The sequence below is a fragment of the Xanthomonas bromi genome, from assembly GCF_900092025.1.
Lineage (GTDB): Bacteria > Pseudomonadota > Gammaproteobacteria > Xanthomonadales > Xanthomonadaceae > Xanthomonas > Xanthomonas bromi.
In genome coordinates, this window is the sequence record NZ_FLTX01000040.1 from 56405 (window position 1) to 114075 (window position 57671).

Sequence of the window (57671 nt, forward strand, 5' to 3'; positions counted from 1 at the left end):
GGACCTGCTACGCACCATCGAACAGACCGGCGCACAACGCGTGATCGCCACGCATGGCAATACCGATGCATTGATCCAACACCTGCGGGAACGCGGCGTCGCAGCGGAAGCCTTCCGCACCGATTTCGGAGCCGAGGAATGAATCCGCTGCCCGCACGCCGTTATGTCCGCGCGCGTCCGCGCATTCGCCTGAGCGGTGCGCTCGCGTTCCGCCGGGATGCGTTGGCGTTTTGCGTACATCGCAACGCACCGGCAGCCACCATCGGTCCACCGCGGCCGCAGCGGCGTCCACGCGTGCTCGCCGCGTTTACCCGACGCGCACTGGAGCTGCGTGCAGCCAACAAGCGCACACCGCTACAGGCGCTGCCGTGAAGCGCTTCGCGGCGCTGTACCGCACCCTGGATCGCAGTACCGGCACGCTCGACAAGCGCGCTGCACTGGTGGCGTATTTCCGCGATGCGCCGGCACTGGATGCGGCGTGGGCGTTGTACCTGCTGGCCGGTGGCAAGGTAGCCAGCGCGCGCATGCGTATTGCCAGCAGCGGCGAACTGCGGGAGTGGATCACCGACACCGCCGGGATTGCCGATTGGCTGGTGGCCGACAGCTACGACCACGTCGGCGATCTGGCCGAAACCCTGGCCCTGCTGCTGGACGATCCGATCACCGAAGCGACCGATCTGCCGTTGGCCGAGTGGATCGAACAGCGCCTGCTGCCGATCGCCAACCAAGACGTGGCCGTGCGCAAGGCCTGCATCGTGCAGGCGTGGCGCAGCCTGGCCTTCGACGAGCGCCTGGTGTTCAACAAGCTGCTGACCGGCGCGCTACGCGTGGGCGTGTCGCAGCGGCTCGTGCAGCAGGCGCTGGCCGAGTTGTCCGGCGTGGATATCGCGCGCATTGCGCAGCGCATGCTCGGCAGTTGGCGACCGCATCCGACCTATCTTGCCGAGCTGTTGACCAGCGAAGAACTGCCCGGCGACCGCCAGCAACCCTACCCGTTCTTTCTGGCATCGCCGCTGGAAGCCGAGGTCGAAACGTTAGGCGCCATCGACGACTGGCTGCTGGAATGGAAATGGGACGGCATTCGCCTGCAGCTGATTCGTCGCGCGGGCGAAGCAGCGTTGTGGTCGCGCGGCGAAGAACGCCTGGATGGACGTTTTCCGGAAATCGAACACGCTGCTCTGCAGTTGCCCGATGGCATCGTCATCGATGGCGAGCTGCTGGCCTGGCAACCGGAGCAGCCTCTGCCGATGCCGTTTACCGCGTTGCAGACGCGCATCCAGCGGCTCAAGCCCGGGCCCAAGACCTTGGCCGCAGCACCCGTACGCGTGGTGGCCTACGACCTGCTGGAACTGGACGGCGACGATCTGCGCGAGCGCCCGCTGCAAGAGCGGCGCGCCTTGCTTGAAGGCGTGCTTGCCACGCTCGCAGATCCGCGCATCATCGCCTCGCCGCTGGTGCAGGTCGGCGATTGGCAAGACGCAGCGCAGCTGCGCGTGGAAGCACGCGAACGCGGTGTGGAAGGACTGATGCTCAAGCGCGCCAGTTCGGTCTATCAATCCGGTCGCCGTCGCGGCGATTGGTGGAAGTGGAAGATCGACCCGCTCACCATCGATGCCGTGTTGTTGTACGCGCAAGCCGGCCACGGCCGACGCAGCACGCTCTATACCGACTACACTTTCGGGCTGTGGCATGAAGGGCAACTGGTGCCGATCGCCAAGGCGTATTCGGGCCTGGACGACAAGGAAATCCTGCAGCTGGATCGCTGGATCCGCGCCAACACCACCGAACGCTTTGGCCCGGTGCGCGCGGTCACGGCGCATCATGTGTTCGAGCTGGGCTTTGAAGCGGTGAACCGCAGCGCGCGGCACAAATCCGGCATTGCGGTGCGCTTCCCGCGCATACTGCGTTGGCGTCAGGACAAGCCGATGGCCGACGCCGATCACCTGAGCAGCCTGCAGGCACTGGCGCGGTGACAGCAGCGCAGCACACACGCGGCACGCCATTGCAGCAGTGGCGCGAGTGGTTCGCGCAGCGCGGCTGGACGCCGTTGCCGTTCCAACGCGATGTGTGGAAGCGCTATCTCGATGGCGAATCCGGCTTGCTGCACACGCCCACCGGCAGCGGCAAGACGCTGGCGGCGTTTGGCGGGCCGTTGCTGGAAGCACTGGCCGCGCGCGGGCGCACGGCACCGGCCAAGGCCAAGCCAGGCAAGCCCGCTGCACCTGCGCGCCGCCAGCAGCAACGCAATCTGCAGGTGTTGTGGATCACGCCGTTGCGCGCACTGGCCGCCGACACCGCACGCGCGCTGCGCGAGCCGGTGGACGCGTTGGGGCTGGATTGGCAGGTGGGCTTGCGCACCGGCGATGCCAGCGCACGCGACAAGCGATTGGCGCGCAGCGGCAAGCTCGATGTGCTGGTCACCACGCCCGAATCGCTGGCGTTGCTGCTTTCGTATCCGGACACGGCGCCACAGCTGTCGGCGCTGCGCTGCGTGATCGTCGACGAATGGCATGAGTTGCTGGGCAACAAGCGCGGCGTGCTGCTGCAGCTATGTCTTGCTCGCTTGCGCGGCTGGACGCCACACCTGCGCATCTGGGGATTGTCGGCAACGCTGGGCAATTTGTCGCAGGCCCGCGATGTGCTGCTACCGCATCGCCCCGAGGCGGCGCTGGTCTCCGGCGTCAAACCGCGCACGATGACGCTGGAAACCTTGTTGCCGGACAGCGGCGAGCGGTTCCCGTGGGCGGGGCATCTTGGTCTGGCACAACTGGCGCGCGTGCTGCAGAAGATCATGCAGCAGCGCACCAGCCTGGTATTCACCAACACGCGTGCACAAGCCGAGTTGTGGCACCAGGCCTTGAGTGCGGTATGGCCGGAGGATCTGGCAACGCTGGCGCTGCATCACGGCTCGCTGGATCCAACGCTACGCGCAGCCGCCGAACGTGGGCTGGCCGACGGTAGCCTGCGCTGTGTGGTGGCCACCTCCAGCCTGGATCTGGGCGTGGATTTTCCGGCCGTGGATCAGGTGCTGCAGATCGGCAGCCCGAAAGGTATCGCGCGCCTGCTGCAACGCGCCGGCCGCGCGCGCCATCGTCCCGGCGAATCCGGCCACGTGGTGTGCGTGCCCTCGCATGCGCTGGAACTGGTCGAATATGCGGCGGCACGGCGCGCGCTGGTGCACGGTCATATCGAAGCGCGGCCACCACCGCGGTTGTCGCTGGACGTGTTGGCGCAGCACTGCGTCACGCTCGCCCTCGGCGGCGGCTTCCATGCCGATGCCTTGTTCGAACAAGTGCGCGGCACCGATGCCTTCGCTACACTGGAAAAAACCACCTGGAACGCGGTGCTGGATTTCATCGTGCAAGGTGGCAGCGCCTTGGCGCATTACCCGGACTTCCACAAAGTGGTTCGTGACGACGACGGCATGTACCGCGTGATCGACCGGCGCGTCGCGCTCCGGCATCGGCTGTCCATCGGCACGATCACCAGCGACGGCAGCGTGCGCGTGCAATTCCTGCGCGGCGGGCGGCTGGGCGCGGTGGAAGAACAGTTCATCGGCCGCCTGCGACGCGGCGACCGCTTTCAGTTCGCCGGCCGCTTGCTGGAACTGGTGCGCCTGGAAGACATGACCGCCTACGTGCGCGTGGCCAAGGGCGGCAGTGGCGTGGTGCCGAAATGGATGGGCGGACGCATGCCGTTGTCGTCGGCACTGGGGCGCGAGGTGGAAGCGGTGTTCGCGGATCCCGGCGATGCGCCGGAGATGCAGGCCTTGGCGCCGTTGCTGCACCTGCAGGCCTCACTGTCTTCGCTGCCGGGGCCGGATCATCTGCTGGTGGAAAGCATCAAGGCGCGCGACGGCCGGCATGTCTTCGTGTATCCGTTCGCCGGCCGGCAGGTCAACGAAGGACTGGCCGCGTTGCTCGCGGCACGTTGGGGACGACGCCAACGCAATACGTTTAGCTTCGCTGCCAACGATTACGGCTTTGTGCTGTCGCCGGCGCAGGATGTCGAGATCGATGCCGGTGTGCTGCAGAGCTTGCTGTCGCCGGTGAGCCTGTTCGACGATCTGCGCGACAGCCTCAATCTAGGCGAGTTGGCGCGCCGGCAGTTCCGCGAGATCGCGCGTGTGGCCGGCTTGTTGTCGCCGTCGTTGCCGGGCCGTGCGCCGCGCAGCCTGCGTCAGCTGCAGGCCTCCAGCGGGTTGTTGTACGACGTGTTGCAGCGTTTCGACCCCGATCATCTGCTGCTCGCCCAGGCCGAACGCGAAGTGTTCGAAGGCCAGCTCGAACTGGCGCGGCTTGCCCATGCCCTGGACGATTGCGCGCGCCGCGAGCTGCGCCTGTGCACGCCACGCAGCCTCACCCCGTTGTCGTTTCCGCTCTGGGCCGAACGCGTGCGCGGGCAACTGAGCACCGAAGACTGGAAGGCGCGCGTGTTGCGCGCTGCCGAACAACTGGAGCGCAAGCATGGGCGATAGCGTGCAGCTGCAGCTGGCTGGCGAAACCGTGGAATTGCTCGGCGAACGTGCGTTGTACCGCCCGAAGCAACGTGCGCTGTTGATCGCCGATCTGCACCTGGGCAAGGCCGACGTATTCCGCCGTGCCGGCATCGGCTTGCCGGCCGGCGGTACCGCGCACGATCTGGAGCGGCTGGATGCGTTGCTGCAACAACGCGATGTCCAGGCGCTGTGGATCCTGGGCGACCTGCTGCACGGCCCGGCACCGCGCGCCGCCTGGCACCGCCGCTGGAGCGCATGGCGCGAGCAACATTGCGCATTGCGCGTGATCGCCATCCGCGGCAATCACGACCGCGCACTGGCCGGTGCGGATCTGCACATCGAAGCGGCCGGCGAACAGGTCGAAGATGGGCCCTTCGTGCTGCGCCACGACCCGTTGCCGCATCCCACCGGCCACGTGCTGTGCGGGCACCTTCACCCGCTGGCGAAGCTGCCGGGGCTGTCGCGGCGCTGGCCGGCGTTCTGGTTGCGCGAACGCGTCACCATCCTGCCGGCCTTCTCGCAATTCACGGCAGGCATCGTGCCAACGCTGAGCGGAGGCGAGCGCCTGGTCGCCTGCGTGGAAGGCGATGCGATGGCGTTGCCGGTGCGTTAGCCAGCACCGCAAACGCGCTGGCTGACGCTTCGGCCAAACGCGGCTCTACGCGGTCGCTTCGGCGTTATCGTCTGCCACGTGCACAACCGGTTGCGCTAACGCATCCACGAATTCCGGCGCCAACGCCAACTTGCCGAACCAGCCATGCTGGGTGCCGCTGAGCACGCGCAGCATGTGCCCGCGTCCACCCGGCACGCGTCCCATCGGGCGTAGCAACAGATCGCGGCCGTGTGCCCAGAGATCGCGTTCGGACTGGAACAACGGCGTCAGCCAGCGGCTCCAGCGGTGATAGATCGCCACATGCGCCTGGCGTTCGCGCTGGTAGCGCTGCAAGGCATCGTCCAGATCGGTGCCTGCACGCAAGGCGTCGCGCATCGCCAATGCATCCAGCAGCGCCATGTTCACGCCCTGCCCCAATTGCGGGCTCATCGCATGCGCGGCATCGCCGGCCAGCACGAAGCGGCCGCGATGCCAACGCGACACCACCGCATCGCGATAACTCGCGCGTGCCAATGCACCATGCACCTGCACCGTGGCAAGAAGCGCGTGCGCCTCCGGCCACATCTGCGCCACCTCATCGCGCCAGGCGGCCATACCGCGCTGTTCCCAGGCAACGAAATCGCTGCACGGCAGGCTCCAGAAAAAACTCAGCCGCGGCGTGTCGTCACCCGGGCGCGTGCCCACCGGCAGCAGTCCGATCATTTTGCGTGCGCCGATATAGCGCTGGCGCAATTCGTCCACGAATGGCCAGTCTTCGCGCGGCAACAGACACCACAGCGCACCCCACGGGTACACGCGATCCAGCCGCGTTCCCTGCGCCTGCGCGCGCAACGTGGACGCCGAGCCATCGGCGGCAATGATCAGATCGTAGGGGCCATGCCATTGCCCGCGTTGATCCTGCACACGCACGCCGTCGTGATCGATGGCGCTGATCTGCGTCTCCACATGCAGCTGCGCGTGCTGCGGCCAGGCCTCGCGCAGCAGCGTAAACAAGGCGCCGCGCTGCATGCCCACACCCATCAGGCGCGCACCCAGATCGCGATACTGCATGTCCATCACTGCGCGCCCGCAGGGCGTGTCGCCATACAAACGGCGCACTGGTGCGCCATGCGCGAGCGCCTGCGGCAGCACCCCCATGTTCCAGAGCACCTGCAGGCCGCTGGGCTGCAGCAGAAAGCCTGCGCCTACCGGCCCGGGCGCGGCTGCGCGCTCGAACACCTCCAGGTGATGCCCATCGGCCCCCAGCAGCACGGCCAATGCCTGCCCCGCCGTTCCGTAGCCCACTACCGCAATACGTAATGCTCGTTGCATCGTCCCTGCTCTGTCTCGCCACCACTGGCCGCGCTCACCTGCGCAAAAAAACCCCGCCGTGGCGGGGTTCTTCAACCGCACAATCGAGTCAACTTACTCGACCGGCGTGATGTTCGAAGCCTGGGCACCCTTGGGGCCCTGGGTCACGTCATAACTGACGCGCTGGCCTTCCTGCAGGCTGCGGAAGCCCTTGGAATTGATCGCGGAGAAGTGCGCGAAGACATCGGCGCTGCCGTCCTCCGGTGAGATGAAGCCAAATCCCTTGGCGTCGTTGAACCACTTGACGGTACCGTTCGGCATGGTGATGCGAGACCTTTGCAATAATTAATGGGTGGTGTACGGCGTGCGTACGCGCCGAGTATGCAAAGCTTATGCCCCGATGACAATCACCCGCGTGCAAGTTCGCCGATCAGCTCGGGCAAGCCGGACGACGCCGCATCGACGTTGGCCAACACCTCGGCCATGGTGATTTCCTGCGCGTCGCCACAGCCGGCCGCCCAGTTGGCCACAATCGCCAAACACGCATATTCCAGGCCTTTTTCACGCGCCAGGCCGGCTTCAGGCATGCCGGTCATGCCCACCAAATCGCAGCCATCGCGACGCATGCGGGCGATCTCTGCAATCGTTTCCAGCCGTGGTCCTTGCGTTGCACCATAGCAACCGCCGGCCACCATCGTGACGCCGGTCACTTTGGCTGCCGCAATGACCTTGCTGCGAAACATCGGCGAGTACGGATGGCCGAAATCCACGTGCTGCACCTCACTGCCCGGCTCTTCGCAGAAGGTGGAGACGCGGCCCCAGGTGTAATCGATCAGTTGATCCGGGCAGGCCAGCACGCGCGGTCCGAATTGTTCGGTGATGCCGCCCACGGTGTTGAGCGCGAGCACACGCGCGGCACCGATTTGCTGCAATGCAGCGATGTTTGCGCGGTAATTGACCTTGTGCGGCGGCAGCGAATGGCCTTCGCCATGGCGTGCCAGGAAGGCGACCCGGTGGCCGAGCAACATGCCGACGCGGATCGGCCCGGACGGCGCGCCGTAGGGCGTCTCGATCTCGTGCGACTGCACATCATCCAATTGCGCGAGCTTGTAGACACCAGTGCCGCCGATGACGGCCAATGCGATGGAATTTGCGGACACAACCGACCTCTGCAACAAATCAACGAAAGTGCGCGCAGCATGGCGCGCTCGACAGCTCGCCTGACTGCGAGCGTAAAAAACTGCGTGCTACTGCTTCATCGCATAGATGGCGGGGATACCGCGCAGTTGCTCATTGACGTCCATGCCGAACCCGAACACGTAACGGTCGGCCACTTCCACGCCCACGTAATCGGCAGTCACGCCCGGCACGCAACGGTCATGACGCTTGACGGTCAGCACCGCCACGCGCACGTCGGTAGCGCCCTGCTCCAGGCACCATTGGCGCACGCCCTGCAGGGTGTAACCCTCGTCGAGAATGTCGTCGACCAGGATCACGCGGCGGCCGAACAGCGCGGTGGCCGGGCGGTGCTTCCACACCAGCTCGCCACCGGTGGTTTCGCCGCGGTAGCGGGTGGCATGCAGGTAATCGAACTGCAGGTCCTGGCCGCGCGCGCCCAACTCCAGCGCCAGTTGGCCGGAGAACGGCAGCGCGCCATGCATGATGGTGAGATACACCGGCACTTCGCCGACATAGTCGCGTGCGATCGCACCGGCAATGGTGGCGACGGCGGCATCGATGGCTGGACGGTCGACCAGCAGATCGGCTTGGGCCAGGGCCTGGGAAATGGTGAGCGTGGACATCAGGCAGTTGTTCCGAAATGGGCGGAAAGAGGAGTGGTGAATGAGGCATCGGTACCGGCCAGCAGGCCATCCCAGCCCAGTGCGCCGCGGCCGATGAGGCCGATCAATGCGGCGGTATTGAGGTTGCGGCCCTGCACGGCCTGCAGCGATTCGGCGACCAGTTCCGGATGGCAGACCAGCACCACGTCGCAACCGGCATCCAGGTGCGCATGCACCCGGCCCGCCACGCCGCCGGCACTGAACGAGGCCGCCATGCCGATGTCGTCGGAAAAGACCACGCCGCGAAAGCCCATCTGGCCGCGCAGGATCTGTTCGATCCAGCGCTGCGAATAGCCGGCAGGTTCCGGGGCGACCTGCGGGTAGACCACATGCGCCATCATCACCGCGTCGGCACCGGCCTCGATCCCAGCCACGAACGGCACCAGGTCTTCGGCCTGCAGCGCCTCCAGCGGCCGGGGGTCGCTGGCGTGATCGACATGGGTGTCTTCCAGCACGGTGCCGTGGCCGGGGAAATGCTTGAGCGTGGCGGCCATGCCGGCACCGTGCAGGGCCTGCACATAGGCGCGGGTGAAGGTGCCCACGATGTGCGGGTCGTCGCTGAAGGCGCGGTCGCCGATGGCGCGGTTGCCACGGCCCAGGTCTACCACCGGCGCGAAGCTCAGGTCCACGCCGCTGGCGCGCACCTCGCTGGCCATCAATTGCGCATGCGCGCGCGCAGCGGCCAATGCGCCTTCGGGGTCCTGCGCGTAGTGCGCACCGAAGCTCTGCAACGGCGCCAGCGCGCTGAACCCTTCGCGAAACCGCTGCACGCGCCCACCTTCCTGGTCCACGCAGATCAGCACCGGGCGTGGCGTGGCGGCACGAATCGAGGCCGACAGCTCGGCCACCTGGGTGCGCGAGGCGAAGTTGCGCTTGAACAGCACCACGCCGGCCACCGCATCGTGCTGCAGCCAATCGCGTTCCTGTGCGCTGAGTTCGGTACCGGCAACGCCGATCAGAAGCATGTTGGGGACTCCCGGGCCAGGCGCCGTGGTGGCGCAGCGCGGCATTGTCGCAGATGCGCGTGGCAGCGTCAGATTGCGCATTCAGCTGCGTTCGCCCTCCGCCGTTTCGGGCAGGCTTACAGCACCTCGAGATGGGCCCGCCAGTGCGCGGCCTGGGCCTGCACCTCAGCCAATATCTCCGGAGCCATGCTATCGAGCTGCCGATACGGCATCGCCAGGCGCTCGTTCGTCCCTAGCAGCGGGCGCTGCCGCTGCAGAAAATCCCAATACAGCGCGTTGTACGGGCAGGCGTTCGCGCCGACCCGCAGCTTGCGCTGGTACCGGCAGCCACTGCAGTAATCGCTCATGCGATCGATATAGGCCGCCCCGCTGATATACGGTTTACTGCCGAGCAGGCCGCCATCGGCGAACTGGCTCATGCCCAGGGTATTGGGCAGCTCCACCCACTCGAAGGCGTCGATGTAAACCCCCAGGTACCAGCGATGCAGCGCCTGCGGGTCCAATCCCGCCAGCAGCGCGAAATTGCCGATCACCATCAGCCGCTGGATGTGATGCGCGTGCGCGTTAGCCAACGAATTGCCGACCGCATCGGCCAGGCAACGCATGCCGACCTGCCCATCCCAGAACCAGTGCGGCAGCGGTGCATGCTGATCGAGGCGATTCACCTGCGCGTAGCCGGGCATCTGCGACCAGTACACACCGCGCACGTATTCGCGCCAACCCAGAATCTGTCGGATGAAGCCTTCCACCGCCGCCAGCGGCGCATGCCCTTGCCGCCACGCATCTTCGGCGCGCGCGATCACTTCGCGTGGGTGCAGCATCTTGACGTTGAGTGCGAACGACAGCAGCGAATGGAACAGACGCGGGCTGCGCGTGCTCATCGCATCTTCGTAACGGCCGAAATCCGGCAACGCGTGCGCGATGAATGCATCCAGATGCTGCAAGGCTTCTGCACGATCCAGCGGCCACGGCAGGGCCTGCGCATTCGATGCACCGAAGCTGCGCACGCCGGCGGCTTCGATCGTGTGCCAGAGCGCAGTGTGATCATGCCTCGCCCGCCAATCCGGCGGCGCAGGCGGGTCGCCCGGCCAGGGCGCGCGATTGTCGTGATCGAAATTCCAGCGCCCGCCCTCCGGTTGCCCGGCGGCATCGAGCAGGATGCGATGGCGCCGGCGCAGATGCCGATAGAACACTTCCATGCGCCACGGGGTCCCGGCACGGAAACATGCGGCAACTTCATTGCGCTCGGTCAGAAAATGTTCGCTGTCGACCATGTGCGTCGCGAAGGGCTGCGCAGCACTCCAGTGTTGCAGCGCTTCATCCAGCCGCCACTCGCCCGGGGCCTGATACTCCAGCCGTTGCGCACGGTAGTGCGCCATCAGCGCATCGAGGTTATGCGGAATCGATTGCCGGTTGCTGGCGTTGTCGATCGTCACATAGCGCACCCGATGCCCGGCCTGCCGCAAGCCTGCAGCGAACGCGCGCATCGCCGCGAAGATCGCCAGGATCTTCTGCGCGTGATGCAGCACGTAGTCGGTTTCCTCGCGCACCTCCATCAGCACATAGACCACACCGGCGTCGCGCGTCGCAAACCAGCTGTGCTGCGGATTGAGTTGGTCGCCCAGAATCAAGCGCAACGTATGGGCCGGCGTTTGCTGGGTGGTTTCTGTTGTAGATGCGCTGGAATCATGCATCGGCGCGGCGCTCGATCATGCTGGATGCACAGGCGCGCACGTGCTGCGACACTGCGTCGGCAAGCGTTCGATCCGACTGAAATGCTGTGATCACCGGGGCTGGACGCACAGACGAAGGCCATGACAGACACATGGTTTTGCGGCGCGCCACGCTCTGTTCTGCACTGCCGGCCACGGCGTCAGTCGCGATCGCTCTGCGGGATGTCGCTCGCAGATACGCGCTGCGCCAACGCTGTCCCGCTCTGCCATGCGCCCTCCACCTTGCCGCCTGCCAACCAGTCGCCGCACAGACCTAAGCCAAGCTGCGCATCCCAGACGCAGCCGATCTGCAACACGGGGTCGCTGCTGGCGACCGTCCAAAAAGAACAATCGCAGGACTGCGGCATCGGCAAACCGAGCGCTGCAAGCTCCGGCAGGATGCTGGCGATGACCTGCGCGGGCGTGGCATCGCAGTGCGTCTGGCTCCACTCGGCGGTGGCATGCAACAGCCAGGTCTCGGTGCCCGCACGCGCAGGCTTGCCGGAGTTGCGTGCCACCCAACGTAACGGGCCGGTATTGACGAACAGTGCGTCGTAGCCCGGATCGACTGGCGCATCGAAATGCGCCATCACCGCCCAGGCAGGCCGCATGCGCGCCTGTTCGGCCGTCGTCACCAGCGCAGGTGCGATCTGAGCAAGTAACGCAACCGCACTCGGTACCGGAACAGCCAGCAACACCGTATCGAACATGTGCATCGTCGCGTCTTGCCGGGCCGAGACGCTCCATCCCTGCGCGTTACGCTGCAGCGCGTGCACCTCGGTAGACAGGCACACATCCAGACGCGCTGCGAGCGCACGGGCCGGCGCGGCCATATCGGGAACACCCACATAACGCGTCACTGCACTCTGCGATCGGCGCAACTGCGCGCCGTCCCAGCTTGCGATACGCGCCTGCCAGGGCGCGGCAACGCCGATGTCGATCCAGGCATTCACGACCGCTGCGAATGCGGGATCGCGCGCCGTGAAATATTGCGCGCCGTGATCGCATTGCCAGTGCGCGCCTGCGCAATGCCGCATGCGACCGCCAGGCGTCTCGGCCTGATCGAAGACCGTGACGGCATGGCCCGCCGCCTGCAGCTGCTGTGCGCAGGCCAGCCCGGCCAGCCCGGCGCCGATCACTGCCACCGTCTGCGCGCGGGCAGGCAGTGTCATGCGGTGGCGCGCACGTCGGCGCATGCAGCAGGCATCTGGGTCACACCGCGCAGCCGTCCGGCCCGCAAGCATCGGGCCCGCCGACCGGCGTCGATTCGGCGGCCAACTGCAGCAGCGCCTGCGCAAAACTTTCCGGCGGCTGCGCCCCCTGGATCAGGACGCGGCCGTCGATCACGAAACTGGGTACCGCACGGATACCCAGCGCCGCGGCCTGCGCCAGTTGCGCCTGCACCTCGACGAGGCCTTCGTCCGACGCCAGCATCGCCTGCACGCGCGCCGCCGCAAGGCCGCCGGCCTCACCGACGCGCACCAGCGTGTCGATCGCGCCCACATTCTGGCCTTCGGCAAAATGCGCATGGAACAGCGCTTCCATCACCGCATCCACATCGCCTTCGTGGCTGGCCAGCCAGATCAACCGATGCGCACGCAGCGTACTGACCTGCACCTGGCCGCGGCCAAAATCCAGCGGCAATCCTTCCGCCTGCGCAGTGGCCTGGGTCTGCGCCAGCATCTGCTCGACCCGCACAGCATCACCGAACTTCAACGCCAGCGCGTCACGCAACGGCGTCGGCTCCAGACCTGCCTCGGGGTCAAGCTCGAATGCGTGGTAGTGAATATCCAGGGTCGGTGCCTGCGCGCCAAGCGCAGCGATGGCGGCCTGGAAACGATGCTTGCCGATCCAGCACCAGGGACACACTACGTCGGACCAGATGTCGATGCGCATGAGCGGGGATTCGTTGGTGGGATTGGGGATTTGTGGAGCATAAACGGGATTGGGGAATCCGGCCTTACGCGTCGCAAGGTGCTAGCCAATGCGGGATTGCAGCGCAGTGATGAGGGATTCGCAAAGCAGTAGCCCAGCGCCGATTGTCACCTGCTTTTACGAATCACCAATCGCACATCCACCCTCCAGGGCACTGAGCGCCCTGTTCGCTTTTACGAATCCCAAATGCCGAATCACGAATCCCCGCTCCAACGCTGAAACGGATGCGAAGCCAGTGCCAGGTTGTAATAGCGCACGTCGTCGGTGACTTCGGTTCCGATCCACTCGGGCATGGCGAATGCTTCGTCGGCGCGTTCGAGTTCGATCTCTGCGACCACCAGCCCGGCGTTGTCGCCGAGAAATTCATCCACTTCCCATACATGGCCCTGGTAGGCGACCAGATGACGGCGTTTGTCGATCAGGCCGCCCACGCACAGCGCCAGCAACGCGTGCGCATCGGCAAGCGGAATCGGATATTCGAACTCCTGCCGCGTATGTCCCACCTCGCGCGATTTCAGATTGAGAAACGCGGCTTCGCCCTGAATCCGCACCCGCACCGATGCATTCTGCGCACCACTGCGCAGCGCTGCCTGGTCGTTGATGTAGCCCTGCGCCATCGGAATGACTGCATGCGCGGCCTGGCGCCAACCGTCGCCGGTGACCAGGAATTTGCGTTCGATTTCTACAGGCATGGGAATCAGGAATGGAGAATGGGGAATCGCAACAGCATACGGCGAACCGCTTCTACGATTCCCGATTCCCGATTCCCGATTCCCGATTCCCGATTCCCAAATCCCCAATCACCGCCTCTCAAACACCGCAATGCTTTCCACGTGCGCGGTGTGCGGGAACATGTCCATCGCGCCCGCCGAGACCAGCGTGAAGCCCTGCTCGTTGACCAGATAGCCGGCGTCGCGCGCCAGCGAGCCCGGGTGGCAGCTCACGTAGACAATGCGCTCGAACGTCTTCAATGGCAGCTGCTGCAGCACTTCCAACGCGCCGGAGCGCGGCGGGTCCAGCAGCAGTTTGTCGAAGCCTTGACGCATCCAGGCGGCGTTGCGCTGATCCTGGGTCAGGTCGGCGGCGTAGAACTGCGCATTTTCCAGGCCATTGCGCTGCGCGTTCTCTTTCGCCCGCGCCACCAGACCGGCGTCGCCTTCCACGCCCACCACCTCGCGCACCACGCGCGCCAGCGGCAGGGTGAAGTTGCCCAGGCCGCAGAACAGGTCCAGCACACGGTCGTCGGGCTGGGCGTTAAGCAATGCCAGCGCGTGCGCGATCATCTTCTGATTGAGCGACGCGTTGACCTGGATGAAGTCCAGCGGCCGGAACGCCAGTTCCACGTCCCATTGCGGCAGGCGGAACGACAACGGCACCTCCTGCGGCCACAGCGGATGCACGCTGTCCACTCCGCCGGGCTGCAGGAAGATTGCAAATCCGTGCTCCTGCGCAAACGCGATCCAGGCCTGCCGGTCGCGCTCGCTGAGTGACTGCATATGGCGGATGGTCAACGCCACCGCATCGTCGCCGGCAATGAATTCGATCTGCGGAATGTCGCGCTTGCCGTCCATGCCTTCGACCAGCGCGGCCAGCAACGGGATCTTCTCGCCGATCTGCGGAATCACCGTGTAGCAGACCGACAGGTCGGCCACGAAGCGCGGGTCGAGCTCGCGAAAGCCGATCAGCGTCTTGTCCTTCTTCTCCACGCGGCGTACCGAGAAGCGGCCCTTGCGCCGATAGCCCCAGTTGTCTCCGGTCAGCGCAGGCAGCACGGTCTGCGGGGTGACGTGACCGATGCGCTCGAGGTTGTCCATCAGCACGCGCTGCTTGGCGACGATTTGCTGCGACTCCTCCAGATGCTGCAACACGCAGCCCGCGCAGACACCGAAGTGCGGGCAGCGCGGGGTGACCCGCTGTGGCGAGGTCTCCAGCACCTCCACCGTCCTGGCTTCATCGAAATGGCGGCTGCGGGCGGTCGGTTCGGCACGCACCAGCTCGCCCGGCAAGGCGCCGCTGATGAAGGTGACTTTGCCGCCCTCGCCGTCGCGGCGCGCCACCCCGCGGCCGTCGTGGCTCAGGTCGGTGATCGCGGTCTGGAAGGGAGTACGGTCGAAACGATTTCTGGTTCTGGCCACGTGGCGGCAAGCTGCGGGCAAAAAGGGTGCGTATTGTCGCAGATGCGATCAATAGAGGTCGCGCCGGGCCGCGCAACAATTGTGGCGCCCTGCAAACACAGGCACACTCCGGCTGCACGCGGCGAATCAGGACGCGGCATCGCTGACAAGGAGGCAGCATGAACATGGCCACACGCCAGGAACCCCACCCACACCTATTACTGGTGGAAGACGACCCGATCAGCCGTGGGTTCTTGCAGGCTGTATTGGACGGTCTTCCTGCCACGGTGGACTGTGCCGATTCTCTTTCTTCGGCGCTCGACCGCGCACGCGAACGTCGCCACGATCTCTGGCTGATCGACGTCAACCTTCCCGATGGCACCGGCAGCGGGCTACTGCGTGCATTGCGCCTGCTGCACCCGGACGTGCCGGCACTTGCGCACACCGCCGACGCCACCATGGCGATGCAGCACAGCCTGCAGTCCGACGGGTTTCTGGAACTGCTGGTCAAACCGCTGACCTCCGAGCGCTTGCTGCAGGCAGTGCGACGCGGACTGGCCCGCGGCCGCTACAGCGTGGCCCCGGTGGGCGTGCTGGACATCACCGCCAGCGACTGGGACGAGACGGCCGCGCTCAGTGCGCTCAACGGCCAGCAACATCACCTCAACGCCCTGCGCGAGCTGTTCCTGGCCGAACTGCCGGGCACTCGGGATGCAGTGGATTCGGCCCTGCAAATCAGCGACGAACAGGCATTACGCAACCATCTGCATCGGTTGCAGGCCAGCTGCGGCTTTGTCGGCGCGGCGCGGCTTGCCGGCGCAGTGCGCCTGCTGCGCGGCGACCCGCAATCGCGGACCGCACGCACCCAATTCCATGCAGCGGTGGCTGCGTTGCTGCATTGAGCGGCGTGGCGGCGGTGCGGCTCCGGCGCCGCGGTGGATGCATTGCAGGTTTGTTGATCGAGCAGCGTCTTGCAGCCATCACCGACCGCGTTGGCGTTCGCATCGTTTGCTGGCGGTTGACTGCCTGAGTGACCCCCAAGCGCGGCGCAGGGTCTCTGTACTGCTGCCTTGCCAGGTCCAAATCAGATAACGAAGCTCACGCATGGTCGTCAGGCGCGTGCGTAACTCTCTTGGAACCGGCGGGCACCTGTGCTGCCCTCATCCCGAGCACCAGTTTGGACTGCCTGGCCGCTGCGCCGTCGTAGCGCCAGTCGCTGTTGAACGTCTCCGCAGCAGCATCGTCTGCATGCCCAGCGCTGCGCGCGATCAACGCCGCCGCGCGAGGTCCTCAAGCATTTCCCAGGATTTCAGGCCGCGCCCCCCCAGATGATGCAGCAGCACACTGCGCATGCTGCGCCGCAGGCCAGGCATATCGTCCACGGCAGGCATGATGTCCTCGCCCAGCGCCAGCAGCGCCGCACCGGTGACGGTTTCGCGGCGATCCTGCGCCAGCCGCTCGCTCAACACGCGCAATGCGCCTTCCTGCGGATCCAACCGATACCGCGCTGCCGGGTCGATCGGCTGCCCGTCGCTGTCGTGCTGCAGATCGAAGGCGAAGCCCAGCCCTTCCAGCACGTCGCGCTCGAACCGGCGCAGCCCCCATGCCAACGGCAGATCGGATGCCAGGTGCGTCCGCGCCTGCGCATAACAGGCATAGAGTTCGGGCACCGGATCGTTGCGCGGCGCCAGGCGCAGCAACAATTCACTGATATAGAAACCGGCCAGCATGGTGTCGCCGACCAGCCGCGGCGCAGTGTCCAACGCCTCGGCCTGGCGCAGCTGGGCCAGCTCGCCGCGCTGCACGGCGCTGAACTGGATCAATTGCAATGGCTGCAAGGCAGCGCGCAGGGCCTGCTTGCGCGGCCCATGCACACCTCGCGCCAACAGCCCCACCCGCCCGTGCTGCTCGGTCAACACCTCCACCAACAGACTGGTCTCGCGCCAGGCCCGCACATGCAGGACGAAGCCGTGTTCATGCTCGATCAGCATGCGCGCAGGAGCCGAGGCTGGAGATCGCGGACCGGATATCCGGGAAAAGCACAGAATCGTGCGTCACATGGAGACGCCACGCGCCGATGTGGAGCAGAGCAGATGCCGTGAGCGCGAGGCGCGCAATGGGCGAATGCGCGAAAACGTCTCTTCCGCGGCGTGCCGATGAAATACTGGCCCTGACGTTTCCCGGGCCCCGGTCCTGGCGTCATTCGTAGCCGAACGCCTTCAGCGCAGCCTCGTCGTCCGACCAGCCTTCGCGCACGCGCACCCAGGTCTCCAGGAAGACCTTGGCCCCGAACAGGCGCTCCATCTGCAGACGCGCCTTGCCGCCGATTTCTTTCAGGCGGGTGCCGCCCTTGCCGATCACGATCGCCTTCTGGCCTTCGCGCTCCACCCAGATCACCGCACCGATCCGCAACAGCGCGCCATCTTCTGCGAAGCGTTCGATCTCAACGGTGGTGGCATATGGCAGTTCTTCGCCAAGCTGGCGCATCAACTGCTCGCGGACCAATTCGCCGGCCAGGAAGCGCTGGCTGCGATCGGTGATCTCGTCTTCGCCGAACATCGCCTCGGCTTCGGGCACCAGCTTGAGCAGGTCGCCGACCAACGCTTCCAGGCCCTTGCGCTTGAGCGCGGACACCGGATGCACGGCGGCGAAGGTACGCCCCTCGCTGACCTGGGCCAGGAAGGGGAAGAGCGCTGTCTTGTCCTTCAAGCGGTCGACCTTGTTGACCACCAGTACCACCGGCACCTCGGCGTCGCTAAGTACGCGGAACGCCAGGGTATCTTCCTCGTCCCAACGGCCGGCCTCGATCACCAGCACCGCCGCGTCCACGCCTTCGAGCGAGCCGCGCGCAGCGCGATTCATCACCCGGTTCATTGCGCGCTTCTGCTCGCGGTGCAGGCCCGGGGTATCGACCAGCACCAGTTGCCCTTCCGGGAACGTGGCGATGCCCAGCAGCCGATGGCGCGTGGTCTGCGGCCGGTTGGACACGATGCTGACCTTTGCGCCGACCAGGGCGTTGGTCAGGGTGGACTTGCCGACATTTGGCCGGCCGATCACGGCAACGCTACCGCTGCGGTGGGGGGAAGAGGTTTCGCTCACGTGTTTGAATCCAGTTGTGCGATGACAAGAGTCGCTGCCTGTTGTTCGGCCAGGCGGCGCGAGGTGCCCTGGCCCTCGGCGCGGGCAACGGGCTGCTCCAGAATGCAGGCGACGTGGAACTGCTTGGCATGTTCGTCGCCGCTCTCGCTGATCAGAGCGTAATTGGGCAGCGGCAGTTGGCGCGCCTGCAGCCACTCCTGCAGCCGGGTCTTGGGATCTTTTTCTGCCCTGCCCACCGGCAGTGCCGCCAACGAGACTTCGAACCACGGCAGCACCACCGCACGACAGCGCTCGAAACCGCAGTCCAGGTAGATGGCCGCAACGATCGCTTCGACCGCATCGGCCAGGATCGAATCGCGCCGGTGGCCACCGGACTTCAACTCGCCCGGGCCCAACGTGAGGCGTTCGCCCAAATTGAGGGTTCGCCCGATCACGGCCAGCGCGCCCTCGCGCACGAGCTCGGCGCGCGCGCGGGTCAATGCGCCTTCATCGGCCTTGGGCCAACGCTGATACAGCGCCTCGGCGATCAGCAGATTGACGATGCCGTCGCCGAGAAATTCCAGTCGCTCGTTGTGCGGCGTCCCGGCGCTGCGATGCCGCAGCGCCTGGGCGAGCAGCGCCGGATCGGCGAATACATGCCCGATCGGATCACCGCGTTGGAAGGTTCTATTGGCCGCCACGTCCGGTCATGTCCTGCGACGTATCGAATTTACCGACGATATCCAGATTGCCGATCAATTCGCGACGCACTTCGTAGTTGACCTTCATTCGCCAACCGCCATCCATACGCTCGAACTTCACGTCCTCTTTTTTGACGTTTTCCGAGTAGTTGATGTAAAGGCGACGAAAGAACAGGTCCTGCAACTTGGAAGGGTCCATGTTGGCACTGCCCGGTTCCTTAGCCAGGCCCTTCATCGCCGTGCGCACGGAGTAGTACTCCTGGTACATCGGAAACAGCTTCATCCCGATGTACAGACCAAACCCCACCACCGCCAGCACCACCAAGAACGACGTCAACGTCATACCGCGTTGCTTGCGCTTCATTGTGCTTCCCCTGGCACGCCGTGCGTGCATTTACTGGATTCCCGTCCCGATCCGCGATGGATCGAAACTCCCCTTGCAGAACCACCCTTCGCAGTTGAGCCAGATCAGGAACGCCTTGCCGCGCAGATTGGCTTCCGGCAGAAAGTGCGTCTGGGTCCAGAACCGGCTGTCTTCGCTGTTGTCGCGATTATCCCCCATCACGAAATAGCTGTCCGCCGGCACCGTCCAGTCGCCCTGCCCGGCCGGCATGTTGCGATCCAGCCATTCCAGCACCGTATGCGTGCGGCCCGGCAGGTCCTCGATCAGCAGCGTGGTGCCGGTCATCTCGGCGCCCTTGCCCTTGCCGATGTACTCGCCCTTGACCGTGTAATGCATGGGCTTGTCGTTGATGTACAGGGTATCGCCGTGGAAGCCGATCTTGTCGCCCGGCAGGCCCACCACGCGCTTGATCCAGTTCTGATCCGGCGCATGCGGCGGCTTGAAGACCACCACGTCGCCGCGCTTGGGCTCGCCGGTGGGAATGAACTTGGTATTGGTGATCGGCAGACGGAAGCCGTACGCGAACTTGTTGACCAGGATGAAATCGCCGATCAGCAGGTTGGGCATCATCGAACTGGACGGAATCTTGTACGGCTCGGCCACGAAGCTGCGCAGGATCAGCACCACCGCCAACACCGGGAAAAAGGCGCGCGAGTAATCGATGATCGCAGGCTCGCTGTCCAGCAACCCGGCACGCGCCGCACGGCGCTTGGCCAGAAACAGCTTGTCCAGCAGCCAGATGAAGCCGCTGCCCAGCGTCAGGACAACCAGGATGATTTCAAACCATTTCATTGATGTTCCTTCGGAACGGGATTCGGGATTGGAGATTGGGGATTCGCACCAGCAGGAAGGCGGACGAGCCGTTGCCAATCCCGAATGACGAATCCCGAATCCCTGCTACTTATCCATCTGCAACACGGCCAGGAAGGCTTCCTGCGGAATCTCCACGCGGCCGACCTGCTTCATGCGCTTCTTGCCTTCTTTCTGTTTTTCCAGCAGCTTTTTCTTGCGCGAAACGTCGCCACCATAGCACTTGGCCAACACGTTCTTGCGCATCGCCTTGACCGTGGAACGCGAGATGATCTGCGAGCCAACAGCGGCCTGGATCGCCACGTCGAACATCTGCCGCGGGATCAATTCCTTCATCTTTTCGCACAACTCGCGGCCGCGACGGTCGGCGTAGCTGCGGTGCACGATGATGCTCAGCGCATCGACCTTGTCACCGTTGATCAGCGTGTCCACACGCACGAACGGGCCCGGGTCGAAACGCAGGAAGTGGTAGTCCAGCGAGGCGTAACCGCGCGAGACCGACTTGAGCTTGTCGAAGAAATCCAGCACCACTTCGGCCATCGGCAACTCATAGCTGATCTGTACCTGGCTACCCAGATAATTGATGCCGATCTGGCTACCGCGCTTTTCTTCGCACAAGGTGATGATGTTGCCGACGTAATCGGGCGGCGTAAGGATGTTGGCGCGAATGATCGGTTCGCGGATCTCTTCGACGTTGTTGAGCGGCGGCAGCTTGGACGGGTTGTCCATCGGGATCACGCTGCCGTCGGTCTTGAGCACCTCATAGACCACGGTCGGCGCGGTCGAGATCAGGTTGAGGTTGTACTCGCGCTCCAGACGCTCCTGCACGATTTCCATGTGCAGCATGCCCAGGAAGCCGCAGCGGAAGCCGAAGCCCATCGCCTCGGAGCTTTCCGGCTCGAAGCGCAGCGCGGCATCGTTCAAGCGCAACTTGTCCAGCGCTTCGCGCAAATCCGGATAGTCCTCGGCATCGACCGGGAACAGGCCGGCGAACACGCGCGGCTGCATTTCCTGGAAACCGGGCAGCGCATGCGGCGCAGGGTCGGCGACCAGGGTCAAGGTGTCGCCGACCGGCGCGCCATGCACGTCCTTGATGGAAGCGTTGATCCAGCCCACTTCGCCGGCGCCCAGCGCAGGCAGTTCCTTGCGCTTGGGCGTGAACACGCCGACCTTGTCGACCAGATGCGTGCGGCCGGTGGACATCACCAGGATCTTGCTGCCTGGCTTGATCTCGCCTTGCATTACGCGTACCAGCGAGACCACGCCCAGGTAGTTGTCGAACCAGGAATCGATGATCAACGCCTGCAGCTTGTCGGTATCGCGCGGCTTCGGCGGCGGAATGCGATGCACGATCGCCTCGAGCACCAGATCGATGTTCAGACCGGTCTTGGCGCTGACCGCCACCGCGCCTTCGGCGTCGATGCCGATCACCGCTTCGATCTCGGCCTTGGCACGGTCGACATCGGCGGTGGGCAGGTCGATCTTGTTGAGCACCGGCACCACTTCCAGCCCCTGCTCCACTGCGGTGTAGCAGTTGGCCACCGACTGCGCTTCCACGCCCTGGGCGGCATCCACCACCAGCAGCGCGCCTTCGCAGGCGGCCAGCGAGCGGCTGACCTCGTAGGAGAAGTCGACGTGCCCGGGGGTATCGATGAAGTTCAGGTGGTAGACCTGCCCGTCCTTTGCCGTGTACGGCAAGGACACCGACTGCGCCTTGATGGTGATGCCGCGTTCGCGCTCGATCGGGTTGGAGTCAAGCACCTGGGCCTCCATCTCGCGCGCCTGCAGACCGCCGCACAGCTGGATGATCCGGTCGGCCAGGGTGGATTTACCGTGGTCGACGTGGGCAATGATGGAGAAATTGCGGATGTTCCGCATTGAATCAGAGGACATTGAGGTGGGCGCCGGCGGTGCCGTCGTCAGGGTAACGCGGCATTATCGCACGCTCTGCCCCCTTGGGGCCGGGAATTGGGAATCGGGAGTGGGGAATCGGAAAAGCCAGGCGAGCTCTCGGCTCGCGGAGACGCTCCTGCTCTTGCCATTCCCGATTCCCGATTCCCGATTCTCCATTCCCGCCGTTAGCCGCCGGCCTTCAGGGCCACATAGCTGGTCGCCTTGCCATCGGTGACCAGCAGCATGACCACGTCGCCCTTCTTGTAGCTGGACAGGGCGCGGTTGAGTTCGGCGACGCTGCCGACCTTGGTGCGGCCGACGCGGGAGATGATCAGACCCGGCGACAACGGCGGCTGGGTGCTGCGTGCCGCCGCACCGGTGACGGCGGCGATGCGCACGCCCTCGCCCGCTTCCAGGCCCAGGCGACTGCGCTCGGCGGCGGTCAGATCGGCCACTTGCAAGCCGAGCAATTCCACGCTGGCCGGTGCGCTGGGCTTGGCCTCATCGGCGGCGGTGCGCGGCGCGGCGTTCTCGCCGCCGTCCTGCAAGGGTGCCAGGGTGACCGTGACCTGACGCGGCTTGCCGTCGCGCAAGACATCAAGGGTGACCTTGGTGCCTGGCGCCATCAGCCCGATCATCGGCGGCAGGTCGCTGGCCACCTCGATCGGCTTGCCATTGACCGAGCGGATCACATCGCCCACCTCGACCCCGGCCTTGGCCGCCGGGCTACCGGCCGGGATATCGTTGACCAGGGCACCACGGCTATCCGGCAAGCCCAGGCCTTGCGCCTTGAGCGAGTCGATCGCACCGACCTGCACGCCCAACATGCCGCGACTCACATGGCCGGTCGCCTTGATCTGCTCGGCGGCACTGAAGGCCAGATCGATCGGGATTGCAAAACTGATGCCCATGTAGCCGCCGGACGCAGAGAAGATCTGCGAATTGATGCCAACCACCTCGCCGCGCGTATTGAGCAGCGGGCCGCCGGAGTTGCCCTGATTGATCGCCACGTCGGTCTGGATGAAGGGCACGTAGCGCTGGTCGGCATACGGATTGCTGCGGCCGGTGGCACTGACGATGCCGGCAGTGACCGAGTGATCCAGGCCGAACGGCGAGCCGATCGCCACCACCCACTGGCCAGGCTTGAGCGTGTTGGAGTCGCCCAGCCGTACGGTCGGCAGGCCCTTCGCATCGATCTTGAGCAGCGCCACGTCGTACTGCTCGTCGCTCCCGACCACCTTGGCCTTGAATTCGCGACGGTCGGTGAGCTTGACGGTGACTTCGCTGGCGCCATCGACCACGTGATGGTTGGTCAGCACATAGCCGTCGGCGGAAATGATGAAGCCCGAGCCCATCGACTTGCCGGCAATACCGCCGTCGTCATCGCCGCCACCCGGCCCCGGCCCCGGCCGCGGACCACCGGGCATCTGGAAATCGGGCCCGAAAAAGCGCTTGAAGAACTCCGGCATCTGCTCGTCGTCGGGCATGCCGCCCTGACCGGGCATCCCACCCTGACCACCGCGCCCGCCACGCGCCGAACGCGCCATCGCATCCTTGCGGGTGATGGTGGTTTCGATATTGACCACGCCCGGGCCGACCTGCTCGACCAGATTGGTGAAGTCCGGCAGCCCCTCCACCAACTGTGGCGCCGGGGTGGTGCTGCGGTTGGCCGCGATCGGGGCACTGGCCTTGGACGCTGGCGCGGGCGCGGTTTGCTGCGCGCAGGCCGCCAGTGGCAGGGTCATGGCGATCAGGCCGAACATCTGGGTGCGGATGCGATGGTTCATCAGGTTGCCTCCGATGGCAGGGCGACAGGGGGCAGAACCCGCGTCACGACACGGGCCCGGCACGCGAACGGGAAGGAGAACGCCGAACGGATGAAGGTCGGCCGCAACGTCAGTTCTGCGGGACCTGCACCGGCAGTGGCCGGTTCGGCGCCGGGCTGGCGATCGTCTGGGGCGCCGGTTCGAACGGATAGAACGCCGTGCTGGGGCGGTTCTGGCGGAAACTGGCATTGAGCGGACTTTCGCCAGCCCCGGCCAAGGCCGCGCGCGGCCAAGGACGTGCCTGCAGCGTGGTATCCGGATGCGTGAACGGGTTGGACGGCGTCGCCGCAACGGCCGATGAAGTGGCCGTGGTGGCCGTGTGTGCCGGTGCTGCGGCAGCCACCATGCGGGTCGGAGCCTGCTGCTGACGCGCAGCCGCACTGCGCGCAACTTGCTGATGGCGCGTTGCCGCTCCACGCCGCGTGGATGCCAACGCCGCGGCAGGTACGGCGGCGGCGAGCGCGACCACTTCATCCGGCGTTCCTGGAGCCGGCGCCGCTGGCGCCTTCGGTCCCTGGGGTGTATGCGGCGGCTGCGAGGCAGGCGGAAGCTGCGCAGCGGTGGCGTACACAGGTGTTTCAGTCACAGGCGCGGTGGCTTCAGGCAGGCGCTCGCGCGACATGAACAAGGCAATTGCCGCGACCGACGCCGCAATCGCCGCGCCACCACCCCAGCGCCAGCGCGCCGCCGAGCGCGGGGCCGGCCGCGCTTGCGGGGCCGGTTCGGCGGCAATGGCACTGCGCACGCGCGCCGCAAAATCCAGTGGTGCCGGCGCACTGGCCGCACCGCGCAGCACATCGCCGCACAACTGCCAGCGCTCGTGGCAGCCAGCTAATTCTTCGTCGTGGGCCAAACGGCGCAGCAGGAAGCGCGACTCGTCGGCACTCAATTCACCGTCGACCAACGCAGACAGCTGCTGGCGATAGCGAAGCTCGAACTTGTCGGTGGTGGACATAGCAGGGTTCTGTTTCATACGCGGTGTCGCTCACGGGTAGCGCTTTCGGTCTCCAGCAGAGGCCGCAGCTCGATGTCGATGGCCTCGCGCGCCCGGAAAATGCGCGAGCGCACCGTTCCGATCGGGCAATCCATCTTTCGCGCGATGTCCTCATAGCTCAGCCCCTCCACCTCGCGCAGGGTGATGGCCGACCGAAGTTCTTCCGGTAGGGCTTGGACCGCGCGCATCACCGTTTGTTCCAGCTCCTGTCGCATCAATTCGCGCTCCGGGGTGTCGGTGTCACGCAACCGGGTCGCTCCATCGAATTGCTCGGCATCGCTGATCTCGATGTCGTCGGTGGGCGGCCGGCGGTTGTGCGCAACCAGATGGTTCTTGGCAGTGTTGACGGCAATGCGGTGCAGCCACGTATAGAACTGGGAGTCGCCTCGGAAACTGTTGATCGCGCGATACGCACGCACAAAGGTGTCCTGGGCCACGTCCTGGCATTCGCTCCAGTCGGCAATGTAGCGCCCGATCAACGCAACGATCCGATGCTGGTATTTGCGCACCAGCACATCGAACGCTGCGCTTTCGCCGCGCTGCACACGCCGGACCAGTTCCAGGTCCAGCTCCTGAGGTGTATCGACTTCGGCCATGTCGGGCCGCACTCCTGTCAGCCCACCGAAGTCGGGCAATGAGACCGCCATTGAAAAGAAAAGTTCACGCCGATCCGTACCACCGTCACGCATCAGGGTAGCGGCACCGATGCGCCGTTGGCGACGTCGCGCCGAAGCGCGCGTCTCCCGTTTCGACAGGTATGGGTATTTGACGTGAAGGAAACAAGCTCTGGATGATAACGACCTTTCCTTATATCGCCGGACGGCCAGACGCATGCTTCCAGGTTTCGACGGGCTCCGATTCAGCCATTGGCAGGCCGACCTGCGCGAAGACGGCGTGGTCGTGCTCAGCCTTGATCGCCAGGGCGCACCGGTCAACGCGTTTTCGCAGGAGGTGCTGCTCGAACTGGGCGCACTGGTCGAGCGGCTGGCACTGGACCCGCCCAAGGGCGTGGTGCTGTGCTCGGGCAAGGCCAACGGCTTCATTGCGGGCGCCGACCTGAAGGAATTCCAGGATTTCGACCGCAAGGGCACGGTCAACGATGCGATCCATCGCGGCCAGCAGGTGTTCCAGAAGCTCGCCGAGCTGCCCTGCCCCACGGTGGCGGCGATCCACGGCTTCTGCATGGGCGGCGGCACCGAAATCGCGCTGGCCTGCCGCTATCGGGTGGCATCCGACGACGCCAGCACGCGCATCGGCCTGCCGGAAACCAAGCTCGGCATCTTCCCCGGCTGGGGCGGCAGCGCCCGCTTGCCGCGCCTGATCGGTGCGCCGGCCGCGATGGATCTGATGCTCACCGGCCGCACCGTGTCGGCGAAGGCCGCGCGCGCGATGGGTCTGCTCGACAAGGTCGCCGCCCCTGCCGTATTGGTCGATGTGGCTGCCGCCCTGGCGCTCACCGGCACCACACGCCCGTTCAAACAGCGCGTCACGGCGTGGGCCACCAACACCTTGCTGGCGCGCAAACTGCTGGCGCCGCAGATGCGCAAACAGGTTGCGCGCAAGGCGCGCAAGGCGCATTACCCGGCGCCATACGCCTTGATCAACGTGTGGGAGCGGGCTGGCGGCAGCGGCATCCAGGCGCGTCTGGCGGCCGAGCGCAAGGCGGTGGTCAAGCTCGCCAGCACGCCGGCCGCACGCAACCTGATCCGCATCTTCTTCCTGACCGAGCGTTTGAAAGCGCTGGGCGGCAAGGACGCGGCCGGCGCGGCGGCGGCACCGATCCGCCATGTGCATGTGATCGGCGCAGGCGTGATGGGGGGCGATATCGCCGCGTGGGCTGCCTACAAGGGCTTCGAAGTCACGTTGCAGGACCGCGAGCAGCGCTTTATCGATACGGCGCTGACACGCGGCGGCGAGCTGTTCGCCAAGCGCGTCAAGGACGACGCCAAGCGGCCGGCGGTGGCGGCGCGTCTGCGCGGCGACCTGGCCGGTGCGGGCGTGACGCAGGCCGACCTGGTGATCGAGGCGATCATCGAAAACCCGCAGGCAAAACGCGATCTGTATCAATCGATCGAGCCGCAGCTCAAGCCGGATGCATTGCTGACCACCAATACTTCTTCGATTCCGCTGACCGAATTGCGTGGCCACATCCAGCGTCCGGCGCAGTTCGCCGGCCTGCACTACTTCAACCCGGTGGCGATGATGCCGCTGGTGGAAATCGTGCAGCACGATGGTCTGGATCCGGCCAACGTGGCGCGTCTGGCTGCGTTCTGCAAGGCGCTGGACAAGTTTCCCGTTCCGGTGGCCGGCACGCCGGGCTTCCTGGTCAACCGGGTACTGTTCCCGTACCTGCTTGAAGCGGCCACCGCCTATGCCGAAGGCATTCCCGGCCCGGTGCTGGACAAGACCGCGGTGAAATTCGGCATGCCGATGGGGCCGATCGAACTGATCGACACCGTGGGCCTGGATGTCGCCGCCGGCGTCGGTGCGGAGTTGGCGCCGTTCCTGCACCTGCCGATTCCTGCCGCGCTGGCCACCGTGGAAGCCGGCAAGCGCGGCAAGAAGGACAGCCAGGGGTTGTACAAGTGGGAGAACGGGCGCGCGGTCAAGCCCGAGATTGCCAGCGGCTATACCGCGCCGGAGGACCTGGAAGATCGCCTGATCCTGCCGCTGCTCAACGAAGCGGTGGCGTGCCTGCACGACGGCGTGGTGGCCGATGCGGACCTGCTCGATGCCGGCGTCATCTTCGGCACGGGCTTTGCGCCATTCCGTGGGGGCCCCATCCAGCACATCCGCAGCGTCGGCGCCGACGTGCTGCTGGAGCGTTTACAGGCGCTGCATGTGCGCTACGGCGAACGCTTCGCACCACGCCCGGGCTGGGACTCGCCGTTGTTGCGGGAAGCCGTTGCCTAACGCTGGCAGCTATCCCGCACAGCGTTTGATTTGCAAGAAGGCTGCCGTTGGCGGCCTTCTTTTTTGCGTCCCAGGCGGCAGCTTGCAGATGTTGGCAACGACTACCTCGCCGTCGAGCGCAATCGAGATATGTCGCACCTGCGCCGGACGCTTCCTGCTTCTGGGGTCTGCGGGTCCAGACGCGCTGATTGGATGAGCTACCACTACCAGAGCTTAGTGATGGGAATGCCCGTGCCCATGATGCGCGTCATCTCCAGCGTCTGCAGCGGGCCTTAGCGTACCGCAGGGGTCGGTGCCGCAGTCGCCGCTTTCCACCTGCAAGGTAACGTGGTCGATGTCGAAGCGGTCGTGCAGCAAGGTGCCGAGCGTGTCGCGCAGGCGGTCGCGGTCGGTCGCCTCGTTGACCACGATGTGCGCGGTCAGCGCAGGCGTGCTGGAGGCCAGTGCCCAGACATGCAGATCGTGTACGTCTTCGACGTCGGGATGGTTGGTGAGTGCCTGCTGCACCTGGGCCAGATCGATGCCCTTGGGAACGCCTTCGAGCAACACGTTGATCGCTTCGCGCAGCAGCACCCAGGTGCGTGGGAGGACCCACAGGCCGATCAGCACGGCCAGTACCGGGTCGATCCATTGCCAACCGGTCCAGCGGATCAACAAGGCACCGATGATCACCGCCACCGAGCCGAGCATGTCGCTCCAGACCTCCAGATAAGCGCCCTTGAAGTTGAGGCTTTCGCCGCTGCCGGCATGCAGCAGCTTCATCGCGATCAGATTGATTACCAGGCCGAAGCCGGCGATCAACAGCATGCCGCTGTACGAAATGTCCTGCGGGGCGCGAAAGCGTTGCGTGGCGTCCCACAGGATGTAGCCGCCCACTGCGAACAGCAGCGCACCATTGGCCAATGCGCCGAGCGCTTCGAGCCGCACATAGCCATACGTGCGCCGCGCGTCGGCCGGGCGACGGCTCAAGCGCACCGCGACCAGCGCGATCATCAGGCCGACGGTATCGGTGGCCATATGGGCGGCGTCGGACAGCAGCGCCAGGCTGTTGGTCACGAACGCGCCGATGATCTCTGCCACCAGGAAGGTGGCGGTCAGGCCCAGCGCCCACCACAAGGGCGTTTCGTGGCGAATTTCGCTGGGTGCGTGGTTGTGGTCGTGTCCCATGGATGTCGTGGTCTCGTGCGATACGCGCACATTAGGCGCAGGCGATGGCGGAGACTATTACACCTGTACGTGATGACATCACATCACGCGCGTCATGCGGCTGGCCGCAGAAGCATAGTGATTGCGCTATTTGCGGGGGCGGAGGGCCGCACGATGGGAGGCGCAGGCATCTGCGAACACGGCGGGGCACCGTCGTGCCATCTGTACGTGCCAACCGTGCGGTCGTGCATCCGTGCACTTGCGAAGTGATCTGGAACGCCAGCGACTTGTCCCCGGATCACGCGGGGCACGAGCACGAGGTCTCGGCTACCGACGAGCGTTTTAGACCGCGCGTGAACGCAGCTTGCTCAAACCCGTCGCTTGCCCACAACACGCTGCCGACGTCGGGCAGCAACCGTGTCGACGACTGATGAAAGCGCATGCACGGGTGATCCAGGTGTCTCTCCCATTTCCGCAACGCACCCATCAAGGAACGGTACGGGCCAGATCGCTGCTCAGACCTTGGCGACCAGCTTGATCACGCTGGAAAAATCCAGCGCTCCGTTGCCGGCCTGGCTATTCATTGCATACAGGTTGCGCGCCAGCTCGCCGAGCGGAATCGACACGCCGGCCTGCACCGCCGACTCGGCGACAAGACCCAGATCCTTGAGCATCAAGTCGTTGCCGAACCCGCCGCTGTAGCCGCGCGATGCAGGGGCATTGGGCAGCACGCCGGGCCATGGGTTGCACACTTCGGTGGCCCAACTGCGCCCTGTGCTGACCGCCATCATCTGCGAGAGCACGGCAGGATCCAGGCCCTGCGCAACGCCGAGTGCCAGCGCTTCACCGGTGGCCGCCATGATCACGCCCAAGGCCATGTTGTTGCACAGCTTGGCGACCTGCCCTGCACCATTGTCACCGACATGGAAAATGTTCTTGCTCATGGCCTGCAGCACCGGACGCGCGCGCTCCAGCACATCGGCAGCGCCGCCGACGATGAAGGTCAAGCTGCCGGCTGCAGCACCGGCGGTGCCACCGGAGACCGGGGCATCCAGCATCGTCAGGCCACGCGCCTTGGCCGCATCGGCCACCTTGCGCGCAGACAGCGGTGCGATGGTGCTGCAATCGATCACCAGGGCACCGTGCGGAATCTGCGCCAGAATTCCGGCCTCGCCCAGGTACAGGCCTTCGACGTGGCGGCTCGCAGGCAGCATGGAGATCACGATCTCTGCATCGGCCAGAGTGTCCTGCGCGGAGCTGGCAGCATGCGCGCCGGCGGCGGCGGCAGCGTCCAGGGCAGCCGGTGCGAGATCGAACACCCGCAGCTGATGCCCGGCCTTGATCAGATTGGCGGCCATTGGCCCGCCCATATTGCCCAGGCCGATAAAAGCGATCTTGCTCATGGTGTCGGTTTCCACATTGGGACGATCTTCAATAGATTGCCGGGGTCATCACGGATTGCCGATGCGCATGGAACCACGGCCGGTTTTGCGGTGCGACAGCGCCAGTGAGACATGGCAATCGCACTGCATTCCCGGCTTGAGCCGGACCTGCTTGGCCAGTCGCCAGCCACTCCATACACACCTATCAATGCACGCCTAGATCGCCTGCCCCCAGATCGGCAAGCGGGTGTTGCCCGGTCGACCAGGGCGCAACGAAGAAGTCGGCGGCCCACTGCGCATCGGCTGCTTCCAGCGACGCAGGTTGCCAGTGCGGCCGGCGATCCTTGTCGATCAACAGCGCACGGATGCCTTCGGCAAAATCGCCATGTGCCGCCGCATGCAATGCAACCACGTATTCGGTGCGGAAGGTGTCGGCCAGCGTCGTGGTGCGCGGATGACGATGCAGTTCCCAGGCCAGGCGCGCCGAGCCGGGAGCACCCGCCGCCAAGGTGGCACGTGCGGCCTGCAGCCAGCTGTCTTCGCTGTGCAGCGCCAGGATTGCGGCGACGACCTGTTCCAGCGATTCGCCAGCGACCACCTGTTCGATCAGCGGTGCGTGCAGCTGCAGTGGGCCCGGCGCGGTCGGTTGCGCGATGCCATGCAGGAATGCACTGAGTTGGGTGCGATCATCGTCGGCATTGCCCGTCCAGGCATGCGCACTCAGCGCATCCAGCACCGCTGCGTACTGCGCATGCTCCAGGCGCACGTCGGCGAGCCCTGCGTAAACCGCATCACTGGCATCGAGCGGCGCGCCGGTCAGCGCAAGAAACACACCGGCACCCTGCGGCACACGACGCAACAACCAGCTTCCACCCACATCCGGGAACAAGCCGACGCTGATCTCCGGCATGGCCAGGCGCGAGCGCTCGGTGACCACGCGATGGCTGGCACCGGACATCAAGCCGATGCCACCGCCCATGACGATGCCGTGGCCCCAACACAGCAGCGGCTTCGGGTATGCGTGGATGCGATGGTCGAGCCGATATTCTTCTTCGAAGAAGGCGGCGGCATGGGCGTTGGCCTGCGGCGCTGCGCGTCGCGCTGCACCGTCGGGCACTGCATCGCGATGCGCACGCATGCTCTGGTACAGGCCGTGCAGATCGCCCCCGGCACAGAACGCCTTTTCACCGGCACCGCGCATCACCACGCAGGCAATCTGCGCATCGTCGGCCCAGGCGCGCAACTGCGCATCCAGCAACCGCGTCATCTGCAAGGACAGGCCATTGAGCGTCTTGGGCGCATGCAAGGTGGCGATGCCGAGGCGATGCCCATCGGCGCACATACGCTGCTCAAACAAGACCGGTGCATCGTCGGTTGCGCTGAGCTCGGCCATCAGTGATTGCTCCACTGCGGCGCGCGCTTCTCCAGAAAGGCGGCCACGCCTTCGGACTGATCGGCGTGTTCGAACAGATCGACGAACGCTTCGCGTTCGGCAATCAACGCGGCGGCATGTGTGCCATGGCGCGTGGACTGCACCAGTCGCTTGCACGCCGCCACACTGACCGGGCTCTGTTTGCCGGCACGCTGCGCCCAGGCAATGGCCAGCGCACGCGACTCGCCCTCGCCGACCACTTCTTCCACCAAGCCGATACGCTGTGCGGTCGTCGCATCGACGCGTTCCCCGAGCAGGATCATGCGCTTGGCCCAGCCTTCGCCGACCAGGCGCGGCAGGTTTTGCGTCCCGCCTGCGCATAGCAGCAGGCCCACGCTGGCTTCGGGCAACGCGAGCTGTGCGTGCTGCTCGGCGATGCGCAGATCGCACGCCAATGCACACTCCAGTCCACCGCCCATCGCATAGCCGTTGATTGCGGCGATCGATACGCCGCGGAATGCACTCAAGGCTTCGAACGCTTCGCCAAAGCGGCGTGCGGCCGCGCGTGCGTCGGCCTTGTCGCCCTCTGCAAACTGCTTGAGATCGGCACCGGCGCTGAAGAACTTCTCGCCTTCGCCGGTGATCACCAGCGCATAGACGCTGCGGTCGGCATCCAGTGCGCGCACCAGGTCGCGCAGGGCTCCCAGGCTGTGCACCGTCCAGGTATTGGCCGGCGGGTTGCTCAGCGTGACGATGGCCACATGGCCATCGCGCTCGACCTGCAGACCGGCGTGGATGCGCCCCTCCCAATCGCTCATCTCAGCTCATCCTCGCCATTGAGCAGATGACGCGCCACGATCATGCGCATCACCTCATTGGTGCCTTCCAGAATCCGATGCACGCGGCTGTCGCGCAGCAAACGCTCGACCGGGTACTCGCGGATATAGCCGTAGCCGCCATGGATCTGCAGTGCGTCGTCGCAGATGGCAAAGCCGGCATCGGTGGCGAAGCGCTTGGCCATCGCACACCACACGGTGGCATCGCGACTGCCGGCATCGAGCTTGCGTGCGGCGGTGTGCACCATCTGCCGCGCGGCCACCAGTTGGGTGGCCATGTCGGCGAGCTTGAATTGCAGCGCCTGGAACTCGGCCAGCTTCTTGCCGAACTGGCGACGCTCGCCCATGTAACGGCGCGCGGCATCCAACGCGCCTTGCGCTGCGCCCAACGAACAGGCGGCGATATTGATGCGGCCGCCGTCCAGCGCCTTCATCGCCATCTTGAAACCCTCGCCTTCCTTGCCAAGCAGGTTCCCCGCCGGGATGCGCACGTTCTCGAAGGTCACCCCGCGCGTGGGCTGGCTGTTCCAGCCCATCTTTTCTTCCTTGCGGCCGTAGCTGATGCCCGGCGCATCGGCGGGCACCACGAACGCACTGATGCCACGTGCGCCCTCTTCGCCGGTGCGCGCCATCACCACCAGCACGTCGGTAGCGCCGGCGCCGGAAATGAAGGCTTTGCTGCCATTGAGCACATAGCTGTCGCCGTCGCGCTGCGCGCGGGATTTCAGCGAGGCCGCATCCGAGCCGCTACCCGGTTCGGTCAGGCAGTACGAGCCCAGCTTGGCGCCGCTGGTCATTGCCTTGCCCCACTGCGCGCGCACGGCATCGGTGCCGTAGCTGGTGATAAACCAGGTGACCATATTGTGGATAGTGAGGAAAGCCGAGGTGGACGGATCCACCGTGGCAAGCTCTTCGAATATCACGGCCGCATCGAGCCGACGCATCCCCAGGCCGCCCACGCCTTCATCGGTGTAGAGCCCGCAAAAGCCGAGTTCGGCGGCCTTGGCGATGGCCTCGCGCGGGAAGTGGCCTTCTACGTCCCACTGCGCCGCATGCGGAGCAAGCTCCTTGTCAGCGAAGTCGCGGGCGGTGGCACGAAAGGCCTTCTGCTCGTCGTTCAAATCGGCCAGGTTGGGGTGTAACTGGATGGCTGCGTTCATGGCGCTCGGTTCACTTGAGAGAGATGGTGGTGTTGACGCCATGGCCGAGCGTTTCATCGTCAAACCAGCGCGCGGTCACGGTCTTGGTCTGGGTGTAGAACATCACGACCTGCTTGCCGTACGGACCCAGGTCGCCGAGCTTGGAAGCGCGCGAACCGGTAAAGGAAAACAGCGGCACCGGCACCGGAATCGGCACGTTGATGCCGACCTGGCCCACATCGATGTCTTCCTGGAAACGCCGTGCGGCCGCACCGGATTGGGTGAACAACGCCGTGCCATTGCCGTTGGGATTGGCGTTGACCAACGCGATGGCCTCGTCCAGCGTGGCGGCCTCGAGAATGACCAACACGGGCCCGAAGATTTCTTCGTCGTAGATCCGCATGCCGGGTTTGACGCCGGAAAAGATGGTCGGGCCGACGAAGTTGCCTTGCTCGAAACCCGGTACCTGTGGCGCGCGGCCATCCAGTTCCAGGGTGGCGCCTTGCTCCACCCCGGAAGCGATCAAGCCTTCCACGCGCGCGCGCGCCGCGCAGGAAATCAGCGGGCCGACCTCGGTGCCCGGCGCGTGACCGGCGCCGATCTTCAAACTGCTGGCCTTGGTCACCAACTCCGGAATCCACGTGCGCGCTTCACCGACCAGCACCAACGTGGAGGCGGCCATGCAACGCTGTCCGGCGGCACCGAATGCGGCGCCGACCATCGCATTGAGGGTTTGCTCGCGGTTGGCGTCCGGCAACACCACAGCGTGATTCTTCGCACCCATCATGCATTGCACGCGCTTGCCGGCCAGCGAGGCGCGTTGATACACGTGCGTGCCCACCTTGGTGGAGCCGACGAACGACAGTGCCTTGATCTGGGGGTGATCGCACAGCGCATTCACCACGTCTTCGCCGCCATGCACCACGTTGAGCACGCCCTTGGGAATGCCCGCCTCCAACGCCAGCTCCACCAGCCGCATGGTCACCATCGGATCCTGCTCGGACGGCTTGAGCACGAAGGTGTTGCCGGTGGCGATCGCCATCGGGAACATCCACAACGGAATCATCGCCGGGAAGTTGAACGGGGTGATACCTGCGCACACACCCAAGGGCTGCAGCAGGCTGTAGGTGTCCACGCCGGTGGCGACGTTATTGGCCAGCTCGCCCAGTTGCAGATTGCCGATCGCCGCGGCGTGCTCCACCACTTCCAGCCCGCGGAACACATCGCCTTCGGCATCGGCCAGCGTCTTGCCCTGCTCGGCGCTGAGCAGCGCGGCCAGTTTGGGCATGTGTTCGCGGATCAGCTGCTGGTACTTGAGGAAGATGCGCGCGCGCGCGCCGATCGGCGTCTTGCGCCAGGTGACGAAGGCGCGGCTGGCCGCGGCGACTGCGGCGTCCACTTCGGCGGTGGTGGCGAACGGGACCTGCGCCAACACCGATTGATCGGCCGGATTGACCACGTCCTGCCAATGGTCGCTGGCCGAGACCACCATTTCACCATCGATCAACAACGACACGCGGGGGACGGATTGGCGCATTGCAGGGCTCGCTGATAAGGAAGACATCGGTTTTGCCGGCCGTGAATTCGCATTGTTCGCATAGGCACATGACATTCCCAGCGTTCGATTGCTTAATCGCGCTAAGCTTGCGGCATAATTTTGCGAATCTTGCGAATGCCTCCGTCGCACGCTCAACTCCGCCACCAACTCGGCTTGCGCCTGCAGCGGCTGCGCCAGCGCCACGGCCTGAGCCAGGCCGAACTGGCGCGTCGGCTTGGACTGTCGCCGAGCTATCTCAATCAGATCGAGCGCAACCAGCGCCCGCTCACCCTGGCCATCCAGCAGCGGCTCAAGGCCACGTTGGGCGATCTGGACGGCTTGTTGGATCTGGACGACGCGGCCGCGCTGGTCGAGCCGCTGGACGAATCGCTGCGCAGCCTGGGCCATACGCTATTGCCAGCCGAGCTGCGCGCGCTCACCGGCAACCTGCCGCAGGTAGCGCGGGCACTGCTGGATTTGCACCGCGCGCATCACCATCTGCTCGAACGCAACGCTGCGCTGGAATCGCAGATCGGGGTCGAATACACGGCAATCCCATCGCTGTCGCCCGGCGAGCAGGTGCGCGACTACTTCAATCGCGCGCACAACTATCTGCCCGAGCTCGACGAGCGCGCAGAAGCGCTTTACGCCGAACTTGGATTGACCCCGGAAAACCTGCCGCTCCGGCTGCGCCAACGGCTGGCCGATCGTCATGGCCTGCTGGTGCAGGACGCCACCGACCTGCACAGCGACAAACGCCGCATGGATGCGCAGATGCGCGTGCTGTGGTTGCCCGCGCATCTGCGGCCAGGCCAGCAGGCATTCCAGATGGCCGCGCAGTTGGCACTGCTGGAATGCGCACCGCTGCTGGACGCGCGCATTGCCGATGCCGGTTTCGAAGATGCCGAGCGCATCGCGCTGTCGCGGATGGGGCTGTCGAACTATTTTGCCGGCGCACTGGTGATGCCGTACAGCGCGTTCCTGCACAGCGCGCAAACCTCGCGCTACGACATCGAATGGTTGGCCCACCGCTTCGACGTCGGTTTCGAAGCGGTCTGCCACCGGCTCAGCACCTTGCAGCGGCGCGGCGCGGCCGGCTTGCCGATCTTTTTCATGCGGGTGGACCGCGCCGGCAACGTGTCCAAACGCCACTCGGCCACCGACTTCCACTTCTCGCATGTCGGCGGCGCATGTCCGCTGTGGATCGTGTACGAAGCCTTCAACCAGCCCGACCGCATCCTCACCCAGATCGCGCGCATGCCCGATGGCCGGCGCTATTTCTGGCTGGCCCGCCAGGTCAGCAGCGGCCCGCCCGGGTATGGCCGCCCGCGCAAGACGTTTGCCTTGGCAATGGGCTGCGACCTGCGCCACGCCGATCAACTGGTGTACGCGCGCGGTTGGGATCTGAACGCGGTAGACGATGCAGTGCCGATCGGCCCGGGCTGCCTGACGTGCGAACGCAGCGACTGCGTGCAGCGCGCGTTTCCTGCGCTACCGCGCCTGCCAGCGAGTGCGCGTTAACGTGTTGGGGGAATTCGGATTTGGGAATCGGCAGTGGCAGTGCGTCGGCCTGCGATGGCAGCGGCATAGACAGGTGCCTCGCTCACGCCGATGCCAGTGGTTGCTTTGACGCGCCGCCTGCGTGGAGAACTGCCGGCATCTTGGGGAGTTGCTGCCGAATCCATTCACTGACCAGACAGACCCCGTAAACACGCATGTGCTGCAGCACAGCATTCCAAGGCGAGATAGCTTCCGCAAAATGCTTCATTGGAATGGAATGGCTTGCGCTTCTACCCTGAAGCAGATAGATGCATGACAGGGGGACGCCAGCGCGATGTATCGCACTTCCGGCGCCACGAAAACGAACACATAACGCCCATCACGCAGCACCGCACCATTCGCCACGCCCGCGCGGACGTGCCAGACCCGCTTCATGCGGCTGGCCGCACCAGTCGCCACCACCTAATTCGGTCACTAGTCCTGGGAGGGATCAACCGATGCCTGTTCACCACACCGGTCATTCGGCACGCCGGCGCCTGCGCCGCACGCCGGTCCGCGACATCCTCTGCACCACCATCGCCTGCGTGCTGGCCACCGCGTTCAGCGCACACGCGCAGGACACCACGCCCGCCGCACCACCGGCCAACGACACCAGCAGCGCCGCCAGCAATGGCCAGGCGCCGGTCACGTTGGACAACATCACCGTGATCGGCCAGCGCGCCAGCCTGAATCAGGCCGTGCAGGCCAAGCAGCTGTCCGATCACGTCATGGAAGTGATCTCCGCAGACAACATGGGCCAGATGCCCAACGTCACCGTGGCCGAAGCGCTGGTGCGCCTGCCCGGCGTCAACGGCACCCGCGACCGTGGTAACGAGAGCCTGGCCACCGTGCGCGGCCTGGGACCGCGCATGACCATGGGCACCGTCAACGGGCGCGAGATCGCCTCCTCCGAGCCCAATCGTGCGGTGCGCTGGGAAGTGTTTCCCACCGAGATCGTCTCCACCGTCAAGGTCTACAAGACCCAATCGGCCGACCTGGTGGCCGGTGGCCTGGCCGCCACCGTGGACATTTCCACCATCAGCCCGCTGGACTACACCGGCCCGGGCTTCGTCGGCACTGCCGGCCCGGTGTTCTACGACCACGCCAAGGACGTGGACGGCTACACCCCGTGGGGCAGCCGCTTCGGCGCCAGCTGGGTGCACAAGTTCAACGACAACCTGGCCGTGGCGTTCGGCGCCACCTATCAGAAACAGAAGAACGCCAGCTCCTCGATCGGCAGCTGGGGCTATACCGATGCCACTACCTCGCGCGACGTCGATGGCGATGGCACCGTCGATCCCACCCCGTTCGGCGCGGCCGACCAGCTCAAGCTGATCGACCAGACCCGCACCGGTGCGATGGGCACCGTGCAGTGGCGCTCGGGCAATTTCGAGTTGAAGTTCGATGGCCTGTACTCGCGCATCGAGATCGACGAAGACCAGCTGCAGAACTGGTTCAACGGCCTGGACTTCAGCACCTTTTCCGGCGCGACCAATCCGTACACCACGCCGGGCTCGTCCTACACCATCGTCGATGGCGATGTGGTGGCCGGCACGCTGGCCAACTCCAACCTGCAGGTCGACCATGTGGTCAGCCACTACAACGAGGTCAAGACGCTCACCGCCGGTGGCTTGAATGCCAAGTGGAACGGCGATGTGTGGACCTTGGGCAGCGACCTCTCGTTCTCGCAGGCCAAGCGCGACAACACCTGGCAGGCGGTGCGCTTCGGCAGCAACCCGGACACGGTGTCGTTCGACTTCCGCCGCAGCGTCACGCCGACGATCAGCACCAGCTCGGACACGCCCGAATACGGCATCGCCGGCCAGACCGAACCGCAGGCACTGCGCGACAAGATCGCCGCGCTGGCGCTCAATGCCAGCCGTGCAGTGGATGCCGGCCCGTTCACCTCGCTGGAATTCGGCGCACGCGCGGCGCGGCGCGAAAAGCAGAACCGCCACTTCCTCAGCAACCAGTCCGGCTACGACCAGCCGATTTCGGCGTATCAGGATCTGATCTACCCGGTCGGCATGCCGGACTTGAACGTGCCCACGCTGACCGGCGGCAACCTGGCCGAGATCGCACGTGTCGGCTTTGGCGGCTTCGACCCGGGCACGCTCGATGAGCAGATGCTCGACCACTGGAACGTCAAGGAAGATGTGCGCGAAGCATTCGCCAAGGCGGTCTTCAGCTCGCAGCTGTTCGGCACCGATGTCACCGGCAATGTCGGCGTGCGCCTGGTCAACACCAAGACCAGCAGCAACGGCTTCGATTCGGTCGGCGGCAATGTGCAGCCCAGCAGCGCCAGCAAGGAATACACCGACGTGTTGCCCAGCGCGACACTCAACTTCCTGATCGACGATCAACGCATCCTGCGCGTCGCGGTAGCCAAGGTCATCGCGCGTCCGCCGCTGGACGAACTGCGCACCGGCCGTCGCCTGGACGACCCCACGGTTACCGTCGGCCAGCTCACCGGCAGCGGCGGCAATCCGCAGCTGGACCCGTTCAAGGCCACCCAGGTCGACGTCTCCTACGAGTGGTACTTCCACACCGAAGCGCTCGCCGCACTGGCCGTGTATCGCAAGGAAGTGGATTCGAGCATCGGCTACCGTACCGACCGCGAAGTGATCAACGGCCTGGATTACCTGGTCAGCGCGCCGTTCAATGGCGGTGGCGGCTACATCAACGGTGTGGAGCTGACCTTCCAGACGCCGTTCTTCTTCATCCCGCACATGGAAAACTTCGGCGTCTACTCCAACTATTCGCTGGTGGATTCCAACCTCAAGGAATTCTCGCCGGAAGACAACCCGTTGCCGCTGAGCGGCCTGGCGCGCAAGACCGGCACCTTCGACCTGTGGTACAGCAACGGCACCTTCGAAGCACGCGTGGGCTACAAATACCACAGCCCCTACACGGTGGTGTACGGCTGGAATGCCGCGCGGCTGGCACGCCTGCAGAGCGAAGGTACCGTGGACCTAAGCTTGAATTGGCAGTACAGCAAGCAGCTGGGCTTCCGCTTCCAGGCCGGCAACCTCACCAACGAACCACTGCGTGCCTATACCGACAACAAGCCCAACCGTCTGGCCAATCAGGACGATGGCGGCTACCAGGTGTTCGGGCGCCGTTACCAGTTGGAAGCAACCTACAAATTCTAAGCGCGGCCAACAAAACGTCACGCGCAGTCGCCGGGTGGGTGCGGACGGCGCGCAATAACCGGAGCGTACAAGTGGTACAAGCCGATTCCGAACACGGACCGCGCCTGCCTGGCGGCCGCGCAGTAGGTTTGGTAGATGCTCTAAGCGCTGCCCGATCGGCGGCATATGCTCCTGCGCAGCCGATCTGATCACTGCATACCTGCATCAAACCGCGGCAGCTGTGTGGCATCCCATCGGCAAGCCACGCTTGGATGCTGCACAGCGGCCGCGCAGCAGCACGGTCGCCCGCGGCAGGCTGTCACCCGCTCCACGTTGTCTCTGTCGAGGAATTGCATGCGCTCACCACGTCGTCTCTGGACGCCCGCGCTCCTGGCGCTGGCCATTTCCACCTTCGCACACGCCGCCCCGGCTCCCGCCACGCTGTATCTCGGTGCGGACCTGTCCTACGTCAACGAGATGGAGGAATGCGGCGTGCAGTACCGCGAGAATGGCGTAGTCACCGATCCGTTCGAACTGTTTCATGCACACGGCGCCAATCTGGTGCGGGTGCGGCTGTGGAACGATGCGCGCTGGACCAAGTACAGCGACCTGTCCGACGTCAAGAAAACCATTGCGCGTGCACGTGCGCAAGGCATGCAGGTGCTGCTGGATCTGCACTATTCCGACGATTGGGCCGATGGCGAAAAACAGCTGATTCCCAAGGCCTGGGCCAGCATCACCGACACCGACGAGCTGGCGCGCACGTTGTATGGGTTCACCTACGACACGCTGAGCGCGCTCGACCGCGGCGGCTTGATGCCGGAGCTGGTGCAAGTGGGCAACGAAAGTAATTCCGACTTGATGGATAGCAAGCCCTGGGACAAAAAGCGCCCCATCGATTGGCAGCGCAACGCCAAGCTGTTCAACGCCGGCATCAAGGCGGTGCGCGACATGAGCGCACGCTCGGCGATCAAACCGCGGGTGATGCTGCATATCGCCCAGCCGGAAAATGTGGAGCCGTGGTTCGCCGCCGCCACCAAGGCCGGCGTCACCGATTTCGATCTGATCGGCATCAGCTACTACCGCAAATGGTCGACGCAATCGATGGCGCAGCTGGGCAAGACCATCAAGCGCCTGCGCGGCCGCTACGCTGCCGATGTGGTCGTGGTGGAAACCGCCTACCCGTGGACCCTGGAATCCGGCGACACCTCGCACAACCTGCTCGGCGAAGACGCGCTGATTGCCGGCTACCCGGCCACGCCGCAAGGCCAGTCCAAGTACATGATCGACCTCACCCAGCTGGTCATCGATACCGGCGGCGCCGGCGTGGTGTACTGGGAGCCGGCATGGACCAGTAGCAGCTGCAAGACGCGCTGGGGCACCGGCTCGTCGTGGGAAAACGCCGGCTTCTTCGATTTCAACCATGGCAATGAAGTGCTGCCGGCGATCGATTTCATGCACCACCCGTATACCGGCGCGCCGCCCTCGTACACGCCCGCAGCGCAGACGCCTGCATCGGCAAAACCGGCAGACGTCAGCGCGAGGACACAGCCATGACCGGCATCAATCGCCGCGATCTGCTGCGCGGCATGCTTGCAAGCGGCGTGAGCGCGGCACTCCCGGTTGGCAGCGCCGCCCTGGTGCCCGGCGCTGCCGCCGCCGCACCGGCAATTGCCAAAGCCGCCGCGCCGGCTGGCCCTCTGGGTGATGCAACGCAGGCGCCACGCGAGCGCCTGCTGTTCGATTTCGGCTGGCGCTTTCATCTGGGCCATGCCAGCGATGCATCGCGCGATTTCGACTTTGGCACCTTCCAGCGCAGCTTTGCCAAGGCCGGCAAGGACACCGCCACCGCTGCGCAGGCGAGCTTCGATGACAGCGGCTGGCAACAGGTAGACCTACCGCACGACTGGGCCGTGACCCTGCCGTTCCGCCCGGAGCCGATCTCGGCCACGATGACCGAGGAAGACCCCGCCGCCGCACACGGCTACAAGGCGCTGGGGACCAGCTTTCCTGAAAACAGCGTGGGCTGGTATCGGCGCACCCTGCAGATTCCGGCCAGCGACCTGGGCAAGCGTATCTGCCTGGTATTCGATGGTGTGTTCCGCGACTGCATCGTGTTCTGCAACGGCCACATCGTCGGCCGCAATGCCAGCGGCTATTGCGGCTTCGAGGTCGACCTGAGCGAAGTGCTCGACTACGGCAAGCCCAACATCATCGCCATTCGCGTGGATGCCACGTTGGGCGAAGGCTGGTTCTACGAAGGCGCCGGCATCTACCGGCATTTGTGGCTGCAAAAGACCGGTCCTCTGCACATTCCGTCGGACGGCGTGTTCGTGCGCAGCACGGTGCAGGAGGGCAACGCCACTGCGCAATTTTCTACCGAGGTGCGCAACGACGGCACCGCGCCACGCCAGTGCGTGGTGCAGGCGCGCATCACCGCACCGGATGGACGCACCGTGGCGCAGGCGGCCAGCACGGCAATCACGGTTGCACCCGGCCAGGTGCAGGTGGTCGAACAGACCCTGCCGCTCGGCCAGGCCGCGCTGTGGTCGATCGATACCCCGCAGCTCTACACCCTGACCAGCAGCGTGCACAGCGACGGCAAGGCCACCGATGCGGCGGTCACCCCGTTCGGCGTGCGCAGCATCGCCTTCGATGCGCAACGCGGTTTTCTGTTGAACGGCACCCAGCTCAAGTTGCACGGCACCAACAATCACCAGGACCATGCCGGCGTCGGCACCGCCATTCCGGACGCCTTGCATGAATGGCGCCTGCGCCAGCTCAAGTCGATGGGCTGCAACGCGTATCGCAGCTCGCACCATCCGGCCACCCCCGAACTGGTCGCACTCTGCGACCGCCTGGGCATGTTCGTCATCGAAGAAACCCGGCGCATGTCCACCGACCCGGAGGCGATGGGCGAACTGGAAACCATGGTGCGACGCGGGCGCAATCATCCCAGCGTGATCCTGTGGTCGCTCGGCAACGAAGAACCGCAGCAGGTCACCGAACGCGGCGCGCGTATCGTCGCGCGCATGCAGCAGCGCGTGCGCCAGCTCGACCCCACCCGCCCCACCACCTTCGCCATGGACAAGGGCTTCGGCGATGGCGTGGGCCAGGTCGTCGATGTGGTCGGTTTCAACTACCGTACCAGCCAGATGGACGGCTTCCACGCGCAATACCCCAACATTCCGATCTACGGCAGCGAAACCGGCAGCACCGTATCGGTACGCGGCAACTATCAGCGCGACGATGCACGCGGCTATACCCGCGCCTACGACCTGGACCACCCGTGGTGGGCGAGCACTGCCGAAGCCTGGTGGAGCTATGTCGCGCAGCGCCCGTACATCGCTGGCGGCTTTATCTGGACCGGCTTCGATTACCGCGGCGAACCCACACCCTACAACCGCTGGCCGAATGTCGCTTCGCAATTCGGCGTGCTCGACAGCTGCGGCTTTCCCAAGGACAACTACTGGTACTACCGCGCGCAATGGACCAGCGAACCGGTGCTGCATCTGTTCCCGCACTGGAACTGGGACGGCCTGCTGCAACCCGACGATCACGGCCGTCTCCAGGTCTGGTGCCATAGCAATCTCGAAGCGGTGGAGTTGCTGGTCAACGGCGTCAGCCAGGGCCTACAGCAAGTGCCGGCTTACGGCCACGTCGAATGGCGCGTGGTCTATGCGCCTGGCGTGATCGAAGCGCGCGGCTATCGCGGCGGCAAGCGGGTGCTCAGCGAACGCCGTGAAACCACCGGCAAGCCGGCCGCGATCCGCCTCAGCTGCGACCGCACCACCCTGCGCGCCAATGCCGAAGATGTGGCGGTGGCGAAGGTGGAAATCGTCGATGCACACGGACGTCCGGTACCGACCGCCGACAACCAGGTGCACTTCGCGCTGCGCGGCCCCGCACGGCTGATCGGGGTCGGCAATGGCGACCCCAGCAGTCACGAGGACGACAAGGCATCGCAGCGCAAGGCATTCAACGGCCTGTGCGCGGCGCTGCTGCAGACCACGCGCAGCAGCGGCGACATCGTGCTTCAGGCAACCGCGCCTGGGCTGACCTCAGCCACGCTGCGCCTGCCCGCAGAGTCCGCCAAATCGCGCGCATCGGTGGTTTGAACACGTGGCAGTTGCTGCGCACCGCTATGGCACCTGCGGCGCTGGCGTGGCCCGTGTTGGCCTCGACAGCGCCGCAGGTGCCAAACGCCAGTCGAAGTCCGTCTGTCGCCATGTTTGCCAACGCCTGCATCACCATGCAGGTCATTGCTGCCGGAAGATCGCGGGCCGGGCGTCAGCTTCGGCTCGGACATGTTCGGCGGACGTCACCAGACCGACGTCCTGCCGCTTGCGGGATCGGCAGCCTTACGTCTGCACATCTCCCCCAGCCGGATCGCGCGGAAAATAGCGGTTGAGCTTTTCGTCCCACGCGCGAAATTGCTCCAATGTATGGGCATCCATCGGGCGTGGATCGTCGGCCAGCGCTTTCTTCTGCGCCACATAGGCGACGCGCTGGGACGACAGTTCATCCCACGCCTTTCTGAGCATGACCGGATCCGGATGCGAGACCAGCATCGCTTCCAGCAGCGTGGCCTGTGCCACGCGCGCGGCCAGCAAATCGCTGAGCGCCTCGGTCACGGCCTGCATCCACTCGTGTTGTTTCTGTTCCATACCCAACCAGGTCGCCTGCGTCATGCGCCGCGCACCATAGCGCCTCATCGGGAACGGCGGTGTGCAAAGCGGCTGAAGATTCAGGTTAACGCGTGAGGCGAATGCGGCGATTTGCCTCTCCATCGCTTCGCCTCACGCATCTCAGCGCGCGGTACTGCATCGGCCCAGCCATGCACTCCCACGTGGCACATGACCCCGCGGGAGCGCAAGCGCTCACCGCAAGCGCGAGAATGCACCGATCCCCGCGATTGCCAGCCGCTCGGCGGGCAGCGCCGTTTCCGCGAACGACAGCCGCAGGTAACGGATCTGGCGAACTTCGGGGAAATTCAGGCGCTGGGTCGAAAGCGCATAGGCGATATTGGACAGCTCGCCGGCGCCGGCCGGCTGCCAGTGCTGGCCATCTTCGCTGGTTTCGGCGCGATAGCCCTTCGGCGGCGCCGCACCGTTCATCACCGTGCGCGAGGGCGTGAGGCTGAACCCGGCGACCTGGCGCGATGCACCGAGGTCGATGGTCGCCTGCACAGGATGCCCAGGCGTGGGGGCTGGGGTGATCCAGATGGTGCTGGCATCGTCGTCGAGCAACGTGTCCGCCCCTGGCGCGCTCGCCTCGACGATGCGCCAGCCGGCAGTGGACAGCACATCCGGTGCATTCGCCGTCGGCCGCGCGACCGGCACTGGCGCAACGGCGCGGAACAGCGCGAATTCGCTGATCGCCGGGCAGACCGGCGCCTCGAGCACGACCAGGCGCACCCGGCGTGCGGCGATCGGACGATCCAGCCGCACGATGCGTTGTGCACCGATGCACTGCGCTTCGGCCAATCGCCGCCATTGCCCATCGACTTCGGCGTCGACCGCGAAGCGGGTGACGCGCACGCCCAGCGGCAGATATTCGCGCAGCCGGATCAAATCGAAACTGTGCACCGCCGATAGCTCCAGCGTGAGCGTCGGCGTGGTGACATCGTCCGGCGTGGACCAGTAACTGTCCGGCTGGCGGTCGAGCACGCGCGCTGGCTCGAACCCGGGACCACGTGACGCGCTGGCGCTGGCCTTGGCGCCCTTGGCCAGATCGATGGCGAAGCTGGCGCGGATCGCGTCGCCGAAGCTCTGCAGCACCGCCACGTCGTGGTCGGGAATGCGGCCGCGTCGGTCGGGCGGAAGATTGAGGTTCATGTTGGTGCCGCGCGCGACCGAGGTGTCGAAGTAGCGCACCAGGTTCTCCGGGCTACGCACCTTGCCATCTTCGTCGGCATGGTAGAACCAGCCCGGGCGGATCGACGTGTTGGTTTCGGCCGGCCACCACAGCGCCCCGCCGCGCACGCCGGAATTGCCGTTTTCCTGCGTGTACGGGGCATTGGGCATGGTCGGCCAGGATGGATCGCCGGCGATCCCATCTTCGTTGCCGCCCCAGCGGATATCGGCGCCGAGCGGGTCGAAGGTGCAGGCCATCGGCTGATGCTGATGCACCAGCGCGATCATTCGCGGCCAGTTGTAATACGCAGGCGCATCGATCTTGCGCGATTCGCGCGCCCCACCGTAGTAGCCGTCGCCACCATTGGCGCCGTCGAACCAGAACTCGAACAGGTCGCCATAGCCGGTGCACAGTTCGACGATCTGCTTGCGGAAGTAGTCGAGATAGCCGGGGCGCCCGTATTCGGCATGGTTGCGATCCCAAGGCGAGAGGTAAATGCCGAACGCCAGACCAGCGCGTCGGCACGCCGCTGCCATTTCGCCCACGATGTCGCCCTTGCCGTTCTTGTACGGCGAATGACGGATGCAATGCTCGGTCAACCGGGTCGGCCAAAGGCAGAACCCATCGTGGTGCTTGGCCGTGAAAATCAGACCTTTCAGATTGCCGGCCTTGGCAGCAGCGACGATCTGATCGGCCGAAAAATCGCTGGGATCGAATTTGCGCGGATCCTCGTCGCCGTAGCCCCATTCCTTGTCGGTGAAGGTGTTCATCGCAAAATGCACGAAGGCGTATTGTTCCCACCGATGCCAACGCAGCTGTCGCGCGCTGGGCACCGCCCCCCACGGCGCCGGCCCGTTGGCGCGCGGCGTCTGCGCGATGCGCGCTGCCGATGCAGTAAAGCTGGCGGTAGCGGCCACCACACCCGTGGCAAGAAAGGTACGACGATCGATCATTAGCGCCTTCCGACGTTGCACAAGTTTCGATCTTAGCTTTTCCAACGGCGAAGAGTCCCAACCCAGAAGCAACAGACAGCGGTGCAAGGCATCGCAGACAGTGTCCCCGGTACGGCTGGCGGTGGAGCGCGTGCGAAGCACGCTGCGAGCGTTTGTGCCTTGACGGCTGATCGCCCCGCCCTGCGTTGCTGGTGCTCGCATGTCTGTGCATCCGCCGCACGCAACGCCACCTCTGTGAACAAAACGAAGATTCGTTCTCCGTCCAGAAGCCTTGACATGGCAGCCATTCGCCCACTGAGCCCATGCGTGGTGCCCTGCCGACCGATCGCTCAAGGATTTTTCGATGGCTGGGCTTAAACTTGGAGCCCGCGCCAACGTGGGCGGGCGTGGTTTCGTCGCGATCTCCTGCGCGACCTCAGCCACTGGCCAGATTTCATCGCACATCGATTCATTCCGTTTAGAGGGTCGTCGCAACAACGGCGCGACAAAAGTCATCGCTACTCTCGCCATCGCCCCTGATTGACCGCCACATCCCGGAAGAACATTTCTTGCAACGCACTGACACCAAAGAAAAAACCAAGATCACCGGCGGGGCAGTCGAACACACGCCGCTGATGAAGCAATTCTTCGCCGCCAAGTCGGACTACCCCGACCTGCTGCTGTTCTTCCGCATGGGCGATTTCTACGAGCTGTTCTACGACGACGCGCGCAAGGCGGCGCGGCTGCTCGACATCACTCTGACCCAGCGCGGTAGCTCCGGCGGAGCGCCGATTCCGATGGCCGGCGTGCCGGTACATGCGTACGAAGGCTACCTGGCGCGGTTGGTGGCATTGGGTGAGTCGGTGGCGATCTGCGAGCAGATCGGCGACCCGGCGCTGGCCAAGGGCCTGGTCGAGCGCAAGGTGGTGCGCATCGTCACGCCGGGCACGGTCACCGACGAGGCGTTGCTGGACGAGCGCCGCGACACATTGCTGATGGCGATCTCGCGCAGCAAACAAGGCTACGGTCTGGCCTGGGCCGATCTGGCCGGCGGGCGCTTTTTGGTCAACGAAGTGGATAGCGTGGATGCGCTGGAAGCAGAAATCGCGCGCCTGGAGCCGGCCGAGCTGTTGGTGCCGGACGAAGACAACTGGCCGGAATTCCTGCGCGGGCGCATCGGCGTGCGGCGTCGACCGCCGTGGTTGTTCGATGCCGATAGCGGGCGCCGTCAGCTGCTGGCGTTCTTCAAACTGCACGACCTGTCCGGCTTCGGCATCGACGACAAACCCTGCGCCACGGCCGCCGCCGGCGCATTGCTGGGGTATGTCGAAGAAACCCAGAAACAGCGCTTGCCGCATCTGACCTCCATCGCGATGGAAGTGGCCAGCGAGGCGATCTCGATGAACGCGGCCACGCGCCGGCATCTGGAGCTGGACACGCGCGTGGATGGCGACACCCGCAACACCTTGCTCGGCGTGCTGGACAGCACCGTCACGCCGATGGGCGGACGCCTGCTGCGCCGTTGGCTGCACCGTCCGTTGCGCCTGCGCGAGGTGCTGGTGCAGCGCCATCATGCAGTCGGCACCTTGATCGATGCCGGTGCCGATGCCGATCTTCGCGAGGCCTTCCGTGCGCTTGGCGATCTGGAACGCATCCTCACCCGCGTGGCCTTGCGCTCGGCGCGACCACGCGATTTTTCCACGCTGCGCGATGGCTTGGCGCTACTGCCGAAGGTGCGCGAAATCCTGGCGCCGCTGGATTCGCCGCGCCTGCAGACACTGCATGCCGAGCTCGGCGAGCACGATGCCACCGCGCACCTGTTGATCAGCGCGGTGGCCGAGACGCCGCCGCTCAAGCTCAGCGACGGCGGCGTCATCGCCACCGGGTACGACGCCGATCTGGACGAGCTGCGCCGCCTGTCCACCAATGCGGATCAATTCCTGATCGACCTGGAACAACGCGAGCGCGCCAGCAGCGGCATCGCCACGCTCAAGGTCGGCTACAACCGCGTGCACGGGTACTACATCGAGATCAGCAAGGGTCAGGCCGAAAAAGCGCCGCTGCACTACAGCCGCCGCCAGACCTTGACCAACGCCGAGCGCTACATCACCGAAGAACTCAAGAGCTTCGAAGACAAGGTGCTGTCGGCGCGCGAGCGTTCGCTGTCGCGCGAAAAACTGCTGTACGAAGGCCTGCTCGACGCACTCGGCACCGAGCTGGAAGGCCTCAAGCGCTGCGCGGGTGCACTCAGCGAACTGGATGTGCTGGCCGGCTTTGCCGAACGCGCGCAGGCGCTGGATTGGTCGCAGCCAGAGCTGGAGAGCGCGCCTTGTCTGCGTATCGAACGCGGCCGCCATCCAGTGGTGGAAGCAGTGCGCGACCAACCGTTCGAACCCAACGATCTGGACCTGCACAGCGACCGTCGCATGTTGGTGATCACCGGCCCGAACATGGGCGGTAAGTCCACCTACATGCGCCAGAACGCGTTGATTGTGCTGCTGGCGCATATCGGCAGCTACGTGCCTGCCAGCCGTGCGGTGATCGGTCCGATCGACCGCATCCTCACCCGCATCGGTGCTGGCGACGACCTGGCACGCGGGCAATCGACATTCATGGTGGAAATGGCCGAAACCAGCTACATCCTGCACCACGCCACTCCGCAATCGCTGGTGCTGATGGACGAGATCGGCCGCGGCACTTCGACCTACGATGGCCTGGCGCTGGCCGATGCGGTCGCGCGCCACCTGGCGCATACCAATCGCTGCTACACCTTGTTTGCCACGCATTATTTCGAGCTCACTGCGCTGGCGGACGAATCGCACGCCGGCGGTCCCAGCGGCATTGCCAACGTGCATCTGGATGCGGTCGAACATGGCGAGCGTCTGGTATTTATGCACGCAGTGAAGGATGGCCCGGCCAACCGGAGTTTCGGCCTACAGGTCGCTGCGCTGGCCGGCCTCCCCAAGGCCGCAGTGACCCAAGCACGGCGACGATTGGCGGAATTGGAGCAGCGTGGCGGCGAGACCCATGCCGCGCAGATGACGCCGCAAGCCCTGGATGCACCGCAGCAGTTCGGCCTGTTCACCGCGCCCACCTCCGCTGCGCAGGAAGCGCTGGCCGCACTCGATCCGGACGAGCTCACACCCAAGCAAGCCTTGGAAGCGCTGTACCGACTCAAGTCGCTGCTGTAGCGATCCTGTGCCGGCCGCCGCGTGCTTGAGCGGTGCTCGGATTTGCGCTTCACGCCTTCTCCGACTGCGACAGGGACGAAGGGACAGGACGCGCGGCCAGCAGGACATCGGCGGGGGCGCCGATGGCGATGCTGCCGCCCTGCCGCAAGCCGCTGCACGAACGCGGCGCACGCTGGCTGCGCCTCCAACATGCCAGTGCACAGCTGGCACTGAGGGGCGCGGCGGCCAGAGATCGATGCGCTAAACGATCGCCACCCGGCGTTCGCAATCGGCCGTGGTCTGCTCCAGCGCTCTCGCACGTCGCCACCGCTTGTGTGTCACGGCCGCTAGACAGGAGACAGTGCACCCCGGGGCGCCTTGCAGTGATCGCTCAGATGCCCAGCCTTGTTGGTCGCCGATCCATGCACCCCTGGCCGCGGCCAGGCACCCGCGACTTCGTTTCAACATCCGAACCAAACATTCACTGCAGTACACCTGAAAAGTTATGTTATATCATTCCAATATTGATCCCGAGCGACGCCTGCCGTGTTGCAAGCACCCCGTCCGCGCGAGCGCGCTCCCGCCTCCGCACCGATGAAACCATGCGCCGACCCACTGCTGGTCGGCGCCCTCGTCCGGCTGGTCGGAGCGCTGCTGACAGCATCCGTGTTGTGGCTGGGCTATGCATGGGTGACGTCCTGAGCATGCTGGCCTTGCACGCTCTCAGCCTCGGCTACGGTGCCCAGGTCACGCTGCACGACCTGCAGACGCGCCTCGTGCGTGGCAGCCTCACCGCGCTGGTCGGACCCAACGGTGCGGGCAAGACCACGTTGCTGCAGGCCATCGCCGGGGAATTGCCGCCTCTGCGCGGACGCATCGAACGCAATGCCGGGCGCATGTCCTGGCTGCCGCAGCGTAGTGCGCTGGACACGCAGTTCCCGATCGACGTGCGCGGCTTCGTCGCCATGGGCCTGTGGCGCCGGATCGGCGCCTTGCGCGGGCTTGGAAGCGCCGACACCACGCAACTGGATCAGGCGCTGGAAGCGTTGGGCCTGTCTGCGCTTGCCCAACAGCCGATCGGCACCTTATCCGGCGGCCAACTGCAACGCGCCTTGTTCGCGCGGCTCTTGCTGCAGGACGCCGAACTGATCCTGCTGGACGAGCCGTTCACCGCCATCGACAGCCACACCACCGCCGACCTGCTGCGGCTGGTCCACCGCTGGCACCAGGAAGGCCGCACCGTGCTGGCAGTGCTGCACGATCTGGAAATGGTGCGGCAGCACTTTCCCGAGACCTTGCTGATCGCCGGTCGCCTGATCGCGCACGGGCCAACCTGCAGCGCGCTGAGCCCGCAGACCCTGGAACAGGCGCGGCTCGCCGCCGATGCCATGAGTGCGTCGTGGGCCACGCCGTCGCCACATGGGAGCCCGCGGTGACCCTGCCCTGGCAACCGTTCCTGGACTACGTGTTCATGCAGCGCGCGTTGCTGGGCTGCACGGCGATTGCGCTGGGCGCCACTCCGATCGGCGTGTTCCTGATCGCACGGCGTATGAGCCTGATCGGCGATGCGATGGCGCACGCCATCCTGCCGGGGGCGGCGGTGGGTTTCGTGGTGTCCGGCTTGTCACTGGGCGCCATGACCCTGGGCGGCATCGTCGCCGGCCTGCTGGTGGCAGTGCTGACCGGTGCGGTGTCGCGCGCCACGCGCTTGCAGGAGGATGCCTCGCTGGCGGCGTTCTACCTGATCTCGCTGGCGCTGGGCGTGCTGCTGGTATCGCTCAAGGGGTCCAACGTGGACCTGATGCACGTGTTGTTCGGCAGCGTGCTGGCGCTGGACGACGCGGCGCTGTTCCTGCTGTGCACGATCGCCACGCTGACCCTGGGCGTGCTGGCGCTGCTGTATCGGCCGCTGGTCCTCGAATGCGTGGATCCGCAGTTTCTACGCACCGTCGGGCGCAGCAGCCTGGCCACCCACCTGCTGTTCCTGGCGCTGGTGGTGCTCAATCTGGTGGCCGGCTTCCAGGCCCTGGGCACGTTGATGGCGGTGGGCATCATGATCCTGCCCGCCGCGGCTGCACGTTTCTGGGCCAGGCGCCTGGCGCCGATGCTGCTGATCGCGTTTGCCGTCGCGGTGCTGGCCTCGGTGGTCGGCCTGTGGCTGTCCTATCGCTTCGATCTGCCTTCCGGCCCCACCATCATCCTGGCCGCCGGCACCGTCTATCTGCTGTCCCTGCTGCTCGGCCCGGCAGACAGCCTGGCCGCCAACGCCCGACCGCGCCGGCAGCGTGCAGCAACCGGAGCCTCGCGATGAATCGGCGCCTGCATGTCCTGCTCGGCGTGTGCGTCCTGCTGGCGCTGGCCGCCAGCGTCATGCTGCTGGATCGCCGCCAACCGGCGCTGGTCACGCAGGGTGGCAAACAGCTGCATGTGGTGGCCAGCTTTTCGATCCTGGGCGATCTGGTGCACCAGGTCGGCGGCCAACGCGTGGTGGTGACCACCCTGGTCGGGCCGGAGGGCGATGCCCATGTCTATCAACCCACGCCGGCCGATGCGCGTGCACTGGGCAGCAGCGATCTGGTCATCGTCAACGGCCTGGGATTCGAAGGATGGCTGGACCGGCTGGTCCACGCCTCCGGCTATCGCGGCAGGATCGTGGTGGCAAGTGCCGGCATCGTGCCACGCCAGCTCGACGCGGCCACCGCACGCGCCAGCCACGCCCATTCCACGCTCGACCCGCACGCCTGGCAGAGCGTTCCCAACGTGGAGCGCTACGTGACAAATATCGCCGCCGCACTCTCCAGCGCCGATCCAAACGGCGCCGGCATCTACCGCGCCAATGCGGCGGCCTACCAACAGCAGCTGCGCGCGTTGCATGCGCAGATCCTGCAGAGCATCGCGGCGCTGCCGCCGCAGCGGCGCACCATCGTCACATCGCACGATGCGTTCGGTTACTTCGCCGCCACCTACGGACTGCGCTTCGAGGCGCCACAGGGCGTGTCCACCGAAGCCGAAGCATCCGCCCACGACGTCGCCCGCCTGATTACGCAGATTCGGCACGACGGCGCGGCAGCCCTGTTCGTCGAAGACATCACCGATCCGCGGCTGTTGCAGCAGATCGCCCGCGAAACCGGCATCCGCATCGGCGGCACCTTGTATTCGGATGCGTTGTCGCATCGCGACGGGCCGGCGAGCACCTATCTGGACTTGATGCATCACAACCTTATCGCGCTGGTGCAAGCGCTCGATCCCGCCAGGAGTTCCCCATGATTGCCCCGCAGATCCCCGTCACCGTGCTGACCGGCTTCCTCGGTGCCGGCAAGACCACGTTATTGAACCGCATCCTCACCGAACCGCACGGCCACCGCTACGCCGTGATCATCAACGAATTCGGCGAAACCGGGATCGACAACGACCTGGTGGTCAATGCCGACGAAGAAATCTTCGAGATGAACAATGGGTGCATCTGCTGCACCGTGCGCGGGGATCTGATCCGCATCCTCGACGGCCTGATGAAACGTCGTGATTTCGATGCGATCCTCATCGAGACCACCGGCCTGGCCGATCCGGCGCCGGTGGCGCAGACGTTCTATGTCGATCCGGACGTCGCAGCCAGGACGCGCCTGGATGCCATCGTCACCGTGGTCGATGCGGTCAACCTGGCTACCCATCTGGACGAGGCGCATGAGGCCGCCGAGCAGATCGCCTTCGCCGATGTCGTGCTACTCAACAAGATCGATCTGGTGCCGCCCGCGCAACTGGACGGTCTGCAGGCACGCATCCGTCGCATCAACCCGTATGCGCGCATCCACCCATGTCAGCGCGGCGACGTGCCGCTGAACGCGATCCTGGACCTGCAGGCCTTCACCCTGGAACGCGTGCTGGACATCGAGCCGGACTTTCTCGACGAAAACCATACGCATGAGCACGACGAGGAGATCGGTTCGGTATCGCTGCAGCTGCACACGCCGCTGGATCCGGCGCGCTTCGATCGCTGGTTCGGCGAATTGCTGGCCACCCACGGCACCGACCTGCTGCGCTGCAAGGGCATTCTGGACGTGGCCGGCGAACCGCGGCGTTATGTGATCCAGGGCGTGCACATGCTGACCGACGGCAACTTCCTGGACGCCTGGCCGGCCGGTCAACCACGCGTGTCCAAACTGGTCTTCATCGGCAGACATCTCGACCGCATGCAGCTGCGCGAGGGTTTCTCTGCCTGCGCATCGGCATGAACATGCCCTCGCACGCCGCGCCCGGCCAGCTCGCGACGGCAGGGATCACAGTAGGAGTCGACGCGACCCCGGTGCGTGCCGTGGTCTGCGGTGCGCAATTGGCCACTGCCTGGGGCGATGGCTGCCTCCGTCGGTTCGCCAGAGGACAGCCACCGACCTGCCTGCAGGTACACGAGGGCGCCATCCTCACGCTGGCGGCCGACGCGGATGGCGGTGTGCTCAGCGGCGGGGACGACGGCGTCTTCGCCCGCGGGGATGCCGTCGGCCTGCAAGTGTTGGCGCAGTTCCCCGGCAAATGGGTGGACCATGTCGACGCAGCGGCGGACGGCGGTCGCGCCTGTGCCGTGGGCCGTCAGGTCCATGCGTGGGGGTCCGACGGGCAGGTGCAGGTGCTGGAGCATCCCTCCAGCGTGGGCGGCATCGCCTTCGATCCGTCGGGTCAGCGCCTGGCCGTCACGCATTACGGCGGGCTCACGGTCTGGACCCGCGCAACCGACGGTTGGCGACCGACCCCGTTCGCATGTCGCGGCAGCCATCTGGGCGTGACGTGGTCGCCGGACGGCCGCTTCGTGCTGAGCAGCATGCAGGAAGCCGCCCTGCACGGCTGGCGCGTGGCCGACCACGCACAACTGCATATCGCCGGCTATGCCAGCAAGGTGCGGCAATGGGGCTGGGTCGGACCCACGCTCTGGCTGGTCAGCGGGGGAACCGCCCCCGCGTTGCTATGGCCCTTCGATGGTCCGGACGGCCCACTGCGTCGCGCTCCGCTGACGCTGTTCGACGACGGCAGCGGCACCATGGTCGAGGCCGTGTGCACGCTTCCCGACGCGCCGCGCGTGCTGGTCGGCAGAAGCGATGGCAGCGTGCTGCTGGGCGACCCACGCACGCCGCAGCAATGGCACACGCTGCAGCACCCGGGCCGCGCGCCGGTGGCGCTGCTCGCCGTCCTGCCTGCACCGCATTGGTTGCTGGTCGCGCATGCCGATGGCGAGGTGTTGTGGCTGCCGTTGCAGCTGCCATGACGGGACTGTTTGATGCCCGCCCGAGTGCCGCAACCTCGCGCACCGCGTGCGTTGCGTCGTCTCCACCCCCGTCTGCTTCCATGACGTTGACTTTCCATGCACCGCGATCGTCGATGGTCTCCCGCTGGCACGGGTTGACCGTCCTGCTGGGCCTGCTGGTGCCCGCTACGGTCATGGCCCAGGACGCGGGCAGCACGGTTTCAACGCTGGACCGGATCGACGTGCGCGCCGTCGCGCCGACCTCCGATGCGGTGCTGCCCACCGCCGGCCGGTTGGGGCTGCCGCCGGCACGGACGCCGGCCACGCTCGACACGATCGATGCGGACGCCATGCGCAGGCGCGACCTGCAGACTGTCGAGGCAGCGGTCACCGCACTACCGGGCATCACCAGCGGTGGCTCGCCGGGCAATCTGTCCAGCCTGTCGATGCGCGGCTTTACCGGCGACCAGATCACCTGGCTACACAATGGCCTGTACGTGGGGCCATCGAGCATGACGGCCCGTCCGCTGAATGCATTCAATCTGCAGGCGGTGGAGGTGCTCAAGGGCCCGGCCTCGGTGCTGTATGGACAGGGCGCGATCGGCGGCGTGGTCAACGTCATCGACAAGCAACCGCGCTTGGCGGCGCCGTCCGGCGAAGTGCTGGCCGGCGCCTCGCGCTTCGGAGGCCGCCAGATCGGCCTGGGCGGTGGCGGGCGCCTCAACGACGCCCTCGCCTATCGCGCCGATCTCAGCAGGCTGTCCTCCGACGGATTCGTCGACGCAACCGCCTCGGACGTTCTCAACGCAAGTGCCGCCGTGCTGTGGCGGCCAACCGACGCGCTGAGCGTGCAACTGGCGATCGATTACGCCAACGATCACCCCAGCACCTACTTCGGAACCCCGTTGCTGCCGGCCGATGCTGCGCGTGCGCCCTTGCATGGCGTCTTGCGCAGCATGGACGGCAGCGTGATCGATGCCACGTTGCGCAACCGCAACTACAACGTGACCGACGCGGAAATTTCCTCCCGGCAGACCTCGCCGCAAGCGACCCTGGTGTGGACGCCGAACGCACACGTCAGCGTGCGCAGCCTATTGTTCGCATTCGACGCATCGCGTCGCTGGATCAATGCCGAAAGCTACGCCTATGACGCCAGCACCCGGCAACTCGATCGCGACCGCTTCTTCGTCTTCCACCAGCAGCACCTGTGGGGCAGCCAGACCAGCCTGAGCGTCGACCAACCGTTGGGACGGCTGTCCAACCGCCTGGTGGTCGGGTTGGACTACAACCAGCTGCACTTCATGCGCGAGCGCGGCTTTCCCGACGGCGACAGCGTCGATCCGACGTCGCGTGGGCCGAGCGGCCTGTTCGGCCCGCGTCAACCACGACGCAGCCCGACCCGATGGAACAATACCGCGCTGTTTCTGGAGGACGCGCTGGACCTGGACCCACAGTTGAAACTGGTGCTGGGCGGGCGCTGGGAAACGCTCGCGCTGGACCGCCGCAACTTCGATGCCGAGGGCCAGTTCCAGCCCGCCAGCAGCTTCAGCCGTCGTTACCGGCCGAACAATCTACGTGTCGGACTGGTCTATGCGTTGAGCCCGGCGCTGACGCCCTACCTGTCCTACACCACCGGCAACGATCCACCCGGATCGAACATCCTGCTGGTGAATGCCGGCGAGAACTTCGGCCTGAGCAGCGCGCGCCAGTACGAAGCCGGCATCAAGGCGGCACGCAGCGACCAACGCATCGACGCCACGCTGGCCGTGTACGACATCCGCCGTGACAACCTCCTGACCCTGACCGGGCAGGACGTGCTGAGCACTGTCGGCGCGCAGACCTCGCGCGGACTGGAACTGTCGCTTTCGGCGCAGCCGACCGCGCACTGGATGGTCGACGCCAACCTGGCCTTTACCGATGCGCGCTATCGCGATTTCGTCGACCCCGGTAGCGGCCTGGATGCGTCGGGCAATCGTCCGGCGAATGTCCCGCGCACGGTCTTCAATCTCGGCTCACGCCTGGAGAGCGTCGCCGGCCTGCCGCTGGACCTCGGGCTGGATCTGCATCGGGTCGGCGCGCGCGCAGGCAATCTCGCCAACACCGTGCAGTTGGAGGGCTATGTGCTGACCGACCTCTATGCCCGCTATCGGCTGACGCCTGCGCTCACGCTAGGCCTGCGGGTCGACAATCTGTTCGATACCGCTTACGTGCAATGGGCCGACGTGTCCTATCCCCGGCAAGTGATGCTGGGCCAGCCACGCAGTTACGCACTGACCTTGCGTGCCACGTTCTAGCCACCGTCTGTGGGCACGACTGGCCTGGTTGCATCGCTGGATAGGGGTGTCGCTCTGCCTGTCCTTCCTGGTCTGGTTCAGCAGCGGCCTGGTGATGCTGTTCGTTCCATTCCCCAGCCTGCCCGACGCCGCGCGCTGGGCAGGCAGCGAGCCGCTGGCACTGGCCGATGTGCGGGTCGCGCCGGCGGCGGCGCTGACGCGCGGTGGCGACGGGCTGCGCCTGCTGTCGATCGCCGGCCACCCGCGCTATGTGGTTGCGCAAGGCACGCGACTGGTCAGCATCGACGCCCGCACCGGCGCTGCGCTCGGCTTGCTCGGCCCGACCCAGGCGCGCACCGTGGCGGAACGCTTCGCTCGGCTGCCGGTGCGCCGGTTGGACGGCCCCTTGCAGAGCGATCAGTGGATCGTGCATCAGCGCCTGGATCCGTGGCGACCGTTCTATCGTGCAGAGCTGGACGATGCCGACGGCACCACGCTGTATGTTTCGGCGCGCACCGGCGAGGTGATGCAGCGCACGCGTG

General features: G+C 65.6%; 47 protein-coding genes and 1 other RNA gene (2 of these 48 running past the window's edge). 20 read left to right on the top strand and 28 right to left on the bottom strand.

Features of this window, described 5'->3' with window-relative positions:
* The 5 genes in view from XBLMG947_RS13200 to pdeM are tightly spaced (each overlapping or abutting the next) and all read left to right on the top strand, a layout consistent with a single transcriptional unit that may run on beyond the window.
* Positions 1 to 142, top strand: the end of a protein-coding gene (locus XBLMG947_RS13200) for a ligase-associated DNA damage response exonuclease (protein ID WP_065469134.1). The gene continues 881 nt to the left of window position 1, outside the view; only the last 142 of its 1023 coding nucleotides appear in the window; its start codon lies off the left edge, out of view; its stop codon occupies positions 140 to 142.
* Positions 139 to 372, top strand: coding sequence for a hypothetical protein (locus XBLMG947_RS13205; protein WP_065469135.1), 234 nt, complete (start codon positions 139 to 141; stop codon positions 370 to 372). Before XBLMG947_RS13200 ends, XBLMG947_RS13205 begins: the two co-directional genes overlap by 4 nt.
* Positions 369 to 1973 (top strand): ATP-dependent DNA ligase, encoded by a 1605-nt coding sequence (locus XBLMG947_RS13210; RefSeq protein ID WP_065469136.1) that lies wholly within the window; start codon positions 369 to 371, stop codon positions 1971 to 1973. The genes XBLMG947_RS13205 and XBLMG947_RS13210 overlap by 4 nt, the downstream gene beginning before the upstream one ends.
* A complete protein-coding gene (locus XBLMG947_RS13215) occupies positions 1970 to 4477 on the top strand; it encodes a ligase-associated DNA damage response DEXH box helicase (protein ID WP_065469137.1) in 2508 nt (835 codons plus the stop codon). The genes XBLMG947_RS13210 and XBLMG947_RS13215 overlap by 4 nt, the downstream gene beginning before the upstream one ends.
* On the top strand, positions 4467 to 5111 hold the full coding sequence (gene pdeM / locus XBLMG947_RS13220; protein WP_065469138.1) for a ligase-associated DNA damage response endonuclease PdeM: 645 nt from the start codon (positions 4467 to 4469) through the stop codon (positions 5109 to 5111). Before XBLMG947_RS13215 ends, pdeM begins: the two co-directional genes overlap by 11 nt.
* A 45-nt stretch (positions 5112 to 5156) precedes the next feature.
* Here pdeM and XBLMG947_RS13225 read toward each other — a convergent pair whose 3' ends face one another.
* The 10 genes from XBLMG947_RS13225 to rlmD all read right to left on the bottom strand — a co-directional run bounded on the left by XBLMG947_RS13225 (position 5157) and on the right by rlmD (position 14989).
* Entirely contained in the window at positions 5157 to 6422 is a 1266-nt protein-coding gene (locus XBLMG947_RS13225) for an FAD-dependent oxidoreductase (protein WP_065469139.1), read from the bottom strand.
* Positions 6423 to 6515: 93 nt separating this feature from the next.
* Complete coding sequence (gene cspE, locus XBLMG947_RS13230) at positions 6516 to 6722, bottom strand: transcription antiterminator/RNA stability regulator CspE (RefSeq protein ID WP_003488188.1); 207 nt, start codon at positions 6720 to 6722, stop codon at positions 6516 to 6518.
* Positions 6723 to 6808: 86 nt separating this feature from the next.
* Positions 6809 to 7561 (bottom strand): S-methyl-5'-thioinosine phosphorylase, encoded by a 753-nt coding sequence (locus XBLMG947_RS13235; protein ID WP_065469140.1) that lies wholly within the window; start codon positions 7559 to 7561, stop codon positions 6809 to 6811.
* 87 nt (positions 7562 to 7648) lie between these two features.
* Positions 7649 to 8203 (bottom strand): hypoxanthine-guanine phosphoribosyltransferase, encoded by a 555-nt coding sequence (locus XBLMG947_RS13240; protein WP_065469141.1) that lies wholly within the window; start codon positions 8201 to 8203, stop codon positions 7649 to 7651.
* A complete protein-coding gene (gene nagZ, locus XBLMG947_RS13245; protein WP_065469142.1) occupies positions 8203 to 9207 on the bottom strand; it encodes a beta-N-acetylhexosaminidase in 1005 nt (334 codons plus the stop codon). The genes XBLMG947_RS13240 and nagZ overlap by 1 nt, the downstream gene beginning before the upstream one ends.
* 116 nt (positions 9208 to 9323) lie before the next feature.
* Positions 9324 to 10901 (bottom strand): cryptochrome/photolyase family protein, encoded by a 1578-nt coding sequence (locus XBLMG947_RS13250; RefSeq protein ID WP_065469143.1) that lies wholly within the window; start codon positions 10899 to 10901, stop codon positions 9324 to 9326.
* Between the two features lie 179 nt (positions 10902 to 11080).
* Entirely contained in the window at positions 11081 to 12115 is a 1035-nt protein-coding gene (locus tag XBLMG947_RS13260) for an NAD(P)/FAD-dependent oxidoreductase (protein ID WP_065469145.1), read from the bottom strand.
* A gap of 16 nt (positions 12116 to 12131) precedes the next feature.
* The gene (locus XBLMG947_RS13265; RefSeq protein ID WP_065469146.1) at positions 12132 to 12815 is read right to left on the bottom strand and encodes a DsbA family oxidoreductase; all 684 of its coding nucleotides are present in this window, start codon (positions 12813 to 12815) and stop codon (positions 12132 to 12134) included.
* 233 nt (positions 12816 to 13048) lie between these two features.
* The gene (locus tag XBLMG947_RS13270) at positions 13049 to 13546 is read right to left on the bottom strand and encodes a CYTH domain-containing protein (protein WP_065469147.1); all 498 of its coding nucleotides are present in this window, start codon (positions 13544 to 13546) and stop codon (positions 13049 to 13051) included.
* A 108-nt stretch (positions 13547 to 13654) separates the two neighbouring features.
* Positions 13655 to 14989 (bottom strand): 23S rRNA (uracil(1939)-C(5))-methyltransferase RlmD, encoded by a 1335-nt coding sequence (gene rlmD / locus XBLMG947_RS13275; protein WP_065469148.1) that lies wholly within the window; start codon positions 14987 to 14989, stop codon positions 13655 to 13657.
* Between the two features lie 158 nt (positions 14990 to 15147).
* Here rlmD and XBLMG947_RS13280 point away from each other — a divergent pair, with 158 nt between their 5' ends.
* The gene (locus XBLMG947_RS13280) at positions 15148 to 15870 is read left to right on the top strand and encodes an Hpt domain-containing response regulator (protein WP_065469149.1); all 723 of its coding nucleotides are present in this window, start codon (positions 15148 to 15150) and stop codon (positions 15868 to 15870) included.
* A gap of 366 nt (positions 15871 to 16236) precedes the next feature.
* Here the strand turns inward: XBLMG947_RS13280 and recO are convergent, their stop codons facing one another.
* From recO to rpoE, 9 genes are all read right to left on the bottom strand, one after another.
* The gene (recO, locus tag XBLMG947_RS13285; RefSeq protein WP_065469150.1) at positions 16237 to 16959 is read right to left on the bottom strand and encodes a DNA repair protein RecO; all 723 of its coding nucleotides are present in this window, start codon (positions 16957 to 16959) and stop codon (positions 16237 to 16239) included.
* A gap of 208 nt (positions 16960 to 17167) precedes the next feature.
* Complete coding sequence (gene era, locus XBLMG947_RS13290; RefSeq protein ID WP_065469151.1) at positions 17168 to 18067, bottom strand: GTPase Era; 900 nt, start codon at positions 18065 to 18067, stop codon at positions 17168 to 17170.
* Positions 18064 to 18747, bottom strand: a complete 684-nt coding sequence (gene rnc / locus XBLMG947_RS13295) for a ribonuclease III (RefSeq protein ID WP_065469152.1) — start codon at positions 18745 to 18747, stop codon at positions 18064 to 18066. The genes era and rnc overlap by 4 nt, the downstream gene beginning before the upstream one ends.
* A complete protein-coding gene (locus XBLMG947_RS13300; protein WP_083993092.1) occupies positions 18734 to 19141 on the bottom strand; it encodes a DUF4845 domain-containing protein in 408 nt (135 codons plus the stop codon). Before XBLMG947_RS13300 ends, rnc begins: the two co-directional genes overlap by 14 nt.
* Positions 19142 to 19942, bottom strand: a complete 801-nt coding sequence (gene lepB / locus XBLMG947_RS13305) for a signal peptidase I (RefSeq protein WP_065469154.1) — start codon at positions 19940 to 19942, stop codon at positions 19142 to 19144.
* 105 nt (positions 19943 to 20047) lie between these two features.
* Entirely contained in the window at positions 20048 to 21838 is a 1791-nt protein-coding gene (gene lepA / locus XBLMG947_RS13310; RefSeq protein ID WP_065469155.1) for a translation elongation factor 4, read from the bottom strand.
* Between the two features lie 200 nt (positions 21839 to 22038).
* On the bottom strand, positions 22039 to 23640 hold the full coding sequence (locus XBLMG947_RS13315) for a DegQ family serine endoprotease (protein WP_065469156.1): 1602 nt from the start codon (positions 23638 to 23640) through the stop codon (positions 22039 to 22041).
* A gap of 109 nt (positions 23641 to 23749) precedes the next feature.
* A complete protein-coding gene (locus tag XBLMG947_RS13320) occupies positions 23750 to 24652 on the bottom strand; it encodes a sigma-E factor negative regulatory protein (protein WP_065469157.1) in 903 nt (300 codons plus the stop codon).
* Positions 24649 to 25269, bottom strand: a complete 621-nt coding sequence (gene rpoE, locus XBLMG947_RS13325; protein WP_064509110.1) for an RNA polymerase sigma factor RpoE — start codon at positions 25267 to 25269, stop codon at positions 24649 to 24651. The genes XBLMG947_RS13320 and rpoE overlap by 4 nt, the downstream gene beginning before the upstream one ends.
* A gap of 235 nt (positions 25270 to 25504) precedes the next feature.
* Here rpoE and XBLMG947_RS13330 point away from each other — a divergent pair, with 235 nt between their 5' ends.
* The gene (locus XBLMG947_RS13330) at positions 25505 to 27586 is read left to right on the top strand and encodes a 3-hydroxyacyl-CoA dehydrogenase NAD-binding domain-containing protein (protein WP_065469158.1); all 2082 of its coding nucleotides are present in this window, start codon (positions 25505 to 25507) and stop codon (positions 27584 to 27586) included.
* Between the two features lie 213 nt (positions 27587 to 27799).
* Here XBLMG947_RS13330 and XBLMG947_RS13335 read toward each other — a convergent pair whose 3' ends face one another.
* The 6 genes from XBLMG947_RS13335 to XBLMG947_RS13360 form a co-directional block, all read right to left on the bottom strand.
* Positions 27800 to 28753 (bottom strand): cation diffusion facilitator family transporter, encoded by a 954-nt coding sequence (locus tag XBLMG947_RS13335; protein WP_065469159.1) that lies wholly within the window; start codon positions 28751 to 28753, stop codon positions 27800 to 27802.
* Between the two features lie 494 nt (positions 28754 to 29247).
* On the bottom strand, positions 29248 to 30150 hold the full coding sequence (gene mmsB, locus XBLMG947_RS13340) for a 3-hydroxyisobutyrate dehydrogenase (protein ID WP_065469160.1): 903 nt from the start codon (positions 30148 to 30150) through the stop codon (positions 29248 to 29250).
* Positions 30151 to 30319: 169 nt separating this feature from the next.
* Positions 30320 to 31507, bottom strand: coding sequence for an enoyl-CoA hydratase/isomerase family protein (locus XBLMG947_RS13345; protein ID WP_065469161.1), 1188 nt, complete (start codon positions 31505 to 31507; stop codon positions 30320 to 30322).
* Positions 31507 to 32304, bottom strand: coding sequence for an enoyl-CoA hydratase (locus tag XBLMG947_RS13350; protein ID WP_065469162.1), 798 nt, complete (start codon positions 32302 to 32304; stop codon positions 31507 to 31509). Before XBLMG947_RS13350 ends, XBLMG947_RS13345 begins: the two co-directional genes overlap by 1 nt.
* Positions 32301 to 33482: an acyl-CoA dehydrogenase family protein gene (locus XBLMG947_RS13355; protein ID WP_065469163.1), complete on the bottom strand. Its 1182-nt coding sequence runs from the start codon at positions 33480 to 33482 to the stop codon at positions 32301 to 32303. The genes XBLMG947_RS13350 and XBLMG947_RS13355 overlap by 4 nt, the downstream gene beginning before the upstream one ends.
* A 10-nt stretch (positions 33483 to 33492) precedes the next feature.
* Positions 33493 to 34998 (bottom strand): CoA-acylating methylmalonate-semialdehyde dehydrogenase, encoded by a 1506-nt coding sequence (locus tag XBLMG947_RS13360; RefSeq protein ID WP_065469164.1) that lies wholly within the window; start codon positions 34996 to 34998, stop codon positions 33493 to 33495.
* 135 nt (positions 34999 to 35133) lie between these two features.
* On the opposite strand from XBLMG947_RS13360, the gene XBLMG947_RS13365 reads away from it, so the two are divergent.
* Positions 35134 to 36519 (top strand): short-chain fatty acyl-CoA regulator family protein, encoded by a 1386-nt coding sequence (locus XBLMG947_RS13365; protein WP_065469165.1) that lies wholly within the window; start codon positions 35134 to 35136, stop codon positions 36517 to 36519.
* 476 nt (positions 36520 to 36995) lie between these two features.
* Entirely contained in the window at positions 36996 to 39689 is a 2694-nt protein-coding gene (locus tag XBLMG947_RS13370) for a TonB-dependent receptor (RefSeq protein WP_065469166.1), read from the top strand.
* A 4-nt stretch (positions 39690 to 39693) separates the two neighbouring features.
* Here XBLMG947_RS13370 and XBLMG947_RS13375 read toward each other — a convergent pair.
* A non-coding RNA gene (locus XBLMG947_RS13375) (sX9 sRNA) lies at positions 39694 to 39769 on the bottom strand.
* Between the two features lie 253 nt (positions 39770 to 40022).
* Between XBLMG947_RS13375 and XBLMG947_RS13380 the strand changes: the two genes are divergently transcribed.
* Together XBLMG947_RS13380 and galA are read left to right on the top strand one after the other, a co-directional pair.
* Positions 40023 to 41225 (top strand): glycoside hydrolase family 53 protein, encoded by a 1203-nt coding sequence (locus tag XBLMG947_RS13380; protein ID WP_065469167.1) that lies wholly within the window; start codon positions 40023 to 40025, stop codon positions 41223 to 41225.
* Entirely contained in the window at positions 41222 to 43786 is a 2565-nt protein-coding gene (gene galA / locus XBLMG947_RS13385) for a beta-galactosidase GalA (protein WP_065469168.1), read from the top strand. The genes XBLMG947_RS13380 and galA overlap by 4 nt, the downstream gene beginning before the upstream one ends.
* A gap of 243 nt (positions 43787 to 44029) precedes the next feature.
* Here the strand turns inward: galA and XBLMG947_RS13390 are convergent, their stop codons facing one another.
* Positions 44030 to 44383 (bottom strand): hypothetical protein, encoded by a 354-nt coding sequence (locus XBLMG947_RS13390; protein WP_065469169.1) that lies wholly within the window; start codon positions 44381 to 44383, stop codon positions 44030 to 44032.
* Between the two features lie 165 nt (positions 44384 to 44548).
* Positions 44549 to 46477 carry an alpha-L-fucosidase gene (locus XBLMG947_RS13395; RefSeq protein ID WP_065469170.1) on the bottom strand — a complete coding sequence of 643 codons (1929 nt, stop codon included), beginning with the start codon at positions 46475 to 46477 and terminating at the stop codon, positions 44549 to 44551.
* 343 nt (positions 46478 to 46820) lie between these two features.
* Between XBLMG947_RS13395 and XBLMG947_RS22690 the strand changes: the two genes are divergently transcribed.
* The 9 genes from XBLMG947_RS22690 to XBLMG947_RS13435 all read left to right on the top strand — a co-directional run.
* The gene (locus XBLMG947_RS22690) at positions 46821 to 47000 is read left to right on the top strand and encodes a hypothetical protein (protein WP_139074399.1); all 180 of its coding nucleotides are present in this window, start codon (positions 46821 to 46823) and stop codon (positions 46998 to 47000) included.
* A gap of 91 nt (positions 47001 to 47091) precedes the next feature.
* Positions 47092 to 49647: a DNA mismatch repair protein MutS gene (mutS, locus tag XBLMG947_RS13400; protein ID WP_245228188.1), complete on the top strand. Its 2556-nt coding sequence runs from the start codon at positions 47092 to 47094 to the stop codon at positions 49645 to 49647.
* Between the two features lie 665 nt (positions 49648 to 50312).
* A complete protein-coding gene (gene aztA / locus XBLMG947_RS13405; protein WP_065469172.1) occupies positions 50313 to 51062 on the top strand; it encodes a zinc ABC transporter ATP-binding protein AztA in 750 nt (249 codons plus the stop codon).
* Entirely contained in the window at positions 51059 to 51937 is an 879-nt protein-coding gene (locus tag XBLMG947_RS13410; RefSeq protein WP_219819462.1) for a metal ABC transporter permease, read from the top strand. Before aztA ends, XBLMG947_RS13410 begins: the two co-directional genes overlap by 4 nt.
* A complete protein-coding gene (locus XBLMG947_RS13415) occupies positions 51934 to 52893 on the top strand; it encodes a metal ABC transporter substrate-binding protein (RefSeq protein WP_065469173.1) in 960 nt (319 codons plus the stop codon). The genes XBLMG947_RS13410 and XBLMG947_RS13415 overlap by 4 nt, the downstream gene beginning before the upstream one ends.
* The gene (locus XBLMG947_RS13420) at positions 52890 to 53855 is read left to right on the top strand and encodes a CobW family GTP-binding protein (RefSeq protein WP_065469174.1); all 966 of its coding nucleotides are present in this window, start codon (positions 52890 to 52892) and stop codon (positions 53853 to 53855) included. The genes XBLMG947_RS13415 and XBLMG947_RS13420 overlap by 4 nt, the downstream gene beginning before the upstream one ends.
* Entirely contained in the window at positions 53852 to 54877 is a 1026-nt protein-coding gene (locus tag XBLMG947_RS13425) for a WD40 repeat domain-containing protein (protein ID WP_065469175.1), read from the top strand. The genes XBLMG947_RS13420 and XBLMG947_RS13425 overlap by 4 nt, the downstream gene beginning before the upstream one ends.
* A gap of 80 nt (positions 54878 to 54957) precedes the next feature.
* Complete coding sequence (locus tag XBLMG947_RS13430; protein WP_065469176.1) at positions 54958 to 57150, top strand: TonB-dependent receptor; 2193 nt, start codon at positions 54958 to 54960, stop codon at positions 57148 to 57150.
* 28 nt (positions 57151 to 57178) lie between these two features.
* Positions 57179 to 57671: the beginning of a hypothetical protein gene (locus XBLMG947_RS13435; protein WP_245228187.1), read on the top strand. The gene runs 956 nt beyond the window's last position; only the first 493 of its 1449 coding nucleotides appear in the window; the start codon lies at positions 57179 to 57181; its stop codon lies off the right edge, out of view.

Excerpts from the sequence above, each read along its gene's own strand:
- XBLMG947_RS13345 (WP_065469161.1), bottom strand. The coding sequence starts at position 31,507 with ATGGCCGAGCTCAGCGCAACCGACGATGCACCGGTCTTGTTTGAGCAG.
- XBLMG947_RS13415 (WP_065469173.1), top strand. The coding sequence starts at position 51,934 with ATGAATCGGCGCCTGCATGTCCTGCTCGGCGTGTGCGTCCTGCTGGCG.
- XBLMG947_RS13330 (WP_065469158.1), top strand. The coding sequence starts at position 25,505 with ATGCTTCCAGGTTTCGACGGGCTCCGATTCAGCCATTGGCAGGCCGAC.
- XBLMG947_RS13370 (WP_065469166.1), top strand. The coding sequence starts at position 36,996 with ATGCCTGTTCACCACACCGGTCATTCGGCACGCCGGCGCCTGCGCCGC.
- XBLMG947_RS13360 (WP_065469164.1), bottom strand. The coding sequence starts at position 34,998 with ATGCGCCAATCCGTCCCCCGCGTGTCGTTGTTGATCGATGGTGAAATG.
- XBLMG947_RS13350 (WP_065469162.1), bottom strand. The coding sequence starts at position 32,304 with ATGAGCGATTGGGAGGGGCGCATCCACGCCGGTCTGCAGGTCGAGCGC.
- XBLMG947_RS13240 (WP_065469141.1), bottom strand. The coding sequence starts at position 8,203 with ATGTCCACGCTCACCATTTCCCAGGCCCTGGCCCAAGCCGATCTGCTG.
- XBLMG947_RS13420 (WP_065469174.1), top strand. The coding sequence starts at position 52,890 with ATGATTGCCCCGCAGATCCCCGTCACCGTGCTGACCGGCTTCCTCGGT.
- pdeM (WP_065469138.1), top strand. The coding sequence starts at position 4,467 with ATGGGCGATAGCGTGCAGCTGCAGCTGGCTGGCGAAACCGTGGAATTG.
- XBLMG947_RS13425 (WP_065469175.1), top strand. The coding sequence starts at position 53,852 with ATGAACATGCCCTCGCACGCCGCGCCCGGCCAGCTCGCGACGGCAGGG.
- XBLMG947_RS13270 (WP_065469147.1), bottom strand. The coding sequence starts at position 13,546 with ATGCCTGTAGAAATCGAACGCAAATTCCTGGTCACCGGCGACGGTTGG.
- XBLMG947_RS13380 (WP_065469167.1), top strand. The coding sequence starts at position 40,023 with ATGCGCTCACCACGTCGTCTCTGGACGCCCGCGCTCCTGGCGCTGGCC.
- mutS (WP_245228188.1), top strand. The coding sequence starts at position 47,092 with ATGAAGCAATTCTTCGCCGCCAAGTCGGACTACCCCGACCTGCTGCTG.
- XBLMG947_RS13355 (WP_065469163.1), bottom strand. The coding sequence starts at position 33,482 with ATGAACGCAGCCATCCAGTTACACCCCAACCTGGCCGATTTGAACGAC.
- lepA (WP_065469155.1), bottom strand. The coding sequence starts at position 21,838 with ATGCGGAACATCCGCAATTTCTCCATCATTGCCCACGTCGACCACGGT.
- XBLMG947_RS13320 (WP_065469157.1), bottom strand. The coding sequence starts at position 24,652 with ATGAAACAGAACCCTGCTATGTCCACCACCGACAAGTTCGAGCTTCGC.
- XBLMG947_RS13280 (WP_065469149.1), top strand. The coding sequence starts at position 15,148 with ATGAACATGGCCACACGCCAGGAACCCCACCCACACCTATTACTGGTG.
- XBLMG947_RS13300 (WP_083993092.1), bottom strand. The coding sequence starts at position 19,141 with ATGCACGCACGGCGTGCCAGGGGAAGCACAATGAAGCGCAAGCAACGC.
- XBLMG947_RS13315 (WP_065469156.1), bottom strand. The coding sequence starts at position 23,640 with ATGAACCATCGCATCCGCACCCAGATGTTCGGCCTGATCGCCATGACC.
- XBLMG947_RS13365 (WP_065469165.1), top strand. The coding sequence starts at position 35,134 with ATGCCTCCGTCGCACGCTCAACTCCGCCACCAACTCGGCTTGCGCCTG.
- recO (WP_065469150.1), bottom strand. The coding sequence starts at position 16,959 with ATGCTGATCGAGCATGAACACGGCTTCGTCCTGCATGTGCGGGCCTGG.
- galA (WP_065469168.1), top strand. The coding sequence starts at position 41,222 with ATGACCGGCATCAATCGCCGCGATCTGCTGCGCGGCATGCTTGCAAGC.
- rpoE (WP_064509110.1), bottom strand. The coding sequence starts at position 25,269 with ATGGCCGAAGTCGATACACCTCAGGAGCTGGACCTGGAACTGGTCCGG.
- cspE (WP_003488188.1), bottom strand. The coding sequence starts at position 6,722 with ATGCCGAACGGTACCGTCAAGTGGTTCAACGACGCCAAGGGATTTGGC.
- XBLMG947_RS22690 (WP_139074399.1), top strand. The coding sequence starts at position 46,821 with ATGGCTGGGCTTAAACTTGGAGCCCGCGCCAACGTGGGCGGGCGTGGT.
- XBLMG947_RS13335 (WP_065469159.1), bottom strand. The coding sequence starts at position 28,753 with ATGGGACACGACCACAACCACGCACCCAGCGAAATTCGCCACGAAACG.
- XBLMG947_RS13430 (WP_065469176.1), top strand. The coding sequence starts at position 54,958 with ATGACGTTGACTTTCCATGCACCGCGATCGTCGATGGTCTCCCGCTGG.
- XBLMG947_RS13250 (WP_065469143.1), bottom strand. The coding sequence starts at position 10,901 with ATGCATGATTCCAGCGCATCTACAACAGAAACCACCCAGCAAACGCCG.
- XBLMG947_RS13395 (WP_065469170.1), bottom strand. The coding sequence starts at position 46,477 with ATGATCGATCGTCGTACCTTTCTTGCCACGGGTGTGGTGGCCGCTACC.
- XBLMG947_RS13390 (WP_065469169.1), bottom strand. The coding sequence starts at position 44,383 with ATGAGGCGCTATGGTGCGCGGCGCATGACGCAGGCGACCTGGTTGGGT.
- XBLMG947_RS13265 (WP_065469146.1), bottom strand. The coding sequence starts at position 12,815 with ATGCGCATCGACATCTGGTCCGACGTAGTGTGTCCCTGGTGCTGGATC.
- XBLMG947_RS13205 (WP_065469135.1), top strand. The coding sequence starts at position 139 with ATGAATCCGCTGCCCGCACGCCGTTATGTCCGCGCGCGTCCGCGCATT.
- XBLMG947_RS13260 (WP_065469145.1), bottom strand. The coding sequence starts at position 12,115 with ATGCGCCGACGTGCGCGCCACCGCATGACACTGCCTGCCCGCGCGCAG.
- nagZ (WP_065469142.1), bottom strand. The coding sequence starts at position 9,207 with ATGCTTCTGATCGGCGTTGCCGGTACCGAACTCAGCGCACAGGAACGC.
- aztA (WP_065469172.1), top strand. The coding sequence starts at position 50,313 with ATGGGTGACGTCCTGAGCATGCTGGCCTTGCACGCTCTCAGCCTCGGC.
- lepB (WP_065469154.1), bottom strand. The coding sequence starts at position 19,942 with ATGAAATGGTTTGAAATCATCCTGGTTGTCCTGACGCTGGGCAGCGGC.
- XBLMG947_RS13225 (WP_065469139.1), bottom strand. The coding sequence starts at position 6,422 with ATGCAACGAGCATTACGTATTGCGGTAGTGGGCTACGGAACGGCGGGG.